The organism is Bilophila sp. T19-St14, assembly GCF_059728385.1.
In genome coordinates, this window is record NZ_BAAGFT010000002.1 from 797,134 (window position 1) to 854,804 (window position 57,671).

The 57,671-nt window shown below is 56.6% G+C and carries 50 protein-coding genes and 1 pseudogene (2 of these 51 only partly in view); 16 read left to right on the forward strand and 35 right to left on the reverse strand.

Annotated elements, in window-relative coordinates; all coding sequences use genetic code 11:
• The 5 genes and pseudogenes from AC6I1V_RS17820 to AC6I1V_RS17840 form a co-directional block, all read right to left on the reverse strand.
• Nucleotides 1-961 carry the 5' portion of an L-lactate permease gene (locus tag AC6I1V_RS17820; protein ID WP_337431391.1) on the reverse strand. Its footprint begins 680 nt before the window's first position, so only the first 961 of its 1,641 coding nucleotides appear in the window; it begins with the start codon at nt 959-961; its stop codon lies beyond the left edge, outside the window.
• Between the two features lie 443 nt (nt 962-1,404).
• The gene (locus AC6I1V_RS17825; RefSeq protein WP_486854629.1) at nt 1,405-1,548 is read right to left on the reverse strand and encodes a hypothetical protein; all 144 of its coding nucleotides are present in this window, start codon (nt 1,546-1,548) and stop codon (nt 1,405-1,407) included.
• Nucleotides 1,549-1,991: 443 nt separating this feature from the next.
• Nucleotides 1,992-2,719 (reverse strand): annotated as a pseudogene (locus tag AC6I1V_RS17830) (IS5 family transposase); the annotation flags it as partial.
• Nucleotides 2,720-3,400: 681 nt separating this feature from the next.
• The gene (locus tag AC6I1V_RS17835) at nt 3,401-4,306 is read right to left on the reverse strand and encodes a LysR substrate-binding domain-containing protein (protein ID WP_302551881.1); all 906 of its coding nucleotides are present in this window, start codon (nt 4,304-4,306) and stop codon (nt 3,401-3,403) included.
• A gap of 398 nt (nt 4,307-4,704) precedes the next feature.
• A complete protein-coding gene (locus AC6I1V_RS17840) occupies nt 4,705-5,205 on the reverse strand; it encodes a GTP cyclohydrolase (RefSeq protein WP_486854775.1) in 501 nt (166 codons plus the stop codon).
• A 327-nt stretch (nt 5,206-5,532) separates the two neighbouring features.
• Between AC6I1V_RS17840 and AC6I1V_RS17845 the strand changes: the two genes are divergently transcribed.
• The 5 genes from AC6I1V_RS17845 to AC6I1V_RS17865 all read left to right on the forward strand — a co-directional run bounded on the left by AC6I1V_RS17845 (nt 5,533) and on the right by AC6I1V_RS17865 (nt 11,933).
• Entirely contained in the window at nt 5,533-7,167 is a 1,635-nt protein-coding gene (locus tag AC6I1V_RS17845; protein ID WP_486854776.1) for an L-lactate permease, read from the forward strand.
• A gap of 1,100 nt (nt 7,168-8,267) precedes the next feature.
• Nucleotides 8,268-8,714 carry a MarR family winged helix-turn-helix transcriptional regulator gene (locus AC6I1V_RS17850; protein ID WP_308771842.1) on the forward strand — a complete coding sequence of 149 codons (447 nt, stop codon included), beginning with the start codon at nt 8,268-8,270 and terminating at the stop codon, nt 8,712-8,714.
• A gap of 8 nt (nt 8,715-8,722) precedes the next feature.
• Nucleotides 8,723-9,865, forward strand: coding sequence for an MFS transporter (locus AC6I1V_RS17855; protein ID WP_337430583.1), 1,143 nt, complete (start codon nt 8,723-8,725; stop codon nt 9,863-9,865).
• A gap of 722 nt (nt 9,866-10,587) precedes the next feature.
• A complete protein-coding gene (locus AC6I1V_RS17860) occupies nt 10,588-10,848 on the forward strand; it encodes a BTB/POZ domain-containing protein KCTD2 (protein ID WP_302551876.1) in 261 nt (86 codons plus the stop codon).
• Between the two features lie 227 nt (nt 10,849-11,075).
• A complete protein-coding gene (locus tag AC6I1V_RS17865; RefSeq protein ID WP_497737295.1) occupies nt 11,076-11,933 on the forward strand; it encodes a helix-turn-helix domain-containing protein in 858 nt (285 codons plus the stop codon).
• Nucleotides 11,934-12,208: 275 nt separating this feature from the next.
• Here the strand turns inward: AC6I1V_RS17865 and AC6I1V_RS17870 are convergent, their stop codons facing one another.
• Nucleotides 12,209-13,618, reverse strand: a complete 1,410-nt coding sequence (locus AC6I1V_RS17870; RefSeq protein ID WP_302551874.1) for a sigma-54 interaction domain-containing protein — start codon at nt 13,616-13,618, stop codon at nt 12,209-12,211.
• Between the two features lie 318 nt (nt 13,619-13,936).
• On the opposite strand from AC6I1V_RS17870, the gene AC6I1V_RS17875 reads away from it, so the two are divergent.
• From AC6I1V_RS17875 to AC6I1V_RS17905, 7 genes are all read left to right on the forward strand, one after another.
• Entirely contained in the window at nt 13,937-14,374 is a 438-nt protein-coding gene (locus tag AC6I1V_RS17875) for an OsmC family peroxiredoxin (protein WP_479859657.1), read from the forward strand.
• Nucleotides 14,375-14,384: 10 nt separating this feature from the next.
• Nucleotides 14,385-15,809: a dihydrolipoyl dehydrogenase gene (gene lpdA / locus AC6I1V_RS17880; RefSeq protein ID WP_486854968.1), complete on the forward strand. Its 1,425-nt coding sequence runs from the start codon at nt 14,385-14,387 to the stop codon at nt 15,807-15,809.
• 173 nt (nt 15,810-15,982) lie between these two features.
• Nucleotides 15,983-16,375: a glycine cleavage system protein GcvH gene (gcvH, locus tag AC6I1V_RS17885; RefSeq protein ID WP_486854969.1), complete on the forward strand. Its 393-nt coding sequence runs from the start codon at nt 15,983-15,985 to the stop codon at nt 16,373-16,375.
• A gap of 317 nt (nt 16,376-16,692) precedes the next feature.
• Nucleotides 16,693-17,718: a DMT family transporter gene (locus AC6I1V_RS17890; RefSeq protein ID WP_497737296.1), complete on the forward strand. Its 1,026-nt coding sequence runs from the start codon at nt 16,693-16,695 to the stop codon at nt 17,716-17,718.
• A complete protein-coding gene (locus AC6I1V_RS17895) occupies nt 17,715-17,975 on the forward strand; it encodes a hypothetical protein (RefSeq protein WP_486854649.1) in 261 nt (86 codons plus the stop codon). The genes AC6I1V_RS17890 and AC6I1V_RS17895 overlap by 4 nt, the downstream gene beginning before the upstream one ends.
• Nucleotides 17,976-18,036: 61 nt before the next feature.
• Nucleotides 18,037-20,448 (forward strand): choline trimethylamine-lyase, encoded by a 2,412-nt coding sequence (gene cutC, locus AC6I1V_RS17900; RefSeq protein WP_486854648.1) that lies wholly within the window; start codon nt 18,037-18,039, stop codon nt 20,446-20,448.
• Between the two features lie 66 nt (nt 20,449-20,514).
• A complete protein-coding gene (locus tag AC6I1V_RS17905; RefSeq protein WP_486854647.1) occupies nt 20,515-21,456 on the forward strand; it encodes a glycyl-radical enzyme activating protein in 942 nt (313 codons plus the stop codon).
• 451 nt (nt 21,457-21,907) lie between these two features.
• Here the strand turns inward: AC6I1V_RS17905 and AC6I1V_RS17910 are convergent, their stop codons facing one another.
• The 12 genes from AC6I1V_RS17910 to AC6I1V_RS17965 form a co-directional block, all read right to left on the reverse strand.
• The gene (locus AC6I1V_RS17910; RefSeq protein ID WP_497737297.1) at nt 21,908-23,308 is read right to left on the reverse strand and encodes an NAD(P)H-dependent oxidoreductase; all 1,401 of its coding nucleotides are present in this window, start codon (nt 23,306-23,308) and stop codon (nt 21,908-21,910) included.
• Between the two features lie 111 nt (nt 23,309-23,419).
• Entirely contained in the window at nt 23,420-24,718 is a 1,299-nt protein-coding gene (otnK, locus tag AC6I1V_RS17915; protein WP_486854645.1) for a 3-oxo-tetronate kinase, read from the reverse strand.
• A gap of 4 nt (nt 24,719-24,722) precedes the next feature.
• Nucleotides 24,723-25,538, reverse strand: coding sequence for a class II aldolase/adducin family protein (locus tag AC6I1V_RS17920; RefSeq protein WP_486854644.1), 816 nt, complete (start codon nt 25,536-25,538; stop codon nt 24,723-24,725).
• A complete protein-coding gene (locus AC6I1V_RS17925) occupies nt 25,507-26,496 on the reverse strand; it encodes a zinc-dependent alcohol dehydrogenase (protein ID WP_486854643.1) in 990 nt (329 codons plus the stop codon). Before AC6I1V_RS17925 ends, AC6I1V_RS17920 begins: the two co-directional genes overlap by 32 nt.
• Nucleotides 26,497-26,629: 133 nt before the next feature.
• Complete coding sequence (locus AC6I1V_RS17930; protein ID WP_308770695.1) at nt 26,630-27,955, reverse strand: GntP family permease; 1,326 nt, start codon at nt 27,953-27,955, stop codon at nt 26,630-26,632.
• A 329-nt stretch (nt 27,956-28,284) separates the two neighbouring features.
• On the reverse strand, nt 28,285-28,419 hold the full coding sequence (locus tag AC6I1V_RS17935) for a helix-turn-helix domain-containing protein (protein WP_486854642.1): 135 nt from the start codon (nt 28,417-28,419) through the stop codon (nt 28,285-28,287).
• A 78-nt stretch (nt 28,420-28,497) separates the two neighbouring features.
• The gene (locus AC6I1V_RS17940; RefSeq protein WP_497737298.1) at nt 28,498-28,632 is read right to left on the reverse strand and encodes a helix-turn-helix domain-containing protein; all 135 of its coding nucleotides are present in this window, start codon (nt 28,630-28,632) and stop codon (nt 28,498-28,500) included.
• Nucleotides 28,633-28,710: 78 nt separating this feature from the next.
• Nucleotides 28,711-28,845, reverse strand: coding sequence for a helix-turn-helix domain-containing protein (locus AC6I1V_RS17945; RefSeq protein ID WP_497737299.1), 135 nt, complete (start codon nt 28,843-28,845; stop codon nt 28,711-28,713).
• A 78-nt stretch (nt 28,846-28,923) separates the two neighbouring features.
• Nucleotides 28,924-29,058: a helix-turn-helix domain-containing protein gene (locus AC6I1V_RS17950; RefSeq protein WP_497737299.1), complete on the reverse strand. Its 135-nt coding sequence runs from the start codon at nt 29,056-29,058 to the stop codon at nt 28,924-28,926.
• 78 nt (nt 29,059-29,136) lie between these two features.
• A complete protein-coding gene (locus tag AC6I1V_RS17955) occupies nt 29,137-29,331 on the reverse strand; it encodes a helix-turn-helix domain-containing protein (RefSeq protein WP_497737300.1) in 195 nt (64 codons plus the stop codon).
• Between the two features lie 17 nt (nt 29,332-29,348).
• Nucleotides 29,349-31,598, reverse strand: coding sequence for a sigma 54-interacting transcriptional regulator (locus AC6I1V_RS17960; protein WP_497737301.1), 2,250 nt, complete (start codon nt 31,596-31,598; stop codon nt 29,349-29,351).
• A 4-nt stretch (nt 31,599-31,602) separates the two neighbouring features.
• A complete protein-coding gene (locus AC6I1V_RS17965; RefSeq protein WP_302551860.1) occupies nt 31,603-32,871 on the reverse strand; it encodes an HD domain-containing phosphohydrolase in 1,269 nt (422 codons plus the stop codon).
• A 1,345-nt stretch (nt 32,872-34,216) separates the two neighbouring features.
• Between AC6I1V_RS17965 and AC6I1V_RS17970 the strand changes: the two genes are divergently transcribed.
• The 3 genes from AC6I1V_RS17970 (at nt 34,217) to AC6I1V_RS17980 (ending at nt 37,516) form a co-directional block, all read left to right on the forward strand.
• The gene (locus AC6I1V_RS17970) at nt 34,217-34,978 is read left to right on the forward strand and encodes an HAD family hydrolase (RefSeq protein ID WP_302552244.1); all 762 of its coding nucleotides are present in this window, start codon (nt 34,217-34,219) and stop codon (nt 34,976-34,978) included.
• Nucleotides 34,979-35,179: 201 nt separating this feature from the next.
• Entirely contained in the window at nt 35,180-37,027 is a 1,848-nt protein-coding gene (recQ, locus tag AC6I1V_RS17975) for a DNA helicase RecQ (protein WP_486854432.1), read from the forward strand.
• A gap of 279 nt (nt 37,028-37,306) precedes the next feature.
• Entirely contained in the window at nt 37,307-37,516 is a 210-nt protein-coding gene (locus AC6I1V_RS17980) for a hypothetical protein (protein WP_337431303.1), read from the forward strand.
• A 574-nt stretch (nt 37,517-38,090) separates the two neighbouring features.
• Here the strand turns inward: AC6I1V_RS17980 and AC6I1V_RS17985 are convergent.
• Complete coding sequence (locus AC6I1V_RS17985; protein WP_486854433.1) at nt 38,091-38,903, reverse strand: hypothetical protein; 813 nt, start codon at nt 38,901-38,903, stop codon at nt 38,091-38,093.
• A gap of 673 nt (nt 38,904-39,576) precedes the next feature.
• Nucleotides 39,577-39,855 carry a hypothetical protein gene (locus AC6I1V_RS17990; RefSeq protein ID WP_486854434.1) on the reverse strand — a complete coding sequence of 93 codons (279 nt, stop codon included), beginning with the start codon at nt 39,853-39,855 and terminating at the stop codon, nt 39,577-39,579.
• A gap of 442 nt (nt 39,856-40,297) precedes the next feature.
• Here AC6I1V_RS17990 and AC6I1V_RS17995 point away from each other — a divergent pair, with 442 nt between their 5' ends.
• A complete protein-coding gene (locus AC6I1V_RS17995) occupies nt 40,298-41,506 on the forward strand; it encodes a tyrosine-type recombinase/integrase (protein WP_294625552.1) in 1,209 nt (402 codons plus the stop codon).
• Nucleotides 41,507-41,514: 8 nt separating this feature from the next.
• Here AC6I1V_RS17995 and AC6I1V_RS18000 read toward each other — a convergent pair whose 3' ends face one another.
• The 15 genes from AC6I1V_RS18000 to AC6I1V_RS18070 all read right to left on the reverse strand — a co-directional run.
• Nucleotides 41,515-41,826 (reverse strand): helix-turn-helix transcriptional regulator, encoded by a 312-nt coding sequence (locus AC6I1V_RS18000; RefSeq protein ID WP_294625553.1) that lies wholly within the window; start codon nt 41,824-41,826, stop codon nt 41,515-41,517.
• A gap of 18 nt (nt 41,827-41,844) precedes the next feature.
• Nucleotides 41,845-42,159 carry a LuxR C-terminal-related transcriptional regulator gene (locus AC6I1V_RS18005; protein ID WP_366143763.1) on the reverse strand — a complete coding sequence of 105 codons (315 nt, stop codon included), beginning with the start codon at nt 42,157-42,159 and terminating at the stop codon, nt 41,845-41,847.
• Nucleotides 42,160-42,830: 671 nt separating this feature from the next.
• Nucleotides 42,831-44,036 carry a capsule polysaccharide biogenesis protein gene (locus AC6I1V_RS18010; RefSeq protein WP_300683902.1) on the reverse strand — a complete coding sequence of 402 codons (1,206 nt, stop codon included), beginning with the start codon at nt 44,034-44,036 and terminating at the stop codon, nt 42,831-42,833.
• Entirely contained in the window at nt 44,033-46,042 is a 2,010-nt protein-coding gene (locus tag AC6I1V_RS18015; RefSeq protein WP_300683900.1) for a capsule polysaccharide biogenesis protein, read from the reverse strand. The genes AC6I1V_RS18010 and AC6I1V_RS18015 overlap by 4 nt, the downstream gene beginning before the upstream one ends.
• Before the next feature lie 38 nt (nt 46,043-46,080).
• Complete coding sequence (locus AC6I1V_RS18020) at nt 46,081-46,695, reverse strand: hypothetical protein (protein ID WP_300683898.1); 615 nt, start codon at nt 46,693-46,695, stop codon at nt 46,081-46,083.
• Nucleotides 46,682-47,116: a hypothetical protein gene (locus tag AC6I1V_RS18025; protein WP_300683896.1), complete on the reverse strand. Its 435-nt coding sequence runs from the start codon at nt 47,114-47,116 to the stop codon at nt 46,682-46,684. The genes AC6I1V_RS18020 and AC6I1V_RS18025 overlap by 14 nt, the downstream gene beginning before the upstream one ends.
• Before the next feature lie 62 nt (nt 47,117-47,178).
• Nucleotides 47,179-48,582, reverse strand: coding sequence for a glycosyltransferase (locus AC6I1V_RS18030; RefSeq protein WP_497737302.1), 1,404 nt, complete (start codon nt 48,580-48,582; stop codon nt 47,179-47,181).
• Nucleotides 48,583-48,641: 59 nt separating this feature from the next.
• A complete protein-coding gene (locus AC6I1V_RS18035) occupies nt 48,642-49,703 on the reverse strand; it encodes an NAD-dependent epimerase/dehydratase family protein (protein WP_497737303.1) in 1,062 nt (353 codons plus the stop codon).
• Nucleotides 49,696-52,056: a CDP-glycerol glycerophosphotransferase family protein gene (locus AC6I1V_RS18040; RefSeq protein ID WP_497737304.1), complete on the reverse strand. Its 2,361-nt coding sequence runs from the start codon at nt 52,054-52,056 to the stop codon at nt 49,696-49,698. The genes AC6I1V_RS18035 and AC6I1V_RS18040 overlap by 8 nt, the downstream gene beginning before the upstream one ends.
• A 12-nt stretch (nt 52,057-52,068) precedes the next feature.
• Nucleotides 52,069-52,788, reverse strand: coding sequence for an IspD/TarI family cytidylyltransferase (locus AC6I1V_RS18045; protein WP_302292388.1), 720 nt, complete (start codon nt 52,786-52,788; stop codon nt 52,069-52,071).
• Nucleotides 52,785-53,984, reverse strand: coding sequence for a CDP-glycerol glycerophosphotransferase family protein (locus tag AC6I1V_RS18050; RefSeq protein ID WP_497737305.1), 1,200 nt, complete (start codon nt 53,982-53,984; stop codon nt 52,785-52,787). The genes AC6I1V_RS18045 and AC6I1V_RS18050 overlap by 4 nt, the downstream gene beginning before the upstream one ends.
• Nucleotides 53,981-54,190: a hypothetical protein gene (locus AC6I1V_RS18055; protein WP_300848217.1), complete on the reverse strand. Its 210-nt coding sequence runs from the start codon at nt 54,188-54,190 to the stop codon at nt 53,981-53,983. Before AC6I1V_RS18055 ends, AC6I1V_RS18050 begins: the two co-directional genes overlap by 4 nt.
• 9 nt (nt 54,191-54,199) lie before the next feature.
• On the reverse strand, nt 54,200-56,011 hold the full coding sequence (locus tag AC6I1V_RS18060) for a polysaccharide biosynthesis/export family protein (RefSeq protein ID WP_497737306.1): 1,812 nt from the start codon (nt 56,009-56,011) through the stop codon (nt 54,200-54,202).
• 7 nt (nt 56,012-56,018) lie between these two features.
• Nucleotides 56,019-57,074 carry a KpsE/RkpR family capsule polysaccharide export protein gene (locus AC6I1V_RS18065; protein ID WP_302292391.1) on the reverse strand — a complete coding sequence of 352 codons (1,056 nt, stop codon included), beginning with the start codon at nt 57,072-57,074 and terminating at the stop codon, nt 56,019-56,021.
• A gap of 235 nt (nt 57,075-57,309) precedes the next feature.
• Nucleotides 57,310-57,671: the 3' portion of an ABC transporter ATP-binding protein gene (locus AC6I1V_RS18070; RefSeq protein ID WP_294626390.1), read on the reverse strand. It continues 304 nt past the right edge of the window; the window shows 362 of its 666 coding nt (coding positions 305-666); the start codon falls outside the window, past its right edge; it ends in the stop codon at nt 57,310-57,312.

A 57,671-nucleotide genomic window follows, 5' to 3' on the forward strand; every position in this document is an offset into this window, starting at 1 on the left:
CGAGGAACGTCTTGAACTGCGGCAGGCCCCAGAAGAACACCATGACCGCCAATATGATGAACGGCACCCATGCGCGGATGACTTCACCGAAAGAATAGCCCTTCCCGGTCAGCACGGTGGGCTTTTCGCCCTCGAAGCGCCAGATGGTGGAGGGCTTCCAGAAGCGGAGGAGGATTACGAGGCCGACGATGGTGATGATGGCGGACATGATGTCCGGCAGGGTCGGGCCGTGGTAGTTCGAGAATACGAACTGCGAAAGGGCGAAGCAGAGGCCGGCCACGAGGATGGCGGGCAGCACTTCGAGGCTCCGCTTGAAGCCGCACATGGTCACGCACAGCCACAGCGGCACGACCACGGACAAGAAGGGAAGCTGGCGGCCCACAATGGCGCTGATGAGGTTGGGATCAAAACCGGATACCTGCCCCGCCACGATGACCGGCACGCCGATGGCGCCGAAGGCGACGGGCGCGGTATTGGCGATAAGGCACAGCCCGGCGGCGTACAGAGGGTTGAACCCGATGCCCGCGAGCATGGCGGCGGTGATGGCTACGGGAGTGCCGAAGCCCGCGGTGCCTTCAAGGAACGCGCCGAAGGCGAAGGCGATGAACAGCGCCTGCAGGCGGCGGTCATCGGTGAGCCGGGCCAGCGAGTCCTTGATGATCTCGAATTCGCCGGACTCCACGGTCATGTTGTACACCCACACCGCCGTGATCACGATCCAGACGATGGGGAACAGCCCGTTCGCCATGCCGTAAGTGACGGAGCTCACCGCGGTGCCGAGCGGCATCCCCCACAGGGCCACGGCCAAAACAAACGCCACAGCCAACCCCACAATGGCGGCTACATGGCCTTTGGCGCGGCGTATCGCCAGCATGTAGAACAGCACCATCAAAGGAATCGCCGCAGAAAGCGCAGAGAGCACCACGCCCCCCGCCGGATCATAGACCTGTGTCCACGCCATCGAAAGAATCCCTCGCTGCACTAAACGTTCAAGAAGCGCATCCGGGATGCCAAAAGTTGCCGCATGCCGGATGCCAATACGGAATAAAGCCTATAGAAAACTTTCATTGAGAGAAAATAAGGGTCTTGTCAATGCATTTTTATTCATTGAATAATCAATCTATGGCGTTCAGGAATGTATTTTTCATTTCCCTTGATGCAGTGCCGGCTTTCAGCGTGTTATAACAAAATGGAATGGACCCTTTTGGAAGCCTATGCTGACATTGCAACTTGTGCGGAAGAGAACATGCATGCAGCGGGTGCCTCTCATGCAGATTGCCCAACCGTTGCGCTGGCGGCGGGCTTCCGTGGGCCTATGCTTTTCTGGTGCCGGGTGGATGGGGGAGGCGTGGCTTTGCCGCATCTAATGTTTTTGCCTCTGTCTGATTATATGACAGTTTCATCTCACAGCGCGGTAAAGGTACGGCCTTTTTCTCCAGCTTTTCCTTTGTCGGAATCCAAGGTTAAGGCGTTTTGTCGGCACTTCTTTGGAGCTTCAAGGAAAAAAGCACCAGCCATTTTTATGGCACAGCCATGTTTTTTGATCACGCCGCCATCTTCCGGTTGTTTTCTCTGCATTTTGGGGTAGGGGAGGGGGGAATGCCGTGAAAGCGATCTGAAAGAATGGCCTGATGGTATAACAATATAATGGGAACGCTTTCACGTTGAAAATACGCTTCCGAGTGCGGAAAGCAGGCGTTCGCTGAGAAGGCATAAGCACACTGTATTTGCGTTGCTCAATGCCGAAGCGGGCGTGTCTTACACTTTAGAAGTGTAAATTTTTAAAATTAATCGCCTCTGTCAGAGTATCTGGTTGTTTCATCTCCGCAATATTCTGAAAAATACATACTTTTTCTCCCATTTTTTCGCTGGCGGACTCCACGATTTTGGGGATGTTATTGGTTGTTTCCTTGGAATTTCAAGAAATAAAGCATCAACCGTTTTCTATGACACAGCCAATTGATTTGCTCTAGGGGCTGTCTCTAAATAGTTTACTGGAGCCAAATAAGGCATGATGCCAGCATGACAGATGCTTTAAAAGTTATGGCCAGCTTATCATATCGAGTAGCAACTCTGCGAAATGATTTAAGCCTGGCAAAAAAACATTCAACAAGATGGCGCTCTTTGTATACATGACTGTCATACTCTCGTTGAATCCGTCGGCCTGGCATTGGCGGAATGACCACTTCGTGATTTTGGCGTTCCGCCAATGCCAGTAGCTTATTGGCATCATATGCTCTGTCCGCAAGGAGCTTTTCTGCCAGTAACCCTTCTATCAGGCCACATGCGGGAACAATGTCATTTACATTCCCTGCGGTAATGTGAATGCGCAAAGGATTGCCGAGGGCGTCAACCACAGCGTGCACCTTGGTGGTTAATCCGCCTTTACTGCGACCGATCTGCTGATGGAAGTGCCCCCTTTTGCGCCGGTAGCGTGTTGGTGCAGCCTGATAAAGGTGGCGTCAATAATTATAGCCTCAGGATCGGCGTTTATGGATAACATTCGAAGAATGTCATCCCAGACTTCAAGTTTAGCCCATTGGAGGAAGCGTTTATGTACCGTTTTCCAGGGCCCGAACTCTGGATGTAAGTCCCGCCAGGGCGCTCCTGTTTTCATGAGCCACAGGATGGCGTTAAACATCAGACGGTCATCCTTACGTTTGCGGCCTCTGGTTTCCGTACGGGTCTTTACCAGCATAGGCCCGATTATGGCCCATTTTTCGTCTGAAATGTCGTGTCTGCTCATGCCAGACATCAAAACAACAGAAAAACGAAAAGTCGAGAACTTATTTAGAGACAGCTCCTAGGGCGTGTTCACGCTATGCCGAGTTTTTCCCATGACTGAGGTGGGTTGAAGAAACATTCAGCATCGCTCGAAATCTGATATAATCATTTGTAAAAATTATGTTTATTCCCTGTTTTCGGGAACAGGCCCAGCGTGTCCCCCACCCAACGGGGCGTTGCGGGATTCCTTTCGTTTCTAAAAAAGGGGGGCCGCATTCCATACAATATTCCATACAAAAGGAGGAATCCGTAACCGTCGGTGCAGGGGCTGAGGTGTCCATCATTCTAGGCTGTGTCATCATTTTACATATAATTATTTGAAATTATTGAAATAATCTTTTTATAACTTTGAAAAAACAGTTCAGGAGCTTCAATAGATTATATCTAATTGACGACACGGCCTAGAGTGCTCATTGGCACCAATCATCCGGTAGGGAAGCCTCCTCCGCAGCGGACTGCGGCGCGGCTCCTCACGAGGGAAGTTGTCAGGGCTCGCGGGTGATGCTTCCGGTTCTGCTGGAAAGAGCCGCTGTGAGCCGGGAAAGGGGGCCTTGGAAGCCTGCGGCACCAAGCCGCATCTATTTCCCGGCAGGATCGGCTTCCGCACAGGAAGCCCTCAGGCGAGCCTTTCGTTTGCCAAGGCTTCCTCTCCTCCGGGGAGGAGCTTGAGCCAAGCCTGCGCAGCGGAAGACAGGACGGCCCCGCGCCTCCAGACGAAGGCGGCGCGCCAACGGAGTTCCTCCTCATCAAGAAGGGCGATGTGGATGTTGGGGAGTTCCCGCCGTTCGAGCTCAAGGCGGGGGAGGAGGGCGACGCCGATGCCCGTCGCCACGAGGGTCATGATGAAATCAAGCTGGCCGCTGCGCAGGCACTCGTTGAGCTTCAGCCCGCGCTGGCGGCAGACGGCCTCGATGCGGTCGTTGAGCAGGAAGCCCTGCTCGAAGCCGATGAAGGCGTTGTCGGCCAGCTCATCCATTTTGAGGCGTTTGCGATCCGCGAGGGGATGATCCGGGGGCATGATGACCATGAGCGGTTCGTCCCGGATCTGGAGCCACGAAAAATTCGGCGGGACGGGGAGGAGGGTGACGGCAATATCGAGATCCCCTGAAAGCACCATCGGTTCCAGCGAGGCGCAGCCCTGTTCCTGAAGCGAGATGTTGATGCCGGGGTAGAGCTGTCGGTATTTGGAAAGCAGATCCGCGAACAGGATGCCGCTGGCGACCGGGGGGAAGCCGATGCGGAGCACGCCTTTTTCGAGTTTGTGCAGGGCGGCGACGTCGGCTTCGAGCGCTTCAAATTCCTGAAGGATGTTGAGGGCCCGCCGATAGACGATTTCCCCTTCGACGGTCAGCCTGACGCCGTTGCTGGCCCGCTCGAAGATGCGGACTCCAAGGCGATCCTCCACGGCTTGGACGGCTTTGCTCACCGTGGGCTGTACCGCGTGCACAGTCTGGGCGGCACGGGAAAAGCCTCCCTGCCGGGCCACTTCCACCAGTATTTGCAACGTGCGGATATTCAGCATCTATTCTTTCCGTGCATAGTGTTGATGAGCGTTTTTCATTTCACAGGAAAAACCTTTTGGCCTAATATCATGCCTCATGGGTTTCCGGCATCCCAATCCATTCTTTTTTATGGGATTTTGCTGCACGCCTTCCTTATGGTCCGGCGTCCGGCAAGCGGGTTTTGTGCGCCTGCGGACGCATGGGGAGGCTTTCCCATGCCGGCCGCCCAACAGCGTTTCATGTCCGGCACCGAGACAAATCCGGCGAAGCTCCGCATGGGGTTGTAGCCGGATCGGAGTACATCGGGCTCCCTGCTTTTCAGGGATTCCTTTACCTTGGGCGGCCATGCCGCCCTTTTGCTTTTGGGGCCGGGCGGAAAGGCGTCCATGCGGCCTCGCCCGCGTGCCGCAACTGCTCCCTATTCCTTTCCTTCATGGCATTCTTTCCAGCGTTGCGTGAGCAGGCCGGCGATTTCCGCCTGCGCTTGCGGGGCGCGCATGCCGTGCATGGCGAAGACGCCCCACGGGAGCGACGCGCAGTCTCCAGCCGCCGCTCCTGCGATCTTCCGCATCAGCCCATCCCGGATCCCGTCGTCCCGGATAAGCACGGCTGCGGTGCATGAAGCGTCGAACCGTTTGTTTTCAGCGGTGGTTAGGACGATCTCTCCAAGCCGCCCGTCCTTATCCGCCTGCGTGGAAAATCCGCTTGCGGCGGAGGCTATGCGCGCTTTCCATGATCGCCCTTCGGGGTCGGACTCCAGATCGATCCTGATGCCCTTGGCTTTTTGCAGCAATGCTCCGGGGATGGCGGGCGGCTCCGGCGCCTGTGGTCGGAACAGTGCCGCCACGGTGACGATGGAGATGATAACCCCGCAAAACAGTAATGGTATTTTCCAGCCTGTGGCCCGGTTGTCGGTCACGTCGTCTTCCTCGCATGGGTCGTCCGGGGTGGGGGCCTGAAAGCCAACCCACGCCTTTTGATGGTTTTTTGCCCCCTTTCACCTTTGTGGGCAAGCGGATGCGAAAACGTTTTACTCCATGAAAAGGGTGGTAATCAAGCAGGATAAAATCATTATTCCATTTTGGAATGATGTTGATGGAAAATATTCATTTCTCGAATGCCCCCCGTTCAGCGTAGAAAACAACACGTCAACAGGAGCCGCACGCCGCACAACAGCCGGGCATTGCAGGAAAATGCCGTCAATCAGGCATGGGGGCGCGCTCCGTAAGCCTTACAGGGGGAACATATGCCTTGGGTTCAACAGTACGCGCCGGTGGGCGGCGTGGTCGCTTCGGCATGCCTCGCGGCGATTCCGCTCATCATCCTTTTTTACATGCTGGCCGTCAGGAAGGCCAAAGGCCACGTCGCGGCGGCGGCAGGCCTCATCGGTGCGTTGATCGTCGCGGTGGCGGTGTGGGATATGCCGGTTTCCTTGGCGATCAGTTCCACGCTCAACGGCGCCGCCTTCGGGCTGTTCCCCATCGTCTGGATCGTGATCACGGCGGTGTGGGTGTACAACATGACCGTGGAGTCCGGCGAATTCGAGATCATCAAGGACTCGCTGGCCCGGCTCACCGATGACCGCCGCCTGCAGGCGCTGTTCATCGCTTATGCCTTCAGTTGCTTCATCGAAGGGACGGCGGGCTTCGGCACGCCGGTGGCCATTGCCGCCGCCATGCTGGTGGGGCTCGGCTTCACCCCGCTGTGGGGCGCGGGCATCGCGCTCATCGCCAATACCGCACCCGTCGCCTTCGGCGCCATCGGCGTGCCACTCATCGTGGCGGCCTCCGTATCCGGCCTTGATCAGATGACCGTGAGCGCCATCGCGGGCCGTCAGCTCCCCATCCTCGCCCTCATCGTGCCGCTCTGGGTCTGCGTGACCATGTGCGGCTTCAAGCGCAGCATGGAAGTGCTGCCCGCCATCATCGTGGGCGGCGTGTGCTTCGCCGGGGCGCAGTTCCTGCTCGCCAACTACCACGGCCCGACCCTGCCCGACATCGGCTCGGCCATCGCCACCATCGTGGGCCTCGTGCTGCTGCTCAAGGTCTGGAAGCCCTCGCGCACGTTCCGGTTCGAGGGCGAGCCCGAATCCAACCTCAGCGGCTCCGGCTATCCCGCTTCGGTGGTGCTCCGTGCGTGGGGCCCCTACATCGTGCTGGCGGTCTTCGTGTTCTTCTGGGGCCTGCCGCAGTTCAAGAACATTCTGAACGCCGTCCCCGGCGCGAACCTCAGCTTCGGCTGGCCCGGCCTGCACGGCGAAGTGATGAAGACCGCGCCCATCGTGGCGCAGGACAGCGTTTACGGCGCGATGTTCGCGTTTAACTGGCTGTCCGCCGGCGGCACCGCCATCCTGCTTTCCGGCCTCGTCTCCGTGCCCATGATGCCGAACTACGGTTTCGGCAAGGCCATCGCCTGCTTCATGCGCACGCTGCGCCAGCTGACCTTCCCGATCGTGACCATCGCCATGATCCTCGGCCTCGCCTATCTGATGAACTATTCCGGCATGAGCTCCACGCTTGGCCTGGCCTTCACGCACACGGGCGGCCTGTTCCCGTTCTTCTCGCCGCTGCTCGGTTGGCTCGGCGTGTTCCTGACCGGTTCGGACACCTCCTCGTGCGCCCTGTTCGGCGGCATGCAGAAGGATACCGCCACGGCGGTGGGCATGTCTCCCGAACTTGCCGTAGCCGCCAACGCTTCCGGCGGCGTCACCGCGAAGATGATTTCGCCGCAGTCCCTGTCCGTCGCCACGGCCGCGACCAACATGGTCGGGCAGGAAGGCAACCTGTTCCGCTTTACCATCGGGCACAGCATCGCCATGACCCTCGTGCTCTGCGTGCTCACCTACCTTCAGGCTGGGCCTTTGAGCTTCATGCTGCCGTAGCTGGGGTGGAAGAATGTAACCTTGGGGAGGGTAAGGAAAGGGGTGTCGGGGCGTCGCCATCGGCCAGTCCGGCGGCTCGTCCGACGGAACGGTTCCCTTGGGGCCGCCGCTTGGGCCGCCCCTCCTCCCTCTTCCTCCCCCCCCCAAAAAAATACCCCTCCGCCTCCCAAGGGTTGTATAAAGTGGAAGGAGACGCGGAGGGGACTGTCGGCACGAAAGGAACGGGCCGGGCGATCCATGAGATCGTCCGGCCTGTTTTGTTAGGCTCTGTTATAGTATGTGGTTGTTTCATCTCCACAGTGCGGTGAAAAGTAGAGCCTTTTTTCCAGTTTTCCCCTTGGCGGGATCCACGGCTGAGGCATTTTTCTGCTTATTCCTTTGGAGTTTCAAGGAAAAAACATCAACCATTTTTATAACACAGCCTTTCGTTATGGGTTTCAGACTGCCGGGGGGGGGGAGGCTCCTAAAGCAGCCCGCTTGAGGGCCCTTCCTCGTTCAGGCTGCTGGGCGCGCGGGGCGGCTGAGGCAAGAAGCCTTTCGTTGTAGGGGGATTTTGGTGGGGCAATGCTTGGCGAACGGTTCGTCAGAACGATGCCTAGCGGTAAAATGCAGGCAAGCAGGCAATGCCCTGCGTGAGCGGTTCTGCCCAATTTGACTTGAGTTAACTGAGCTAAGATGAAATCAATATCCTGCGCGAACGGCTCGGCCTGCAAGGAGCCCTTCATTATGAGGGTGTTGCCGGAAAGGTTCGGCTTCACAGGCGGGAAAGATTTTCCTTGCCAAGTAATCCTTATAAGGATAATCCGTTTACGTACTACTTTGGCGATGAAGTTTGGCGCACGGCACGGGGCCTTTGAGTCTAGCCTGTGTCCCCCATGCCGGGGTCTGTTTTTTCAAGGCTGTGTCCTAGAAAATGGTTGATGCCTTTTTCCTTTTTGGGATGCACGATCAACCTTGAAGTTCCAAAGGAATAACCGACAAAATACCTTAGCTCTAGATTCCGCCAATGGGAAAACCGGATAAAAAGGCTGTATTTTCATCGTGCTTTGGAGATGAAACAACCATATACTATGACAGAGCTTTTTTCAAAAGAGGTGGGCATGTACGATACGGGGAAAGCCTTTTACCGTCATTATGAGTATATTCAGAGAGAAAACAGCCTGTATTCGCGCTGGTTCCAAAAGCGGGGCCTGTCATATCCGCAGTTCCTGATCCTTGATGCGGTGCTCAGGAGCCCAGAAGGGGCGGAACCCACGGCGTTGGCTGAGGAATGTTTCATGCCCAAGCAGACCGTCACGGGCCTTCTTGATCAGCTTGAGCGGGCGGGGTTCATCCGCCGGGAGCGCTGCAAGACGGACAGGAGGCGGACGCGGGTTTTTTGCCTGCCTGCGGGCGACGTTTTCGTGACCGGGATTATGGAAGAGCTGGCCCGCCACGAACAGGCCGCGCTCGCCTCGCTTTCCCCCGATGATATGGAAATGTTCAACAACGTGTACGCCGCCATTGTCGACGGCCTTGAGAAACATCTTTTTTCCGATCCTTCGTGAGGTCTTTCATGCCTGTTTCCCGTTTCGATTGTCCCCCGCCCGGCAGGGCCGAACAGATAACCACGCGCATCGCCTACCTTATCCTTGGCGTGGGCGTGTCCTCATGGGCCGCGCTGGTTCCCTACGCCAAAGCCCGGCTCAGCCTCGACGAAGCCGTCCTCGGCATGTTGCTCCTGTGCGTGGGTGCGGGGTCGTTGCTTTCCATGCCGTTTACCGGGCTCATTTCCGGGCGGTTCGGATGCCGGAAAGTCATCCTTGTTTCCGGCACCATCTTTCTGGCGCTGCTTCCGCTGCTGGCTTCGGTGGAGTCCGTTTGGCTGATGGCCCTGTGCCTTTTCCTTTTCGGGGCGTCCATCGGGATGATGGACGTGTCCCTGACCATTCAGGCCGTCTTTGTGGAGCAGGCCGCCGGGCGGGCCATGATGTCCGGCTTCCACTGCCTGTACAGCGTGGGCGGCATTTGCGGGGCCGGGGGCATGGCGCTGCTGCTGGGGTTCCTGCCGCCGCATCAGGCCATGCTCTCCGTTTGCGTGTCCATGCTCGCGCTGTTGGCGGCGTTCGGGCGGCATTTCCTGCCTTACGGGAGCGAGGGCGAAACCCCGTTGTTTGTGGTTCCGCGCGGCATCGTGCTCCTGATTGGGGTGTTGTGTTTCATCATGTATCTGAGCGAGGGCACCATTCTGGACTGGGGCGCGCTGTTCATGACCGCCGAGCGGGGCACGGAAGCCTCCCGCGCGGGTTTGGCCTTCGCCTGTTTTTCCGTGGCCATGACCACCGGGCGCCTGTTTGGCGACCGTATTGTGCAGTCCCTCGGTGACGCCCGCGTCCTCCTGTACGGCAGCCTTTGCGCCGCCTTCGGGTTTGGGCTGGTGGTCGCCGTGCCGTGGGCGTGGGCTTCGCTCGCCGGGTTTACGGTGGTCGGGCTCGGCGTTTCAAACATCGTGCCCGTGCTTTTCTCGGCTACGGCCCGCCAGAAGTTCATGCCCCTGAGCCTTGCCGTGTCGGCGGTGACGACCATCGGCTACCTCGGCGTGCTCGCGGGGCCGGCGCTCATGGGGTTTGTCGCCCATGCCACCAGTCTTGTGATCGTCTTCTGCATTACGTTGGCCTTGATGTGCTTTGTGGCGGTCGTGTCGCGGGCCGTTCCTTAATGGGAGGCCGGATTCCCCGAACGGCTCCGTCACGGGATATGATTGTTTCGTCTCCACAATAGATTGAAAAGGCTGTGTCCCAGAAAATGGCTGATGTTTTTTTCCTTGAAATTCCAAAGGAATAACCAGAAAAAACGCCTCAACTATGGATTCAGCCAAGGGGAAAACTGGAGAAAAAGGCTGTCTTTTCACCGTGCTGTGGAGATGAAACAACCGCACACTATGACAGGGCCATTGAAAAACAGCCTTTTTATCTGGTTTTTCCGTTGCCCGGCTTCATGGCTGAGGGATTTTGTTGGTTATCCTTTTGGAATTGGCTGTCCATAGAAAATGGCAGATGCTTTTTTCCTTGAAGTTCCAAGGGAATAACCGGCAAAATGCCTTGGTTATGGATTCCGCCGAGGGAAACCGGAGAAAAAGGCCGTATTTTTACCGCGCTGTGGAGATGAAACAACTACATCCTATCAGGGCCTTGGGATTTTAAGGAAGAAGGCATCAACCGTTTGCTGTGGCCCAGCCTTCCCAATCAGGGAAAAATCTTCGCGGCGGATGGTTCCAACATACTGCCGTTATGTGACTGCACCTGTTGGTTGCCGGAATGTAAACCGGCGGTTGGTGGCGATTGGAAAGGGGATCGGGCAAACAGGACTTGTCGGAAAGGCTCCCAAATGGCATCGGAAAGCCGCCCGGCAGGAAATCTTTTTTAAAGGAGTATCCCTTTTATGAGAAAGTTGATCGTATGCGCGGCTGTGGCCCTGACGCTCGGAATGGCTGGCTTGGCTCAGGCCGGATGCACCGCCGAGGAAGCCCAGCAAAAGGCTACGGCCTTTGCGCAGGCCGTACAGGCCAAATCGCAGCAAGACCCTGAGGGGTACGCCAAGGTGATGCAGGAGCTTCAGCCTGAGCTTCTCCAGCTCCAGCAGAAGCAGGACGTTGATGCGCTGTGCGCGTTCTACGATAAGGCCCTTTCCAAATTAAAGTAATACTCCGTATATTTTACGGATACACGATCGGCGGGCGCCTTCCGGGGGGCCCGCCGTTTGCTTTGCCGCTGCGTGGAGGAATCCCCACGGTATTTAATAATACACTGTCATTTCATCCTTTTTTGGTGATGCTTGTCTGCCGGCATATGCCGCCAGCCGGGAAATGCCCGCCGTGCCCTTTCTTCTCATGGATTTGACTTATCCGCCGGAAACGCTATAGACGCCCGATGACGAGGAAGCATCTCAATATCGGCGGAAAAATACAGGCACGCCGGAAGGCAATGGGCCTTTCCCAAGAGGAACTGGCACAGCTTACGGGCGTATCGCGCCAGTCGGTCACCAAATGGGAAACCGGGCAGTCCGCACCGGATCTGGACAGGTTGGTGGAGCTTGCCGATGTGCTCGGCGTGAGCCTCGATTTCCTGCTCAGGGGGCCGCAGCGGGTTTCCTCCCCCTCCTTGTCACCTTCTTCTTCTTCTTCTTCTTCTTCTTCTTCTTCTTTCATTGCTGGGGATTCCCCGCCCCTTGTTGAGGAGTGCCCGCCGGGCGTGTCCGGCATTCCCCAAGAGACGGCCCCTTCCCTGACAGGGGCGGGTTCAGCCGTTGCTGCGGAGAGCATTGCCTTCTGTGGGCAGGTTTCCCCTGTTGCATCTGGAAAAGAAGCCGATCCCCTTTTCGGTATTGCGGGATGTCCCTCGGTACCGCTTTCCGGGGTTACGGGGCTTTCCTCCGGCCTGCCGGAAACGCCCCTTCCTGAATCCGCCTCGTCCGATAAGCCGATGTTCCCTGCTTCTCCGGCCCGTCCTGAGGGTTCTGGGGGGCATGGTTCCGATCTTCGGCCTCTCCTGCGCCATGCCGCCGCGATATGCGGGATCGTGCTGTTCATGATCGGAGGGTTTGGGCTGCTGGCCCTTTGGACGCTTTCCCTGATGCATCCCGTGCAGTTAACGGACTGGGATGGTTCGCGTCATACGGGCCTGTGGGGATTTCTGCTTGCCCACGAAATCCGTTCCTTGTTTTGGGTGGCTTCTGGCCTGCTGGCCTCCGGCGTTGCCCTTGCCGTCGGGGTGTGGCGGGTGCGGTAGTTTTTTGGGGGTTGTATGCGGGCTGGGAGAGCTTGGAAATTGGGAGGGGAGGTGGAATCTTTCTTCAAAGGCTGTGCCATAGAAAACGGTTGATGTTTTTTCCTTGAAGCTCCAAAGAAATAATCGGCAAAATACCCTAACCTTGGATTCAGCCAAGGGGAAAACTGGAGAAAAAGGCTGTATGCCCACCGTGCTGTGGAGATGAAACAACCACATACCGTGACGGAGCCTCTCCAAAAAGATTCCCCCTCCCCAATCTTCTCATTCCCCTTCGCCTATCTCCCCATGCCGAGCCGCTTCATCTTGCGCTGGAGGGTGCGCAGATTCAGGCCGAGAGCCTCGGCTGCGTCGCCCCTGCGCCAGCGGCAGCGTTCAAGAGCCTGCCGGATCATGCGCTCCTCAAGCTGAAGCGTGGCGTTCTCAAGGGTAAGCCCCTCGTGATGCAGGGCGGGAAAAAGCAGATCCGTCTTGCCTGCATCTCCGAGGGATTCAAGGGCCACATCCCCGAAGGCCGTGTAACGGTCGAGAAAATTGTGCAGCTCGCGCACGTTGCCGGGCCAGTCGTAATGCTCCATCGCCAAACGCACCTGGAGCGGCAGGGCGCAGGTGATGCCCTTGCGCTCCATGTAGGCCTCGACAAGCAGCGGGATGTCCCCGTGCCGCTCGCGCAGGGGCGGCAATGTGATGGAAAGCACATGGACGCGGTAATAAAAATCCGAGCGCATCTTTTTTTCCAAAACCATTTTTGAAAGGTCTTGGTTCGTGGCCGCGACCAGACGGAAGGACGAAACCTTGGGGGTGTTGCTACCGACAGGGGTATACATCTTGTTTTCGATGGCCCGGAGCAGTTTTACTTGGAGATGGATGGGCAGTTCGCCGATCTCGTCAAGGAACAGCGTGCCGTTGTGGGCCGCCCCGATGTATCCTTCCTTGTTGGCATGCGCTCCGGAGAAGGCCCCCTTGGTGTGCCCGAAAAATTCACTCTCCAGAAGCTGTTCGGGAATGGCCCCGCAGTTGACCGGGACGTAGTTGCCCTTCCGGGCGCTGTACTCGTGGATGGCCTTGGCGACGAGATCCTTGCCCGAACCGGTCTCGCCGTAAATGATGACGTTGGTGTCCGTTTCGGCGGCCTTGAGGATGAGGCCGTATACCCTCCGCATGGCCTCGCTTTTGCCGACGATGTTTCCCAACCCGTAGAGATTGCTGACGGAAGCCTTGAGCTGGCGGTTTTCTTCCTTGAGCTCAAGCTCTTGGAACTTCTGTTCGCTGATGTCCATCATCAGCCCTTCGAGGTAGCGCAGTTCGCCGTCGGCGTCGAAAACCCCCTCGCCCTGATCCCATATCCATTTCAGCCGCCCGGACGGGAGCGAAACCCGGTACATCACCTGATAGGGCTGGTGCGCGACAATACTGTCATAGATGTTCCGGCGCGTCTTCTGGAGATCGTCGGGATGCATCATACGCTCGATGGTATTGTTGTTGTTCCGCACCATGTCCTCGGCGGGGATGCCGAGCAGATCATAACTGCCTTTGCTGACGAATTCCAACGTATATTCAAGGCGTTCCGATATGATAGGGTCGGTGCGGTCCACGCGGCAGCGATAGGCCAGACCCGGCAGGTGGTTGAGCAGCCTGACGTAGCTTTCCTCCACGGCAAGGCCGGGAACGGATGCGAAGAGTTCCATCGGATTCTCCCCTGAATGATTTGTCGTCTTTAGCGACATTTTTGTCGCTTCTGTTGTGCAGTATTTCACGTTTTAGGGCGGACGGCAAGGCCAGATGCGGGGGGAAACGGCCCATGCCGGTGATTCGCTCTTTTTTTCTCAAGAAAGATGTACGGATAGGGAAACAGGATTTTCCGGGGGGATAAAGCCGGGCGGAGGGGAGGGCGGCAAAGGCCCCGGATGGCGTTGGCATCCAAAATGCAAAAGAAAAGGCAGCCAAGGGAAGCCAAACGCGGCCAGCGCCGCCATGTTCCGTAATCCATCCGGGAGGATATGCCCATGTCACACGAACTCAGCGTTTCCATCGCCCGCCGGGGCGCCAAAGTCGATCTGGATATGGAATCCGCCGCTTTCGGCGTCATTTCCATCGACGGGGAGCAGATCCCCGCCGAAGAACGGCCCGGCACGGCCAAGAAGCTGCTCGCCTCGTCCGCGCTCTACTGTTACTGCGCGGCGCTGGACAAGGCGCTCGAAACCCGCAGCGCCAAGTACCGCCGCATCGAAGGCAAGGCCACGGTGCGCACCGGCACGGACGACAAGGGCCGGGGCCGCGTGACCGGGATCGATCTGGACGTGACCGTGTTCATGGATCAGGAATACGAGTTCATTTTCGGCCGCGTGGAAAAGATCATGAAGCAGGGCTGTCTGATCACGGGCTCGCTCGAAGCGGCCTTCCCGGTGAAATACAACCTGAATCTCGAATGCGACGAGGACTAGGAGGCGCGCCATGTCCATACGCCTGACCGTCATCGGGGGAGGCCCCGGCGGGTACACGGCCGCCTTTGCCGCCGCCCGCGCCGGGATGTCCGTGACTCTCGTGGAAAGCGGGAACCTCGGCGGGACCTGCCTGAACAACGGCTGCATCCCCACCAAGACGCTGAAAGCCTCCGCCGACGCGCTGGAGCTGGCCTTGCGCCTGTCCCAGTTCGGCATCACCGGGCAGGGGGTTCCGGCTGTGGACCCCGCCGCCGTGCTGGCCCGCAAGGAAAAGGTCTGCGCCACCCTGCGCGGCGGGCTTGAAAAGGCTTGCGCAAGCCTCGGCGTCCGGCTCCTCAAGGGGCGAGGGCGCCTCGTCCATGCGGGGCTGGTGGAAGCCTCCACAGCGGAAGGCCCGGTTTCCGTTGAGGGTGACCGCGTGATCCTCGCTACGGGTTCGGGCGCGCTGGAACTTCCCGGCCTGCCCGTCGATCATGCGCACATCCTGACCAGCGACGACGCGTTGGCGCTCGACCGGGTGCCCGCGTCCATCGCCATCGTGGGCGGGGGCGTCATCGGCTGCGAGCTGGCGTTCATCTATCAGGCCTTCGGGTCCAAGGTCACGGTGGTGGAAGGACAGAACCGCCTGTTGCCCCTGCCTTCCGTGGATGCGGACATGAGCGCGCTGCTCCAGCGGGAAATGAAGAAACGCCGCATCGGTTGTGAACTGGGCCGGACGCTCAAGGACGTCCGCGTGGAAGACGGCGTGGTCAAGGCCGTACTTGGCCCTTCGCCGTTCATCAGCGACCCCACGCCCGCGCAGGTGAAGGAAACGCCCATCGAAGCCGAAACCGTGCTGGTCACGGTGGGGCGCACGTCCAATACCTCCGGCCTCGGCCTGGCGGAAGCCGGGGTCGCCGTGGACGGGCGGGGCTGGATACGGGCCGACGATCACATGCGCACCTCCCTCCCCGGCGTGTATGCCGTGGGCGACGTACTGGGCCCTTCCAAGATCATGCTGGCCCATGTCGCCGCCGCCGAGGGCCTGTGCGCCGTGCGCGGTTGCCTTGGGCATGAAGGGCGGATGGACTATTCCGCCGTACCGTCCGGCATTTTCACGTCGCCCGAAATCGGCTGCGTGGGGCTTACCGAAGCGCAGGCTTCCGAGGCGGGCCGCGACGTGCGCACGGCCACGTTCCAGATGCGCGAGCTCGGCAAGGCGCAGGCCATGAACGAACTCCCCGGCATGTTCAAGATCGTTTCGGACGGGGCCACGGGCAAAGTGCTCGGCGTGCACATCGCCGGGGCCCATGCCACGGATCTCATCGCGGAAGCCGGGCTTGCCCTGCGTCTGGGCGGGTCCGTACGGGACATCGCCGCAACCATCCACGCCCACCCCACCTTGGCGGAGGGCCTGTATGAAGCCGCGCTTTCCCTCGTCGAGGCCGCCGGATGAGCCATTGAGGAAGGGCTGGGAAACGATCCTGAAGAAAGAGGATCATCCCCCACGCTTCCCCTCCGCAAAGGCTTTCGTGTTTACCGAATCCCGGCTCGCGGCGTCCCCGAAGCAGATTCCCTTTGGGATACAACGCCGTTCAAATTGGATATATTCCAAGAAAGGAACCCCCCATGAAAAGCAACGAAGACCTCAATCTCCCCGAATCCCTCCGCTACACCGCCGAGCACGTCTGGGTGCGCATGGACGGCGGCGAAGCCGTCATCGGCATCAGCGATTTCGCACAGGATCAGCTCGGTGAAATCGCCTTTGTGGATCTGCCCGCAGTGGGTACGCGGTTCGAGGCCGGGAGCGACTTCGGCACGGTCGAATCCCTCAAGTCGGTCAACCAACTGTATATGCCCATCCCCGGCGAGGTCGTCGCCGTGAACGAGGAACTGGAAAGCACGCCTACGCTGGTGAACGTTTCCCCCTATGGGGAAGGCTGGATGATCCGCATCCGCCCGGACGCATCCGCCGAATCCCTGCTTGATGCCGCCGGGTACCGTGCCCTCCTCGGACTGTGAACCATACCTTTCCCCCTTTCACCGAACTGGCGAACGGCGGCCCGCCCCGTCCGCCGGGAAACGCCGTTTTTGACGAACCCCAGCCGTGCCCCGGTCTGGATTTTCGGGAACGCCTCCCGCCTGAAACACGTAGGGGTTCCCTCCGGGAATGCCTTCCCGTCTGAAGAACGACAGGGACTCCCTCCGGGCAGCCTCCCCACCAGTCGAAAATCTTTGAAGAGAGAGGGGAGGGGTCTGGGGAGGGGAGAGGGAAACTTTCTTAGAAAGTTTCCCTCTCCCCTCCCCAGCCAACCCCACACCCCAAAAGGACGCCGACAATGACCAACCTCGCCAGCCTGCGTGAACAAAAAGAACTGCGCTACGCCAAGAAAGGGCTGGCGCTGGCCCTGATGTCCGGCATGATCTGGAGCTCCGACGGGCTGATCCTCGGCAAAGGGCTGGCGGAAGAACCGTTCGGCAACCCGGCGCTGTGGCTGTTCGCGCCGCTCCTCGCCGCCGGGCTCCATGACTTCTGCGCCGCGTGCCTCTCGCTGGCGATCAACGGCGCGCAAGGCAAGGGCCGGGAAGTGATCCGCACGCTCCGCAGTAAGGCGGGGAGGGCCTGCATCTGGGGGGCGCTGCTCGGCGCTCCGCTCGGCATGGGCGGCTACCTTATGGCCCTGTCCATGGCTGGCCCGGCGTACGTCCTGCCCATTACGTCGCTTTATCCCGCCATCGCCGCGCTGCTGGCCCTCGTCTTTCTCAAGGAGCGCGTCAGCCTCAGGGCGTGGGGGGGCCTCGCGCTGTGCGTGATCGGGGCCATCGCCATCGGCTACACCCCGCCGGAAGGGGCCGGGGGCGGCCTGTTCTATCTTGGGATCGCCTTCGCGTTCCTCGCGGCGTTCGGCTGGGCCGCCGAGGGCGTGTGCGTCACCTCGGGTATGGACTTCATCGAGCCCGCCGTGGCCCTGAACGTCTATCAGATCGTGTCCAGCCTGCTCTACGCCGGGATCATTGTCCCGCTGGCCCTGTGGCATGTGAGCGCGTCCGCGCCGGGCTGCGACATCCCCGGCCTGCTGGCCCGCGCGTTTTCGAGCCCCGGCGTGGGGTGCTTCGCACTGGCGGGCGTTGTGGGCTGCATCTCGTACCGCTGCTGGTACAAGGCCATGAACATGGCGGGCGTGAGCCGGGCCATGGCCCTTAACATCACCTACGCCCTGTGGGGCGTGCTGTTCGGCGCGCTGTTCACGGACGTCGAAATCACCCGCAGCCTCGTGATCGGGGCCGCCGCGATTTTTGCGGGCATGTTCCTCGTCATCGGCAACCCGCGCGACATCATCAACCTCCGCAACGTAAGCCCATGAAACAACCCATCCGATTGACCATCGCGGCGCTGCTGCGCGACGGCAAGCCCCGCACCGCACGGGACGTCTACGAAGCCCTGCGCCCGCAGTACCCCGGCGAACGCCAGCTTTCCCCGGACGCCGTGGACGGCCATTTGCAGGCGCTCAAGGCCGTGGGCATCGTCCGCATCGTCGAGGAAACGCTTGAGGCCGGGACGCTCACGCAGCGCTATGCGCTCAGCGGGTACGGCAAGGGCCGCGTCGAGCTCTTCCTCTAACGCCAAAAGCCGAAAAACGTATCCGCCGCCCGGCGAAACCTTTTTGCAAAGGAGCCCCCTCATGTCCTGCTGTACCCCAACAACCCCCTCCGGCGCTTCCGGGCTGTCCGGGCGCGTGGCCCGGCTGCGCGCCGACTATCTGGCCTCGAAGCCCAACATTTCCGCTTCCCGCGCGCTGGCGTTCACCGAAACCTACAAGCGCCATCCGGGGATGCCGCCCATCAAGCTGCGGGCGCTGGCCTTCAAGCGCGCCTGCGAAACTGCGCCGCTCGCCATCTTCCCGGAAGAACTCATCGTCAGCCATCCGGCGGGCCGCCGCCGGGGTGGGGAAGTCTCGCCGGACATCGCGTGGCGCTGGGTGCGGGACGAACTGGACACGCTGTCCACGCGGGCGCAGGACCCGTATGAAATCGACGAGGACACCAAGCGGGCGTTGCGGGAAACCGTATTCCCGTACTGGGAAGGCCGCTCCGTGGACGAGATTTCCGAAACGCGGTTCCGCGAGGCCGGGCTGTGGAGCTGGTCCAGCGAGAGCTTTGTCTGCGACGTGTCCATCAAGAGCCAGAGCGGAGGGGGCGATACCTGCCCCGGCTATGACATCATCCTGCTGACCAAGGGGTTCGGCGGCGTCATGGCTGAAGCCCGCGAACGCCTCGCGGCCTGCTCGCCCGGCATCCCTGAGGACATCGGGAAAATCCATTTCTATGAAGCCATGCTCCTCACTTGTGAAGGCGCGATCCGCTATGCCGAGCGCTATGCGGACTACGCCCTCGAACTCGCGGCGGCCGAGGCCGATCCCCGCCGCCGGGCCGAACTGGAACGCATCGCCTGCGTCTGCCGCAACGTGCCCGCCAATCCGCCCTCTTCGTTTCAGGAAGCGCTGCAATCCGTGTGGTTCGCGGAATCGCTGTTCACGCTGGAGGAAAACCAGACCGGCATTTCCCTTGGGCGCGCCGACCAGTACCTGTACCCGTTCTATCGGCACGACATCGACAACGGCGTGATCACCGAGGCCGAGGCGTCCGAGCTGCTGTGCTGCTGGCTCATCAAGATGGCCGAGGTCATGTGGCTGTGCAGCAAGGAATCCGCGATGTATTTCGCGGGCTACCAGCCGTTCATCAACCTGGTGGTCGGCGGGCAGAAGCGGCACGGCGGCGACGCCTGCAACGAGCTGACCTACATGATCATGGATGCCTCCAAGAATCTCGGCCTGTACCAGCCCGCGCTGGCGACGCGCATCCACAACGCCTCGCCCCAGAAATACCTCAAGAAGATCGTCGAGGTCGTCAAATCCGGCATCGGCTTTCCGGCCTGCCACTTCGACGACATGCACATCAAACAAATGCTCTCCAAGGGCTTTTCCTATGACGACGCCCGCGACTACTGCCTGATGGGTTGCGTGGAGCCGCAGAAGTCCGGGCGCATCTACCAGTGGACATCGGTGGGATATACCAACTGGCCCGTCGCCATTGAATTTGTGCTCAACAATGGGGTGCTGCTCTACGATGGCACGGTGCAGGGGCTGCAACTCGGCGGGCTGGAGCAGTACGACACGTTTGAAAAGTTCGAGGCGGCGGTCAAGCGGCAGGTTGCGCATATTACGGAACTGGCCCTGCAAGCCACGCTGATCAGCCAGTGCATCCACCGCGATTACGCGCCGAAGCCGCTGGTGTCCGCGCTGGTCGAGGGCTGCATGGAAAGCGGGAAGAACGTCATGGACGGCGGCGCGGTGGTGAATGCTGGGCCGGGGCTTATCTGGACGGGGCTGGCCGACTACGCGGATTCGATGGCGGCGGTCAAAAAGCTCGTCTATGAGGACAAGGCCTGCACGCTGGAAGAACTGGCGCAGGCGCTCCGCGACAACTTCGCAGGGCATGAAAAACTCCTCAAACGTTGCCTCGACGCGCCGAAATACGGCAACGACGACGATGAAGCGGACTTTTTCGCCAAGGACATCGTGGATTTCACGCAAGACGAGCACAAGCGTCGCCGGACGCTGTACAGCCGTTTCAGCCACGGCACGCTGTCCATCTCGAACAACACGCCGCAGGGGATGCTCATCGGGGCGCTGCCGTGCGGGAGGCTCGCGGGCGCGCCGCTTTCCGACGGCATCAGCCCCGGACAGCAGCGCGACGTGTGCGGGCCCACCGCCGTCATCAAGTCCGTCAGCAAGGTGAACGTCGAGGCCATGGAAATCGGGCAGGTACACAACTTCAAGATCATGAAGGGGTTGCTCGATACGCCCGAAGGCGAGCAGGGGCTCATCAACCTGCTCCGCACGGCGAGCCTGCTTGGGAACGGGCAGATGCAGTTCAGCTATGTGGACGACGACACCTTGCGCGCCGCACAAGCCGATCCCGCGCAGTACAAGGATCTCATGATCCGCGTCGCCGGGTACAGCGCGTTTTTCGTGGAGCTGTGCAAGGACGTGCAGGACGAGATCATCAGCCGCACCATGTTGCGGAACCTGTAGCGGACCGCGCCCCGGATGGCCTGACGGCGGGATTCCGGGGCGCAAAATCTTTATGCCGGGGGCGGTATGCGCGGGATTGTCTTCAATATGCAGAGGTATTCCATCCACGACGGGCCGGGGACGCGCACGCTGGTGTTCCTCAAGGGGTGCCCCCTGCGCTGCGGGTGGTGTTCCAATCCTGAGAGCCAGTCCCCGCGCCCGGAAATCCTGTTCGAGCCCGAACGCTGTTCGGCGTGCGGGGCGTGCGTCCCGGCGTGCCCTGAAGGGCTCCACAGCCTGAGGGCCGGACCGTCCGGCACGGCCCATCTTGTGGAGAGGGCCGCTTCCTGCCGGGGGTGCGGGGCGTGCGCGGCCGAATGCCCGAACGGGGCGCTGCGGGTGAGCGGCAGATCCATGAGCGTGGAGGAGGTTGTGGATGCCGTCATGCGGGATGCCCCGTTTTATTGGCAGTCCGGGGGCGGGGTGACGCTGAGCGGCGGGGAGGCGACCATGCAGGCGGCGTTCGCCCGCGAGGTGCTCATGGCCTGCCGCGACAACGGCGTGCACACGGCCCTCGAAACCTGCGGGATGGCTGACTGGGAAACATTCCGGGAGCTGGCCCCGCATGTGGATTTGTTCCTCTACGACATCAAGCATATGGACGACGAGGCGCACAGGCGGCTTACGGGCGCGGGCAACCGGCGGATTCTGGACAACCTGCGCGGGCTGTTCCGCATGGGCAAAAAGGTTCTGATCCGAATGCCGCTGATCCCCGGCCTGAACGACGATCCCGCCGGGCTGGAGGCGGCTTTCGCCATGCTGCGGGAGGAAGCGGCACGAGGGGCCGACATCGTGGGCGTGGAACTGCTGCCCTACCACCGTTATGGGGAGGGCAAGTACCGCCAGCTCGGACGGGCGTACCCCTGCGGCGCCGAACCCTATACGGAGGAACGTCTGGAGGCGTTCAAGGCCTTTCTCGCGGCCCGGAGTACGGAAGGGGTGCCCCTGCGCCTTGTCCGGCACGCATGATTCCGTGCCGGAACACGCGGGGCTTTTAGGCGAGGGAGGACGTGGGGATTCAGGGTTCCGCCTTTCCCCAATATTACCGAATCCGCCGGGGGGGACGGGGATGGCCCCGCAAGCCCGTGGATGGCTTGGCTGCCCTCATCCCCCCGCCGGTGGGCGGATGAAGCGGACGTTACGGGGGCAGGGGCCAGTGCCGCTTTCCGGCGGATGCGCTGGGCAAGGCAGGCCGTCCATCTCTCTATATATTGGGTTTTCCAAGGCGGAGGCCATCAGCCGTTAGGCGGCAGGTCCCTGAAAGACAAACGGGATCACCCCGGCAAGGGGCGATCCCATCTGTTTTTGAGAAAAGGCAGAGGAGAGCGTCTGTCGTCAGATTGTTGTCGGGCGATCCCGTCTGTCTTTGGGGAAGGGGGCGGCACCTTTGCCGCCTCCCCTGAAGGCGGGTATCCGCCGGTTATTTCACGAGGCCGAACGCCTTGTCCTGTTCGCGGCGCAGGCGGAGCAGGGTGGATTCTTCGGGCATGTCGAGGTCGCCGAGGGTGATCAGCTTTCCGGCGGGGACATCCCTGCACAGCGTCCGGTGGCTGAGCAGGTAGAAGGGCAGGGCCGCATCCGTGCCGATGGCGGCGGCGGGGTTGAGGACGCCTTCCACGCCGTCGATGGTGTGGTGGTGGCCGCCCATGTCAAGGACGGTTCCCTTGGGCAGGTCGCGCACGGCGCGCCCGCACAGGTCGCACAGCGGGCGCAGGTTGTCGCCGCCGGTGGCGTGCTTCATGAGGGCCGCCGCGAGGACGCTGGTGCCGGTTTCCACGCCGAGCAGGTGGGCGGGATGGTACAGCGCGGCATAGCGGTCGTTGCGGCTGCACGGGTGCCCCTTGGCCTTGAGCACCTGCCACGATTTTTTGTCTTTGCATTCCACGACGATGAAGACGCCGCCCGCCATGCTCGCCTCGTCGGGGCGGCGGAAGCAGTTGAAGATGTCGAGGCGCCCCGGCGCGTCGAACAGGCCGCCGTCGGCCTTGGGGCAGAAGAGATCGGGCATTTCGTCGATGCGGGCCACCGGCGCGTGGAAGAGCGGGCGATCCGGCATCATGCCCGTGGCGTTGGCGACCACCGCCATTTCGCAGAGGTCAGGCACGGAACGGTGCGAGAGAGAGGTGAGCATGGCGCGGCGCTTGCCGACGACCTCTTCCGCCGGGCGGTCGCCGAACTGCCACAGCGAGCCCATGCCGGGAGTGGCGATTTCCTGCTTCTGGCCGGGGCACAGCACCATGTCGCGCGCGGGATCATAGATGAAGTCGTATTCGCTGGACTTGCCTGCGCCCACGATGTTCATGCCGAGGACGCGGCCCCAGCTGATGAGCCCGATGAGCAGGCTGGGCTGGTCGCCGTCGCCGGTGGTGTAGACGAGGCCGCGTTCCGCCGCCTTGCGCGCCAGGATGGAGCCGACGACGGAGTCGGTTTCCTTGGAGACCATGACGACGTGCATGCCGCGCTCAATGGCGAGCTCGGCGGCGGCGGCGCTGGCTTCGGGCGCGCCGGAGCTTTCCACCAGCACGTCGAGGGGGAGATCCGCGATGTAGTCAAACCGATCCACGACGACGTTGAAGCCGTCGGCATAGGCCTTTTTCGCATCTTCGGCGGATTCGCACACGCGGACTTTGGAGGCGGGGATGCCCGCGTTTTCATAGGCGTCCACCGCACGCTGAACGGTGCGCGTGCACACGGCGGGGACTTCGAGCAGGGGCATCCCCTGCGCCTGGAAGAGGAAGGACGCTCCGAATTCGCCGGCGCCCGTGAGGCAGGCCTTGACCGGACGGTGTACGGAAGGATTGAACAGCGATTCGTAGAACATGATTGACTCCCTGTGGTTGCGGATGAAAAGCAGGCCCCGGCGGGAGCGCGGCGCGCTCCGGGCGGAGGGGGGACTTTCGCGGTCAACCGCGGCCAGTCCGGCCAGCCGCGGTCAGTCGGCGTTTGCGAGAAGGCCGAGCGCCTGCATGAAAAAGTCTTCGCCGCCGAAATTGCCCGACTTGAGGGCAAGGGCAAGGTGCGGGGCGTCGGGTTGGGCCGGGTCGTGCAGCGTTTCCGTCCACGGCACGCCGGGCGCGATGGTTTCGCCGATGCGCAGCGCCCGCACGCCAAGGCGGGACACGACCGCGCCGGAGGTTTCGCCCCCCGCCACGAGGATGCGCCTGACGCCGGTTTCCACCAGCGCGGCGGCGATGTCGGCAAGCGCCCGCTCGATCATGGCTCCGGCGGCTTCCCTGCCGAAACGGGCCTGCGTCGCGGCGACCCTGTCCGGGGAGGCCGTGGAGTAGACGATGCACGGCCCGTCCGGGCAATGCCTGCGGGCGAAGGCGACGGCCTCGGCGACGTACCCGCCGTGATCCTCGGCAAGGGCCAGCGGATCGAGGGCAAAGCCGGGGCGCTGCCGCGTGAACCGCGCCACCTGCGCCTGCGTCGCCTGCGAACAGCTCCCGGCGAGCACGAGCGCGAGGCCCGGCGCATTGACGGGGGCCGGGGGCACGGGGCCGTCCGCGCCGATGCCGAAGTTGACGCCGAGCCCGCGGGCCACGCCGCTGCCGCCCGTGACCAGCGCGTGCCCGGCGCAGGCCGCGCCGATGGCCCGCAGATCCGCGTCGGAAAGCGCGTCGCAGACGAGCCACGGCGTGCCTTGCGCCGCAAGCCCGTCCATCCGGGCTTTGACGGCTTCGACGCCTTCCCGGACGGTTTCCAGCGGGATCAGCCCGCTTTTGCGTGAAGACTGGGCGTCCATGAGCCGGATAAGGTTCGCGTCGGTCATGGGCGTCAGCGGATGGCTGCGCATGGAGGTTTCATGCAGCAGCCTGTCGCCCACGAAAAGGTAGCCCTGATAGACCGTCCGCCTGTTTTCGGGGAAGGAGGGGCAGACGACCGCGCGGTCGCCGCCGAGGGCCTGGAGCAGGGCCTCCGCCACCGGGCCGATGTTGCCCCTAGGGGTGGAGTCGAAGGTGGAGCAGTATTTCCAGAAGAACTGGCGGCAGCCCGCGGCGCGCAGGGCTTCGAGCGCGGCGAGGGCCTGGCTGACGGCCTCTTCGACGGGGACGGTGCGGATCTTCAGGGCCACGACCAGCGCGTCGGCCTGTGCGGCGGCTTCCGAGGCCAGCGCAGGATCCGGCACCCCCAGAAGCTGGATGGTGCGCATCCCGTTGCGGCTCAGGGTTTCGGCAAGGTCGGTGCCGCCGGTGAAATCGTCGGCGATGCAACCAAGAACGGCAGTCATGGGATCAGGCTCCTTTGGGGGGAAGAAGTTCGGCGGCCTGTTCCGGGGTCAGGCAGCGCACGGGCAGGCCCCGCAGCGTCAGGTAGAGGCGGCAGGTGGCTTCCAGCTCCTCAGCCGCGTCCAGCGCCTTGGTCAGGCTCACGCCGCCGGTGATGGAGCCGTGGTTGGCCATCAGCAGGGCCGTGCGTCCGGGGGCGAGGCGGGCGACGCCCGCGCACAGTTCCGCCGATCCGGGTTTCGCATACGGCGCGACCGCAAGATGCCCCAGCTTCATGAGCTGGTAGGGCGTCAGCGGCGGCAGGGGGCTGTCGGGGTCGAGATCCGACAGGCAGGAGACGGCTACGGCCCACGGCGAATGCAGGTGCACCACCGCGAGGTGATCGGGGTTGGCCTTGTACCACGCGAGGTGGAACGGCGCTTCCTTGGTGGCCTTGGGGCCGCTGACGAGGGCGCCCGTTTCGTCCAGCAGGGAAAGGCTTTCGGGCGTCAGCTCGCCGAAGGGGATGCCCGTGGGCGTGGCGAGGATGCCCCCCTCGACCCGCAGGCTCATGTTTCCGGCGGAACCGCCGGTCAGGCCGCGCTGGAAGACGGAGCGGCAGGCTCCGGCAAGCAGGTTCCGGCCTGTTTCGCAGTCAGGGCAGGTAATCATTGTCTTTTCCTTGGTCTTCCTTGCACGGCGCGCCCGCAGGCGGGTACGCCGGGGGCCTTCCGGCAAGGCCGCGCGATCCCCTTCCGGGGAGGCGGGATCGGCGGCCCTGCTATGGCTCGGTTGCGTCCGGTTCGTCCGGTTACGGCCTGAATACGATCTTGATGGCGGCATCGTCCTTGTCCGCGAGGTCGAACCCGGCCTTGATGTCGTCCAGCCTGAATTCGTCGGTGATGAGGGGCCTGACCTCGACGAGCCCTTGGGCCACCGGGCGCAGGGCTTCCGGGCACCAGACATAGCGCTGTTGCCACGTATGGTGGACGAGGCAGGTGTTGATGAATTCCAGCCCGTCGTCGTGCCAGCGGCTGATGTTCAGCGTCACCGGGGTGGTGACCCAGCTGTAGAACACGAACTTGCCGTTGTGCTTGATGATCTCGCTGGCGGTGTTGAAGGATTCGGCTGTCCCGGCGGCTTCGACCACCACGTCCGCGCCGAGGCCGTTGGTCAGATCCTTGACGGCCTCGATGACGTCGTCCTGTCCGGGGTTGAGGGTGATGTCCGCGCCGAGGCTGCGGGCGAGGGCCAGCTTGCCCTCAAGCACGTCCACCACGACGACGCGGTGCGCGCCCTTGCGCTTGGCGCACTGGGCGATGATCTGCCCGGCGAAGCCGCCGCCCATGACCACCACGGTGTCCCCAAGCTGCACCCCGCTGTTCAGGCCGGAATACATGGCGCAGGAGATGGGCTCGCCCAGAGAGGCGATGTCCATGTCGAGATCATAGGGCACGGGCTGAAGCTGGAAGGACTTGGCGGCGAAATATTCGGCGAAGTTGTTGTTCCAGCCGAAGGCCATAACCTTGTCCCCGACCTTGTAGTCGGCTACGCGGCTGCCCACGGCGACGACCGTGCCGCCGCTCTCGTGCCCGAGCAGGAAGGGGAATTTTGGGTCCTGCCGGAATTCGGCGGTTTTCGGGGGCAGGTAGCCGCGGTAGAAGTTCTTGTCGGAACCGCAGATGCCCATGAGGTGGTTCTTGACGATGATGTCGTCCTCGCCGCAGACAAGTTCGCGCTCGATAAGCTCGATGTCGCGGGGCCCGTTGAGGCGGGCGGCCTTGGTGACGAAAGTTTCCATGTCCGTTCCTTTATGACGGAAAGAGGCGGGGACGGTTTTGATGCGTTCCCGCCTTTCCCATGCCATGCGGCCTTGCATGGCGCATTGGGGGAAATCGGCCGCCGGGGGGAGGTAGCCGGGCCCGCCCATTGGTTTAGATGATGCCGGCGAAGTGCAGGATGACCGTGAGGGCCGCGCCGGTGAAGCCGGCTACCGTGGATCCGCCGCCGACCGCCCGGATGCCCTGCCGGATGTCCATGTTGGACATGGTGACGGTCACCCAGAAGCCGGAGGAGTTGGCGTGCTTGAACATGAGCGCGCCCGTGCCGCAGGCGAGGAAGGCGGCGAGCGGCGAGATGCCGAGCGCGCCGAGCATGGGCTCGACGAGGGCCGCGGCGGTCATGACGCCGAGGGCGTTGGAGCCGGTGATGACGTGGATGAGCGCGGCGATGAGGATCGGGATGATGATGCCGGGGATGCTGAACTGCACCACGGTTTCGGCCACGGCGTTGGCGACGCCCGCATTCTTGATGAACGCGGCGAGCGCGCCGCCCATGGCGGTGACCATGATGGGCATGGCGGAGGAGCGCAGGGCGGATTCCACCCAGTCGTTCATGACCTTCTTGGAGCGCCATTCGGCGCCGGTGAGCACCAACGAGAACAGGCAGCCCGCAAGGAGCGCGGCGAGCGGCGAACCGATGAACTTGAAGACCTTCGCAACGGCGGTATCCGGGAACATGGCGTTGATGCCCGTGTTCAGGAAGATGAGCACCAGCGGCAGGACGATGGGGGCGAGGGAGGTGCCCACCGAGGGCAGGGGCTTATCCTTCGAGGCTTCGGCGGACTTGATGTATTCGTCCTGCGGGGCCACGGGCTCCTTGAGGGTGAGGCAGTACAGCCCGGCGGCGAAGATGGAGGGGATCGAAATGATGACGCCCCACATGATCGCATCGCTGAGCGGCAGGTGGAGCAGCGCGGCGGCGGCCACGGGGCCGGGGGTCGGCGGCACCAGCGAGGCGGTGACGAGCGCGCCCATGTATAAGGCCGTGCCGTAGGACATCATGGACTTGTTGGTCTGGAGGGCAAGGTTGGACACGATGGGGATGAGCAGGATGACCACGGTGTCGGCCCAGATCGGGATGCCGAGGATGCCCGAAGCCAGCAGGATGGCCCAGAGCACGCGCTTTTCACCGAAGAGCTTGACGGTCGCCTTGGTGATGCTGACGGCGGCTCCCGTCTCTTCAAGGACTTTGCCGAGGATGCATCCGAGCACGATGACGATGGCGATGCTCTTCAGCGTGTCCGACATGCCCTTGTTGATGATGCCTTCAATCTTGTCCCACGGGGTTCCTATGGAGATGGCAAGAATGATGGTTGCGACCAGAATGCTGGTGACGGGGTGGATCTTCCATTTTGAGATGAAGAGTATCATCAGCAAGATACAGACGGCAAAGGCTATCAATACATAAGCGCTCGACATTTCTATCTCCTCCGCAATAATAGAACAGGTATTCTCTCCGGGCGTTATTTAGCAAGTTCGGTGCCAGAGCTGTTCCTGCGGTGCGCCGGGCGTGCGCCTTCCGGGGCCGCCGGATGGATTTGGCAAACATCGGCGGCCCCCTGGGGGACGTTTGATTGTTCAAACAAAGTGGTAGGGACGGGAATGTCGCACGCCCGCAGGACGGCGGGGATGGGGGCGGCGGGCTGTTGCAGCGGAATACGGATGCAACGGATCGTTGCAACATATATGCAGCAATCCGTTGCAGCGGCGGCCTTGCGCCCAAAAGGGCAACCTGTTGAATGTAAAGGTTATTTCTGTATATATTTCTGGATGTTGCGCCACAGTGTGGTTCGATCCATGCTCAGGTCGCGGGCGGCACGGGTTCGGTTCCCGCCGCATGCGCGCAGGGCCGCGAACAGCCTGCCCTTTTCGCTGTCCGGCATGATGCCGTACGCGGCCTCTGAGGGAAAGGGGGCGGTTGTTGCCGAGTGCCCCGGAAGGCACCCATTTGGATGTCTAGCCTACTTCTCAATATATTTCTGGAGCTTGCGCCACAACGTGGTACGGTCTATGCCGAGCTTCCGTGCCGCTTGGGTTCGGTTGCCGCCGCATGCGCGCAGGGCCTCGAACAGCCTGCCCTTTTCGCCGTCCGGCATGGTGCCGTATACGGCCTCCGGGGGAAGGGGGGCTGTTGTTGCCGTGTGCCCCAGAGGGCCCCCGCTTGGATGTCTAGCCTACTTCTCGATATATTTTTGTAGCTTGCGCCACAGCGTGGTGCGGTCTATGCCGAGCCTCCGTGCCGCTTGGGTTCGGTTTCCGCCGCATGCGCGCAGGGCCGCGAACAGCCTGCCCTTTTCGCCGTCCGGCATGGTGCCGTATACGGCCTCCGGGGGAAGGGGGGCTGTTGTTGCCGTGTGCCCCAGAGGGCCCCCGCTTGGATGTCTAGCCTACTTCTCGATATATTTTTGTAGCTTGCGCCACAGCGTGGTGCGGTCTATGCCGAGCCTCCGTGCCGCTTGGGTTCGGTTTCCGCCGCATGCGCGCAGGGCCGCGAACAGCCTGCCCTTTTCGCCGTCCGGCATGGTGCCGTATGCGGCCTCCGGGGGGAAGGGGGCGGGTGTTGCCGTGTGCCCCGGAAGACACCCATTTGGATGTCTAGCCTACTTCTCGATATATTTTTGTAGATTGCGCCACAGCGTGGTGCGGTCTATGCCGAGCCTCCGGGCCGCTTGGGTTCGGTTCCCGCCGCATGCGCGCAGGGCCGCGAACAGCCTGCCCTTTTCGCCGTCCGGCACGGTGCCGTATGCGGCCTCCGGGGGGAAGGGGCTGTTGTTGCCGAGTGCCCCGGAAGGCACCCATTTGGATGTCTAGCCTACTTCTCGATATATTTCTGGAGCTTGCGCCACAGCGTGGTGCGGTCTATGCCGAGCCTCCGGGCCGCTTGGGTTCGGTTGCCGCCGCATGCGCGCAGGGCCTCGAACAGCCTGTCCTTTTCGCTGTCCGGCATGGTGCCGTATGCGGCCTCCGGGGGGAAGGGGGCGGGCGCCGCCGGAAGCAGGGGCGGCGGCACTTCCTCGATGTCCTCCGGGTACAGGGCCCTGTTGAGATCCGCCGAGGTCAGGACGGCCCGGTTGCGGCGCAGGACGGCGGCCCGCTCCACGACGTTGCGCAGTTCCCGCGCGTTGCCCGCGAACGGGTATTCCCGGAGCAGGCGGAGGGAGTCCGGTTCGACCTTCGGCAGGGCTTCGCGGTTCTTCCAGCAGAATTTCTTGAGGAAAAAGTGGAACAGCTCAATGACGTCCTCCCCCCTGCGGCGCAGGGGCGGGATCGTGATTTTCAACACGTCGAGGCGGTAGAGCAGATCCTGCCGGAAGCGTCTGGCGGCGACGAGCTTGTGGAGGTTGACGTTGGTCGCCGAGATGATGCGCACGTCCACGGCGATCACCCGGTCGTCGCCGATGCGCCGGACTTCGTGCTCTTGGAGCACGCGCAGGAGCTTGCTCTGCATGTTCAGCGGGATTTCGGATATTTCGTCGAGGAACAGCGTCCCGTTGTGGGCCACTTCAAAAAGCCCCATCTTGCCGCCGCGCGTCGTCCCGGTGAATGCGCCTTCCACATAGCCGAAGAGTTCGCTTTCAAGCAGGTTTTCGGGCAGGGCCGCGCAGTTGATGGCTACGAAGGGCCCGTTGCGGCGCTGGCTGGCGTTGTGGATGCCCTGCGCGAACAGCTCCTTGCCCGTCCCCGTCTCGCCCACGATCAGGATGTTGGACGAGGCCGCGGCGTAGCGGCAGGCATCCTCTATGGTCTCGTCGATGAGCCGGCTGCAATGCACGATGTCCGAAAGCTGGTGCTTGGCGGTCAGCCCCCTGTTGCTCAGTTTCTTGCGGATATGCCCTTCGAGCTGCTGGACTTTGTCCACGTTCTGGAAGCTGATGACGACGCCCGCCGCGACCCCGTTGATGGCTACCGGCGTACAGTCGAAGGTGATGGACACGCCGCGCACCTTGCGGATTTCGCCCTGTATTTCCGTACAGTCGCGCATCGACCGGGTGAAGCTGTCCATCATGCAGGGGAAGGCCGTTTCGAGGGGCACGTCCTTGAGCGGGGCGTCGCGCATGAGGCAGGCGGCGGGGTTGTCCCGCCGGATGATCCCGGAGGCGTCCACGTAGAGAAGGCCGTCCTTCACCGACTCCGTGATGATTTTATAGGCCTCGGTCTGGATGCGCTCGTGCTGGACAAGGGTGACCGCCCGGATGGCTTCCTCCAGCGACTGCGCATAGGTTTCCCGGCCCGTGCGCAGCAGGATGGCGGGAAGGCCCAGAAGCCCCGCGTCCTGCTGTACGGAATAGCCGCCGACGATGACGTCGCAGCCGTCCTGCTTGGCCAGCTCCAGCGCGTGCCGGATCTCCGCCGCGCATTCCGGGATGTAGACGCGGATGTCGCAGCCGAACATGCCGGAAAACTGTTCGATCCCGTTGAACGCGTTGTAAAAGCCGACGAAACCGATGCGGCGCGGCTGGAAACGGCGCTGGCACTCCTGAATGGAGCGGATGACGTCGTAGCCGGAAATGGCGATGTCGATGATGGGGACGCCCAGCCCCTGCGCCTTCAGCCGCCGGGCGGAATAGCCGCGGGCGATGACGGCGTCGCAGTCGCGCAGCTCCGAGAGGTCGAGCCTGTCCACGGTTGCGGTGATGATGCGGTTGTCGATGCGCCCGCGCTGGGGATGGGCCGCGATGACGTCCTGCACGATCCTTTCCATTTCCGGGTAAGGGGAAATGCTGACGATGCGGATTTGAGGCAGCGGCATAGTCCTGCTCGTTTGTTTGAGTGTCTTTGGGCCGTTAGCGGCAGGGCTGCCCCCGGAACGGGCTTTGGAAGGCCCGCCTTCAAAAGCCGCCGCCCGAAGCCGCCGTTTGGGGCTGCCGTCCGGCGATGGGGCCGGGAACAGGGCCGGAAACCCCGCCCACGGGACGCCCGCCGACCGCCCGGAATGCCTCCGTCGCGGCAGGACGCGCACCCGCAGGAAGCTCGCCGCCCGCATCCGGGCATCATCCACGCCCTTCCCGCAAGGCGAACCCGTCACCGGCAGATCCGCCCGCGCCCAACCGACTAATATCAACTGCCTAATCCAGCAAGAGCGCGTCGGGCTCGGCACAGGCGGCGTGCAGGGCCCGGAAGCCTTGCCTCGCCTCCGCCTGCGTGGAGGCCCGGACGGTATTGAGCTCGTCGGCGTGGCCGCACAGCATCCCGACCAGATCGCCGTCAAGATGCCCCTGCTTCACCATGTCCTGCATAATGCGCAGGGCTTCGGGCGGCGTCATGCCCGCACGGTAGGGCCTGTCCTCGGTAAGCGCCGTGAACACGTCCGCAATAGCCATGATCCGCGCGGGGATGGGGAGTTCCCTGTCCTTCAGGCCCAGCGGGTAACCCCTGCCGTCCATCCGTTCGTGGTGGCCCCCGCCCCAGGCGCTCACAAGCCCGAAGCCGGGCACGGCGTCCAGCCACAGGCGGCTGAGGTCGACGTGGCGTTTCATCTTGGGGAATTCCTCGTCGGTCAGCTTGCCGGGCTTTTCGAGCAGCGACAGCGGGATTCCGAGTTTCCCGATGTCGTGGAGCATGCCCGCGACGAACAGCGTGTCGAGGTCGTCCCGCCCGATGCCCGCCAGCCGTCCGAGCGCTGCGGCGGTATGGGCCACGCCCGTGGAATGGGTGGCGGTAAAGGGGCTGCACGAATCGATGACGTGCCCGAAAAGGGTACTGAACTGAATGATTTCCTGAGGCTCAAGGAGCCTGTCGCCGTAGCGCCGCCGGAAGGGGCCGGGAAGGTGCCTGTGCGCCCCGGCGAGGCCCCTGAGCGTTTCCTCATCGTGCAGGATGTCCAGCATGGCCTCGGCGTGATCGGGCGAGTAGACACCGGGGCGGCGCTGGCGCACCTTGCGTTCCGCATTCTCCACGGCCTCCCTGAAATCCTTTTTGGCGCGCAGATCCACATCCACGCGATCCGCGATATTGATGAGGCTGCCCTCACGGGCGGCGCTCCCCCTGTCGCATGCCTTTTCCCAATACATATGGTGGAAGCGCACCCGCTCGGCTTCTTCCGCCAGTGTGGGGCAGCTTTGCAGGAACAGGCAGCCCGCTTGGGGATGGAGGTATCGCTCGCGCTCGAAGATGAGGTCTTCCGCGCTGGTTTTCAGGGGAATGACCCCCACATCGTGCATGATCCCGGCAAGGAAAAGCCGTTCGCGCTCCCCGGCGGAAAGGCCGAGGCGTTCGGACAGCCTGTCGAGCAGGAACCCCACCCGCATGTGGTGCCCGGTCAGCGCCGGATGCACCTGATCCAGCGCATTGGAGAAGGCTAGGATCAAATCGTAAAGTTTGATGCGCAGTTGCATGGCGTACCCGAAAAGGAGCGAAGATGTCCGCCGGCACGGGGCATCGGCAGAAGGTTACCGGAGGATATGGGGTCTGCCGCAAAAGTCAACAGCGGGGAGGAGGGAGGTTGGATAGAGGATTGGGAGAGAAGAGATTGGGAGGGGAGGAGGAACCTTTCTGAAGAAAGGCTTCCTCCTCCCCTCCCAAACCCACCCCTCCTCTTCCCAAGACTTTTGACTTTATCGAATCCCTCATCTCAGGCGGGGGAATGGGCGGTATTTTTGAGGGGAATTGGGGAATGGCGCAGATCGCCCGGAGCGGTAGCCGGATTTTTGTATGGCTGTGCCATAGGAAACGGCTGATGTTTTATTCCTTGAAACTTCAAAGGAATAAACCGACAAAATATCTTAGCTATGGATTCCGTTAATGGAAAAATTGGATAAAAAGGCTGCATTTTCACCGCGCTGTGGAGATGAAACAACTACATACTGTGACAGAACCTTTTGTATGTGGCCTTGTCGTTAGGTGTGTCAGTATATTTCCACAATCCCTCCTCTTCCCAAGACTTTTGGTCTTATCGAATCCCCCATCTCAAGCGGGGAATGGGCGGCATTTTTTGGAGGAAATTGGGGAATGGCGCGGCTCGCCCGGAGCGGCATCCGGATTTTTGTATGGCTGTGCTATAAAACGGCTGATGCTTTATTCCTTGAAACTTCAAAGGAATAAACCGACAAAATATCTTAGTATGGATTCCGTTAATGAAAAAAACTGGATAAAAAGGCTGTATTTTCACCGCCCTGTGGAGATGGAACAACCGTATACTACGGCAGCGCCTTTTGTATGTGCCCTTGTCGTTAGGTGTAATCAGTATATTTCCACAATCCCTTCATCTTCCCAAGACGTTTGACTGATGGGGAGGCTGTGCGTAAGTTCGTTCCGGCATGTTTTTGAAAGGCCTTGCATAGCATGTGGTTGTTTTATCTCCACAGCACGCTGAAAATACCTCCTTTTTATCCAGTTTTCCGTTGGCGGAATCCATAGCTAAGATATTTTGTCGGTTTATTCCTTTGGAGTTTCAAGGAAAAAAGCATTAACCACTTCCCATGATACAGCCTTTTGAAAAAGTTCCTTTGGGCCGTATAAAGTAGAGATGTCCCCGTAGCCTCCATTACCCCGCTAAGCGTTTGCTTTGGCGGCTTGCCGCCGAAGCAAACGCGCTGCCGGGTCAAGGGGCGGCTCGCCCCTTGCGGAGTGCAGAGGCAGCGCCTCTGCCGGGGTTCCAGGGGCGGAGCCCCTGTACTCGTCCCGGTTTCCGGGGTTGCGCGGGACTGGGTTCGGCTATAGAGGTTGGGGAGGAGGAAGCGCATGAAGATAGCGGCCTGCGATTTTGACGGAACCCTGTTCCGCGACGGTGTGGTGAGCGAAGCCGATCTTGAGGCCATAGCGGGCTGGAGGCGTTTGGGGAACGCTTTCGGGATCGTGACGGGCCGGGGCCGGAACACGCTCCTGCGCGACGTGAAGCGGTTCAACATCCCCTACGATTTTTTGATCTGCAATAACGGCGCGATGATCTGTGACGAACAGGCGCAGGATGTGTATTGCGCGGCCCTGCCTGAGCCGGTGCGCGCCGAAATCATGGAGCACCCAGGTATGCGGGCAAGTTCGCAGTGCGCGTTCTTCGCGGGGACGTCCATTTTTACCCACGCGGATAAGACGGACTATTGGATCCTTAAAGATCATGTGCTCCCCCGGCTTTCCCCCTCGGAGGCCCTGCGTATGCCCGGACTGCATCAGATCAGCCTTGCCTACGCCGAGCCCGGCGAATCGGCGGCGTGGTCTGAAGCCCTTGCGGAAGATTGCGGGGGGAATGCGGGCGTGCATTTCAGCAATATCTGCATCGACATCACCGCCCCGGACGTGAGCAAGGCCGCGGGCATGGCACGCCTGCTTGAGCTGCGGCGCTGGGGCGAAGCCAAGGAAGTGCTCGTCATCGGCGACGATATGAATGACCTCCCCATGATCCGCCATTTCAGCGGCTATGCCGTAGCCAATGCCGCGCCGGAGGTCCGGGACGCGGCGTCCTCCGTGTTCCTGAGCGTCGGCCAGATGTTGCGGGAACGGGCGTAGGGGCTAGCGGCAAAGGGGAGGGCCGGAGGCTTTCTTCTCCGCTCCTCCAAAGGCGCTCAGCCCTGCCGTGGGGAGGGATGCAGGCGGGAAGCGTATGCCGGGCCTGGCCGTGGAGGGCGGGAAGGGCGCGCGGCATGGGCTTGCATTTTGGTGCGGAAGGTTGATGGACGGGCTGTTTTCCAAATGGCGGCAAGGAGAGGCATGATGGGACATGGCGGGGCAGGGGGATGGGGCGATGCCGAACTGTATGGGGCGCTGGCCCGGATATTTGGCTATACGGCCTTCCGTCCGCATCAGCTTGAGATTGTAAAGGGGATTCTCGGCGGGCATGACTCGCTTTCCATCATGCCCACGGGCGGGGGGAAAAGCCTGTGCTTTCAGTTGCCGTCATATTTGATGGATGGCGTATGCGTGGTGATCAGCCCGCTGATCTCGCTGATGAAGGATCAGGTGGATGCCGCCTGCGCCAATGGGTTGCGGGCCGCGGCGCTCAACAGCTCGCTGTCCCCCGAAGGGCACAGGGCCGTGCGGGAGGCGCTGGCCTCCGGCGGGCTGGACTTGCTGTACATTTCGCCCGAACGCCTGAGCGCGCCCGGCTTCTGGGACGCGCTGGCCTCATGGCCCGTCTCTTTCTTCGCCATTGACGAGGCGCACTGCATTTCCCAGTGGGGGCACGATTTCCGCCCGGATTATCTGGCGCTTTCCGGGCTTGTCGAACGCTTCCCCCAGTGCCCGGTGGCGGCGTTCACGGCCACGGCCACGCCTGAGGTGGAGCGCGACATCCTTTCCCGGCTCGGCCTGCGGGAGCCCCGGCTGATCCGGGCTTCGTTCGACCGCCCGAACCTTTTCTATCATGTCCTGCCCAAAGAGGAGCCCCATGCCCAGCTGCTTTCATTCCTTGGCGGGCACGCAGGGGAATCGGGCATCGTCTACCGGGCCACACGCCGGAAAGTTGAAGAAACCGCCGCATTCCTCCAGAAAAAAGGCGTGAAGGCCGAGGCTTATCATGCCGGTTTGCCCGATGCGGAGCGTATGCGCGTACAGGAGGCCTTTCGGCGGGACGAGTGCCCCGTTGTGGTGGCGACGGTGGCCTTCGGCATGGGCATCGACAAGCCCGACGTGCGTTTTGTGGTACATCTCGACCTGCCGAAAAACGTGGAAGGCTATTATCAGGAAACGGGCCGGGCCGGGCGTGACGGCGATCCCGCGCACTGCCTGTTGCTTTACAGTGCGGCGGATATGGCGCAGCTGCTCTATTTCGCGCGTCAGACCGAGGATGAAGGGCAGAGGGGCATTGCGGAAAAACACGCCTACGCCATGCTGGAGTATGCGGAACGCAACCAGTGCCGCCGCAAGGCGCTGCTGGCGTATTTCGGGGAAGATTTCGCGGAGCCCAATTGTGGAGGGTGCGACGTATGCACCGGGGAGATACAGGAGGAAGATTACACCATCGAGGCGCAGAAGGCGCTCTCCGCAATGGTGAGAAGCGGGTGCCGCTTCGGGCGGGTGCTCATCATGGACATCCTGATGGGGGCGGATAACCGCCGCATCCGGGAAACCGGCTTTCAGCATCTGCCCACCTATGGCGTGGGTAAGGATCGGACGCGCCGTTTCTGGAAATACTTGATCGACGCCCTGATCCGTCAGGGGCTGGTTGCCGTGGAAGGTGAAGAATATCCATATCTGCGTGTTACCGAAGCTGGGTGGGGGACGCTGCGGGGCGCCCCATTCCGTGCCCTGCGGATCGTGGAAACGCGCGCCCGCCGAAACCGGGCGGAACGTGACGGGACGGCGCAGGGTGTGGATGTGGACGATACGCTGTTCCAGCTCCTGCGCGCGGAACGCCGCAGGCTGGCGGAAGCCGCGCAGGTGCCGCCGTATGTGGTGTTCCATGACCGTGCCCTGCGGGAAATGGCGGCGGGAAAGCCGGACAGCCGCGAGGCCATGCTCGGCATCGCCGGGGTTGGGGAAAGGAAGCTGGCGCAATACGGCGACGCCTTCCTTGCCGTGATTGCGCGGTACGTTGCGGAAGGCGGGCGTACCCCTTGAATGGTTTTGGTTGGCTGTGCCGTAGAAACGGCTGACGCTTTTTTGAAGTTCCAAAGGGATAAACGGCAACAGGCCCCAGCCATGAGGCACGCCGACGGAAGAACTGGAGAAAAAGGCTGTTTTTCACCATGCTGCGGAGGTGAAACAGTCATATCCTACTGTCAGGGCCTTTTGGCTGCTCCTTGAACATAAAGGCCCTGTCATGGCATATGGCTATTTTGTCTCGCAATATGCTGAAAAATAGATATTTTTTCTCCGATTTTTCCGCTGGTGGGCTCCATGGTTGGGGGCGTTTTATTGGTTATTTCTTTGGAATCTCAAAAGGCTCCGTTATGGCATGCGGTTGTTCCATCTCCACAGCGCGATGAAAATACAGCCTTTTTCTTCAGCTTTCCCTTGGCGGAATCCATAGCCAAGGCATTTTTCCGGTTATCCCTTTGGAGTTTCAAGGAAAAAAGCATTAACCGTTTTTATGCCACAGCCTTTTAAAAAAGCGTCAGCCGTTTCCGATGGCACAGCCCAAATAACACGCGGTTTTTGGGGAAATATTCTGAAGCCGACGCCATCCAGAAGCCTGGGGACATGCCGGAGCCCGGCTGTTCCGGGGGAGGCTGGAGGTTGGGGCGGATAGCCTGCTTCTGCCGGGCCGGAAGCGAGGGGCCTTCCCAATGGCGTCCTCGCGCGTCCTTTCCCTCCGCTGGCCATGCGTTCTTTCCAGCCCGCCTTTCCTTCAGTACAGCCATGACGGGAAGAAGCGCGGGCCGTTGCCTGCATCATTGTGTACGCCCCCAACCTTCTCCCTATCTATATGTGCGCTCCGTCAGAAGCCGCGTTCCGCCATCGCACATGTCAAAAGGGACGGCTGTAAGGCCGCCCCTTTTTGTATCAACAAACTGTATCCACGCGCGGCGGTAAGCCCCCTTTTTTTCCTTTGTGCCGCCTCACGTTGCATTTTCTTCGTGCACGGCAGAACCTGAACGCAAGGCCGAGGCTTCCCGGCAAACCGGATTTTGTCCGTGTGAGGCAGAAGCCTCCGCCTGCCCGCAGGCTATGGGAGCCAGCCTCAGGCGGTCGTATTTTTCCTGTTTTTTACCGTCCTGCGGATCAGGCCGCCGACCAGCCCGCCGATCACGGCAAACAACAGGATATTGGTCGGAAAAGAGCCGAGATACGAGGCCCAAGGCACGCCTTGCTTGATGCCAAGCTCTTTGAGGATTTTCTGGGCCTGCGTTTTGGCGGCGTCCAGTTGTTGGGCCATGTCCTTGGACGGGTCGAGGATTTGGTATTGATTGATGATGATCACTTTGCCTTGGGCCAGCAGGAAGCTGGAAACAGCGCTCTGTTTGTCCACAGTGCGCTGCCCGTCGGCATCACTCACCTGATCCACGACCGCCATGAAGGAAAAACTGGTATCGCTGGCATCGAAAACGCCTAGGCTGTCAACGGCGCCGATGCCCAAAGCGCCGTCGCTGGCGTTGTTCAGCATATCGTTGGCCTTCTGCCTCAGCGCCGTTTTCAATTGTTCCTGCGCCTTGATAAAGCCTTTTTTCAGTTCAGCGAAATCCTTGACGCTCAATTCCTTGTCCACAAGCGGGCGTATGGTGGACAAAAGGAAGTAATTCTCTAGGCGCTGGTTCACCGGATCCAAAAATTTTTTGTGGCTTTCCTTGTTCACATAGAGGGCCAGAATCTGCACGTTTTTGGGGGAAACCTCGGTCAGGAAGCTACGCACGCTGATATAAGGTTCCTCGTCGCCAGCCATATAGCCGCCGGGCACATTGTAAGCGATATTCTCATCACCGATGGTCAGCGTTTCGGCTTGCGCGGCCGTGGCGAGCAAAAGGCAGGCGGCAAGCGTAAACAGAATTTTCCTCATACGGTTTCCTTTCCCTACTGTAGGATGCGTGGGTGTGGCGGGCGTCCCGGCTGTTGTTTTTGGCGTCAGCGGTGCAGTGAATCCCGTACCGTAGGGCTGTACGCCTGACACGTTATACGCACAAGCATATCTCCAGAACGGCAAGACCGTAAAGACTGCGGCAAGAAAAAGTGCGGATCTTTTGCGCCTCGTCACGATATTCTGGATATGCGGATCATCTAATCCGATGCCGCACAAGGTACGGGTGGTGAGATTTGGGGAATAGAATAGGAAGAGACAATAGTATTTGTAAAACAAACAGGTGTGGAGAAATGGAATATGCAGTTTGTATGTCACATGACAATTCTGCGCCGTTTATTGATTATGCAAAATACGATTTTTATTTTATACCGTTTTTATACGATTCATCACAGCACGTACTGTTACCCATTTCCGTCTTATTATGTATATAATGTGTTAAATTTAATTACTAAGTGAGGCAATACAGAACCATTCTGCATATACCCTCAGCCATAAAACCTCGGCTTGGAGATGATGGCGAGCAAAACTGCATCCCTTTTATTCTTGCCTTCGGTCAGAAGACGTTTTGTAGAAAAAAGCAGGGCCAAAAAATGTTATGTCTTTGGAAAATTTTTTGTTCTCAATGGCTGTGTCATAGAAAATGGTTGATGTGTTATTTCTTGAAATTCCAAAGAAATAACCAATAAAATCCTCCAATCATGGAACCCACCAGCGGAAAAGTGAAAAAAGTATATATTTCAGTATATTGATGAAGCAAAACAACCATGTGCTCTGACAGAGCCTTCTCAATGACTGCGGCAGATTTTTGGAAAGTCTGTGCCACAGGAAATGGCTGATGCGTTATTTCTTGAAATTCCGAAGGAATAATCAATAACATGCCGCAACCATAGCCCAGCAACGGAAAAATTGGAGAAAAAGGCTGTATGTTCATTATACTGCGGAGATGAAACAACCACATCCTATGTCAGGGCCTTTGAGGAAGGACGACTGATGGAGGTTCCCAACAGCAGGTTGATGTTGCTTGGGGGATTCCAAATGAATAATGCTGAAGCCCCCTGAGCGTCAGCCAGCAGGAAGATCGTAGAAAAAGGGTGCATATCCGCCATACGGTGAATATGCAGTCAAATGCTGTACGGATAAAGCGAAGGAACCCACGCTGGACATACTACTCCGATGTGTAAGGGCTCTCTCTCTCTCTCTCTCTCTCTCTCTCTCTCTCTCTCTCTCTCTCGGTCACATATTGCCAATAGGAAGAAATAAATAATTATTAAATTCAATATATTATTGTCAAGATTTTTATCCTGAAAATCTATTTTGGATAAGTTTTGGATAAGCATCTTGCCTTCTTTCGTCGTATCCTCTAACCTGCTCATATGAGTAGCGAAACTGAAAGAAAATACATAAAGACCAAGTTCGAGGGCGTCTTCTTCCGCCAGTCCGCCAAGCGCGATCCGCGCACCGGAGAGTACGACAAAATCTACTGCTTCTGGTACGCAGACCACGAGGGTAAGGGGCACTGGAAAACCGTCGGCAGGCACAGCAAGGGCATCCGTCCGGCTACGGCCAGAAAGGAGAGGGCAAAGTTCCTTGCCGAGTTTGAGGCCACCGGCGTCAACCCCATTGAGCGGGATAAAGTCACCATCGGGGACTTGGTGGATGCCTATCTTGAATGGGGCAGGAGCGAAGGGAAATATGTTGACCAGCACTACAGTCAATATAACGCCCACCTCAAGAACAAAATTCACGCTCTGCCCGTTGTCGAGCTGACCCCGAATCTGCTTTCCAGTCTCAAGGCGCAGCTCCTGAAGACGCCCACCGGGAATACAAAGCCCAAAAAGGCCGCAGGAAAGTCCAACACCAAGACGCGGAAACGGAAAACTCTGGCCGGACAGACCGTGAACAACATTTTCTCGTTCATGCGTTCCGCCATAAACAGGGCTATCGCCACTGGTACATGGAGTGGCGTCAACCCTCTGTCCACCAAGGGCGGGACGTGGAAGATGGTAAAAGCCAACAATGAAAGACTGCGTTTCCTGACCAGAGAGGAGGCCAAAGCCCTTCTGGACGACCTCGAAAAGCGGCATCCGCAGTTGCATGACATGGCCCTGCTTTCCCTGCGAACCGGCCTCCGGCCCACAGAAATTTTCAAGCTGCGCGGACAGGATGTGGATGCCAACGCCTGCGGCCTTTATATCATTCAGAAAGGAGGCAAGCGGGTTTTCGTCCGGGTGCCGGAGGACATGGTCAGGATGCTCCAGGCGTACAAACGCAAACCTGCGGAACCCATCTTCCAGCAGCCCCGCAAGAAAACAGCGTTCACCAAGACGCCAGCCTGCTTCCAGACAGCCGTCAGAAAGCTCAATCTGGCCCCGAAGGACGGTGATAGTCTGTACGCCGTCACCCTGCATACCATGAGACATACCTTCGCATCCTGGCTGGCTCAGTCCGGCAAGGTCACGCTTATGGAACTGCAAAAGCTCATGCGTCATAAGAACATCACCATGACGATGAGATACGCTCACCTTTTCCCAGGACAGGAAAACGAAAAGCTCTCGATTATAGGGGATATGCTGGCGGCCTGAGAACATCATCATTTTGATTCCGAAGTTTGGATACGTCCAGAGGCAATATACTCTTCCAGTACGGCGCGTTCATAGAAAACACGTCTGCCAAAGCTCGTATATGCCGGGCCAATACCTTCCTGACGCCAGTAGGCGAGAGTCTTTTGGCGAATGCCGAACTCTCTTTCCACATCTTTGGGAGCAAGCAGTTTTTGGTTCGATCTGTCAGAAGTATTCCGGGTATTCTCATAACCATAACCGGCGAGTCGCACGGCTTCCGTAATAAGGGGAAACAGTTCTTCCGGTGTGGAAATGATGATGGTACGTCCGTCAGTTTCCATGAAAGCTCCTTGAGAATATTACTCAGCGTATGTCCCGTAATACTTTGCGACCAATTCCAGCATGGAATTACACCCGTTTGCCATGAGCATTTTTTCTCTGTGGCGTCGGACGCCGCTTCGGGAGATTTTCAGGCAGCGGGCGATTCTTGTGGTGTTTACCCCACTGAGAGACAGGCGAAAGACTTCCGCTCCACGAGGCGTAAGTTTTATGGGGTGCTTGGGATAGGCAAGCGTCTCCCCGGTGCAACGCATGATTTCTATAGTGGTATGCACGGAAAACTTTTTGCGGATGCGAGAAAGATGCAGATGGATGAGTTTGCGTGATGTACGCATTTCACGTGCAATTTTTTTTTGGTGTTGTACCTTTCATCAGCAGATTGACGACCTCTTGTTCTTTCTTGGTCAGTAGCTCCAACATAACTTCTCCTCACTAATGGCTAAAACAGATTCAAAAGGGATTGAATCTTGTGTAGCATGGAGAAATCAGGCCGGGCAGTGGCCAATTTATATACTTTTCAAGTTTTCGTGAAAAATGAAATAAATCAATAAAATATACTATTAATGCAGCGAAACGGAAGAGTGGGGGTAAAGAGTCGGAAAGCCCCAAAGGATGTTTGCGCTTCGTCTGCGCTGATGTCCGATAACCGTATTTACGCGCGCATTGCGTGGAGGGAAAGAGTAGGCTATAAGACGAACTGCACGGTTGCTTCTTTTCACTGACTGCCTGCGCTCGGCGCGGCGCAAGCCGGAAAAGGAGCACGGCCATGAGACGTTTAGTCATGGTCTCGCTTATCGCCCTGGCTGTGGTACTGTTGCTGGCGTCTGACGCCAGATAGCAGAATGCCCCGGCCCATTGTAGCGATGGGCCGGGGCTATGAAAAAAAAACCTCAAGCAACCGTGCGGGGCGCTGTAACGCGCCGCGCCAGCCCCGGTTTCTGTTGGTAGCAGGAACCGGGGTTCCCTTTCTATATAAGCCTTCCCCACAGGCTTGGCAAGTGCCCACCTAATCGCCCTCCAGTCTTTGCAGAATCCCGTCAATGGCCGTGCTGATACCCTCCTGGGTATAGAAATTCCCGTTGACCAGGGCATGAACCTTGAGAACCCGTTCAAAGTCCGCCAGTGCGACATCTTCCGGGTTACGAGGTTTATTCCAGAAGGCATCCAGCGGCATTTCCACGCTGTTTGCCGCCAGGCCGGGTATGGCGTAGATGGATGTGCCCACGCAGTAGACCGGCTTGCCCTGACGCAGGGCGGAAATCCCTATGGTGGAGTTTAGCACCACCACGCCGAGGCTTTTTTCCATCATCTGATGCGCCTTGCCGCCCTCGATGAAGTGTACCCGGTCGCTGATGCCGCAGGCCGCGGCGAATGAGGCGATGAAGCCCGCATAGTCGATAAGGCCGTTGTCCAGAGGATGATTGCGGATGAGGATATGGGTATCCGCAGGGGCGCTTCGGGCAAAGGAAGTCAGCACGCAGGCGATGGCTTCCTTCATCCCGCTGTAGGGCGAATAGCGGCGAACCTGAGAGTCGGCGTCGAGCTGGAGGGGAAAGAGGAAGTACGGCGCATGCGAGCGGTACGCGGCCCGAAGGGCCTGAGCGGAACGCCTTCTGCGTGCGGGGCGGCTCAACACACGCAGAAACCAGCCCCAGACTTCCCGGCTGGCGCTTTGTGGGCGGTGTGTCTGAAAGTGCCGGAAAAACGGCCAGAGAAAGATGGTTCCCGCATAATGGGCGATGGCCCGCCATGTCTTGACGGTCTGGGGATTGCCGACTTTCCGGGCTTCTGGAACGTCCGGGCATCGGGCGGCAAGTTCCGCCATGCCTTCTCTGGTGTCCGGCAGGGAGGAAAGGCCGTTCACGCCGCCCTGTTCCATTGTAATATAATCCGGGCGCAGATACCCTTCCTCATAGGCCCAAACACGGATGCCCCGGACTTTGGCCAGCAGGACGGCTTCGCGGTGCAATGGCCGCCAGTCCCCGAAGACATGCAGATCCGTCACCTGTTCCTTATCCATGAGTCGGGCAGCCCATTCGCTCCAGACCGTGGGCTTTTTCCTGAACAGCCGGGTGTGGGGCCAGGGCCAGTCCACCACGTCGCCGCCGCAGCAGTTGACGCGGATGACCGTATCCCCTCGCCGTGCCAGTGCCCGCCCCAACCGTCGGAAAAAGGGACCGTGCGGCCCCTGAAGAAAGAGATGAGTGTTCATCGCCCAATCCTCCGCAGGAAGCTGCGCGCGGCAGAGGCAGGTCGCGTCCAGACACGCTCTCGCATCTGACCGCCCGGCTGGAGCAGACGGCAACAGACATCCTCCACCCGGCAGAAATTCCCTGTCTGCCAGTCGTAGTAGGAGGGATAGAGGAGCAAGACTCCGGCCACCAATTCATCCAGAGTCAGATGGGCCTTGCGGCGGGGGAAATTCCGCCTGTCTTCCGTCAGCCCCCATCCCGCATAAAACGGCCCGCCATAGGTGAACACCCTGACTCCCCGCAGCAATGCCTCAAATCCGGTCTGGGAAGTCAGGGTATGTACCTCCTGGACCAGAGGCAGAAGACGACCCATAGGGAAGTCGCGCAGTATGATATTCGCGTGGCGCAGCACTTCGGCATCAGGAATTGCGCCTTGCCTGTTTCCTCTCTCCACATCCGGGTGCGGCTTGTAGACGATGAAGGTGTCCGGCCTGGCTTCCCGCACGGCCCGCAGTAAATCCAGATTGGCCATGCCGAAGCCGCCGCAGCGCACGGAGGCGTCGTCTTCCACCTGCCCCGGCACGAGGACAATCTTTTTTCCTTCTGGAAACTTTGGCGGCAGAGCGGCCCGGAAGCCGGTATTATACTTGGTCAGTCCCTTTTCCAGAATCAGGGAGCGCAGGGCGGCGGCCCGCTCCAGCAGCGCGGTACGGTCGGGATGTTCCGGCACGGTGTTGAGGATGTCTTCCAGTTCGCTGGGCCGGGAGGGATCGTAGTAGATGCCCTTTCTGTCCACCACCAGGGAGTAGGGCCAGTTGAAATCCGACCCCAGCCCCACGGAGCGGATGAAGCCGTCCTCCATGCGTGCCAGCGTGACTCCCGCATCGTCACATTCCTTTTGCAGCGACGCATCCACACCGGATGACCATGCGACGATTTCCCCGCCGTTGGCCCATGCCGAAAGGACGGCCCGTTTTTCGTCCCGGAAAAATTCCGTTTTTCCTCCGGTGGATTGAAGATAGGCTTTTGCATAAGGTCGATTCCACCAGTGAAAGCCCACACAGGCATGGAAGCGGCGGTTGCGCTCATTCTGCTTTCGCTGTTCGGCCAGCAGGCTGATAGCGTCATGGATGTCACAGCGCCCGCCCCGTATAGGATTTACATAGCGGGCATACAGCAGGTAGGCGGCGGCAAAGATTTCCTCAAGGCTCCGTTTCCGCTGGCGGCGTGGGCAGGTCTGCCTGTCTCTGGTCAGCCCCCATCCGGCATAGAATGGCATGCCGAAGCAATGGACTTCCTTGCCGAGCATGAGGGCCTCAAAGCCCATCTGGGACGTGACCGTGTACACCACATCCACACCGGCCAGCAGGGAGAGCGGCGCATAATCTTCCGCAATGACCTGTACGCTGTGCCCGGCGGCATAGTCACGAAGATAGCCGCGTTTTTTTCCTGCAATGACATCCGGATGTGTTTTTACCCGGACATGGGAAAGCGGGTATGTAGTCAAGACTTCTTCCAACATGGCCTGAAACGTGGCCTCGTCTGCACCGCCCAGTGTGACGCTGGCGTCGCCCACAGTCTGGTCGAGAACCAGTACACGAGGAGTCGGCGTTGCCTCCCACAGACCTTGCGGCGCATCGGGAGCGTGGCTGTACTTGCTCAGATTATGCCGAATGATGTCCCGCATGGCGCACCGGGCGGAATCCATCAGCTCCGGCGTTTCCCACCCGGAAGCATTGAGAAGGTTCTCCAGGTCGGACGGCTCTCCGGCGTCATAGTAAATGCCCGTATGGTCCACGACCAGAGAGAGTGGCTGCGCCCCCTTGCAGCTCAGGTCAAGGGAGCGCAGGAAGCCGTCCTCAAGCGCAATGTAAGGGAGATTATTCCGGGCGGCGTAGCGACGGGCCTTGTCCGCTGTGGTCTTGTGGCCCCAGCCAATAACGCAGGGGGCATCGTTGTCAGGGGCTATCAAAAAAACATACAAATAGGGAATATTGCGCAGTTTTCTGGAAAAAGCGGTTTTCATACTTCTCAAATATTCTTTGTCTTGAAAGCATTGCAAGGCTACCGTAGAGGAAGCAAGAGGACTTTATGTGCAGGTTGAGGACCGTCATTATCGGGTGTTTTAATAAGAAAATTAAATGTTGCATGGGGTGTGTAAGAATATCCATTAGGTACGACTAAATCACGATTTATAAAATCATATATTCGGATATCTACTTCATAACATCCAGGTTCACTAAAATAAACAGGTGCTGTTACTACAAAAGGTGAATTACGATTACTTATAGCTAATTTTTTATTTACAAAAATGCACCCATATTTACTATGCCCTTTTGAAGTTGTTATGATTGTATATGAACCTGGTTCTTTGACATTTAAATAACCCATTGCCCTGTATAAACGCGCTGTATTGATAGGGATTCCAATAATTTTTTCCACTTCTCTGTATGTAAATTCTGATTTTTTGGCGACAAAAGAACCAAGTTCAGCTTTGGGGATTGGATTGTCGGCAACAGAGTCGCCGGGTTCTAAGTTATATTGATATAACTTAAATCCATATGTATATTTTTGTGGTGCTGTAGGAGCAGCTATCGTCAATGGTGCAAAACAAACAAAAGTAACAAAAAATAAAAATGTTAAAATAATAATCCTGCGAGATTGGTTATCTGTGGTCATTGATAGCTCCTTGTGGTGTGTCCGTCGATAACCTTGATGGAGTTGAAGTGTTAGAGGGGCCTATGATATCGCTGTCTGAGATTGGTCGTGCATGTGGGGGTGAGCTTCCACTCTTTTGATGTTGCTTTAGAATAGTATTTGAGGTTTGCGGAGCATTATCTTTTTGTATAGTTCCTTCTGGAGTTTTTTTAGGTTCAATAATATTTGTTTGATAATTTGTTATGTATGCATAGAATATATAAATTAATAAGCCTAATACGGCAATAAATGTTGATATTATTTTATGGTATTTTATATATTTACAACATGTAACTGGAATGTTTGATGTATAGTTGTCACTGATATATGGGGCAATATGAAAAATAAAAACAAGGAGGCATATAAAAGATAAAATACCTATAAATATAACCATTGCAAACATAAATATGTCCTTCCTTGGTTTTTATATTGTATTTTTATGCGGCTATTAAAAGTTGTATTTGATTATTCTCTCTCTCTCTCTCTCTCTCTCTCTCTCTCTCTCTCTCTCTCTCTCTCTCTCTCTCTCTTATAGTTTGATATATCTATTTCATGTAAATAATTATGCATATTTATAAAGAACGATATACTTTCATAGCTTTGTTCAATTATTGCTTTTGTGATATTGCATACTTCATTTATGTTGTTAATGTCTTTTACTAGATAATAAATCTCAGCTTTTTTAGAATTATGTATCATATCCATTTTTATTGATTTGGATACTACATTTTTTAAATATTCTGCATAGTCCTCCCATTCTTTTTCAAAATGGATACAAATAGCAATATATCCACTTCTGAATAAAATTTCATAGTGAATGTTATTTGTACCAAACATCCTTATCTGTACATATCTGTATTTTTTATCGTAATGTATTGTATTATAGTTACAATTTTTTTGTATATATAAAATATATCTTTCTAAAATTAATTTTCTTTCATTTTTATCAAAATATTTAAGAGATTGATTAAATATATTGTATATATCGTGTATTGAAAAATTTTCATTAGCATACCATTTCTCAGTAAAGTGAAGCGAATTAGCATGTTCTATCCAGTAACTAGTAAGCAGTACATGTCTAATATATCCATCCTTATTAAACTTTGCTATATCTTCTGTAATAAATTGTTTCCATGGTTTTAATACAGTAGTATAGTGAATAATTTTAGTATTGTTAATATTTTGAGTTTCAATATAAGGCCTAAAATTATATAAATACTTTAATTTTTTAAATTTCACACCTAATGTTGATTGTAGTAGTCCAAAACAAAACTGTTCACTTGTTTCTTCAGAAATAATTTCTTTTTCAGTAAAATACATAAACACATCACCATATAACTTGGATACATTTTTTTTATTATAAAATTCAAGGTTAAATACAATAAATCCGGTATTCGTACTTTTAAAATCATCTAATTTGAATTTTGATTCGATTTTATTCAAATTATCTTCATCAATATATGTTGATAAGTTTCTTTTTTGAATAACACAAATACCTTCATTTTTTGAAGGTAAAATTTCATCTATATTAAATGCATCAATACACAACATGTCATAATCAAGCTTTATAGCATAATTATATCCTTTTGTGTATAAAAAATCAGGTGCTATATAATTGTAGAAAACATGAACTGGCCACCTCATAAATGCGCTAAAATAATTAATAGTATGTTTTTTATCTATTTCATTTATGTCAATAATAGTAATATTATATTTATTACATAATCTAATATGTTCATCTGTTGCGTATCTTTTTTCTGTAAATAGAAATAAATCAATATCTTTATTGTATTTTTTTACAGAAGAAAGGCATACGATAGATGGATAAATAATATTTTTATCACCAGCAATATATGCACAGATTTTCATACAACCTCCTATGTTTGTAGAAATTACAATTTATTAAAATAAAAATAAGATTTGATGACTTATTCCATATATTCAAGCATACGTTCAAACATAATTTTTAAAGGTATTTTTTCAAACTTATTTAGTTCATTTATTTTGTTTATATCAAGATTTATTTTTAAATCAGGGCTATAAATATTTTGTTTTTCTGGTGAACATTCAAACGTAACATTTATTTTTTTATGAGATAAAGATGCACATAATTGAGCCATATCATAAATGCTAATATATGTATCAGGATTCGATAAATTATATGCTTCACCTTTATTACCTAAAAGTAAAACAGATAAAATACCACGTACCGCATCAGCGGTATAAAGGTAGTCTCTTTTCGTTCTGCCTTGAGTGTGAAGGACGATGTCCTTCCCATTTTTGATTGAACGTGCAAACTGCATGAATACCCGATTGTCATCTTGGGAAACACCTGGACCAAATGTCAACGTCAGGCGCACAATGTTTGCTTGAACGCCGTATTGCGAGGCGTATGCGGCACAAAGAGATTCCGCAATACGTTTTGCCTGTGGGTAACTATTGCGTATAACAAGAGGATTTATATATCCCGAATCATCCTCAGAAGCATTTTCATGTGCAAGTTTTCCATATATTTCCATTGATGACAGATATACAAAACCTTGGCAGCCACACTCTTTGGCAAGTTCTAAAAGATTCCATGTACCGCAAAAAGTTGTCAGAATAGTGTCTACAGGTTTTTCTACAAAATCAATGGAAGCTGTTGGAGATGCTGTATGGATAATGTAATCTGCATGCAGATCTGAACAGAATGTTGAACAGACATCGTTTTCTACAAATTGCAGCAGCGTATTCTTTAATTCCAATTCAGCCTTGAATACTCGTTCTGCTTTAGCGATATTGCGTACGAACGCCATCACCGTCAGGTTAAGGTTTTTGGATTCCGCAGCATACAGCAATGCTTTGACCAGCAGGGAACCGATAAGGCCGGTTGCTCCCGTTATCAGAATTTTTTTGCCGTCCAGCTTGTTCCAGGGGATGACGGAATCAGAGGAGATATATTGCAAATCCTCGACAAGAACAGGAGATTCATTGTTCCACAATTTATGCATTTTTTCCTCCTTCCAGCAGGGCGGCGTTTGTCTGTTCCGGACTCTGCACCTGTTCATCCGATAGTGGGGCTTCGGTGGATTCAAGAATTTCATCTTCTGGTTTTGCAAAAATATTAGTGAATTGGGTACCGTCCCAAGTTTCCAGATAACGCATCAGCCTTTCCGCTACATGGCCATCGCAGGCGGCGACATGTTTTTCCTTGAAGCGTACATATCGTTCGGAGGAAACATCATCCACCGCATCGTCGATAGCCTTCATAAAGGCGTCTATATCCGGCTTGCCGACGAATACCCCAGCCATCTCTTCAGGATATTTGACCATGAAGCCATTGGGACCAGTTTTGTAGTCCTCGATATCGGGGGCGTACAGCACAAGTGGCATATTTCGGACTACGGCGTAAAAAAGACCAGAAGAATAGTCTGTGATGAACACATCTGCTGCGCTAATAAGTTCTTGGAAATTGTGAGATTCATCGACGATGAAATGCCCATTTTTCGACGGATGTACGCCCGATGCATCAATGCCTTTATCTAAAAGTATATGAGAGAACACATGGTGCCTTTTGGTAATCAGATAGGCCCCGCACTCAGCCAGCTTTTCGGATAGCGCTTCAATATCCATCTGAAAATCATAATATTTGCTAGGAACGGCACCGGGCTTGGCAATTCTGAAGGTTGGTGCAAAAAATATAATTTTCGAGCCATTCGGGATGTTGTATTCCTTGTAGAGTTGGGCTTTGGTGGACATCGCGAACTCTTTGTCAAACATGATATCTGTCTGCACCTGTCCAAAAGGCAGCACATTGCGTTCCGCCACTCCGAACTGTTTTGACCACGGCAACACGCAGGATTCAGAGGATGTGACAAGGTAGTCCATCGGATATTTCTTGCGGTCAGGGGAAGCAATTTCTTTCAGCATCCCGCTGCCATGCCAAAGAGTTAAAGTTGTTTTACCAGACGTGATATACCTATGCATATCATTGGATGTCACAATATATTGAGCTGGCTGGATAATAGCACGCATAACCATACAATAGAAAAAATGATAATCGTAATACTGTGGTTTTGATATATAAATTACTTCATATTCTTTCTTCAAGAATGGAACAAAACATGTTTTCAAATCTTCCATGAAATCAGTTTCAACAACAGCAACTGTATTATTTTTTAATTCTATGACATTTTTAACAATATTAGCGTGTATTTTATGAATATTTTCATTTTTAAGAATTGTATCGAAATTGAAAATACTAGAAAACTGATAGAGTATATCCCTATATTCATCTTTTGAAAAAACATTATATAATGAGGCAACAAGTAATGCAGCACCTGAAGCGATATAACTAAGTTTTGTTTCAGTGAAATTCTTAGACTTGATAATGTTATTTAAACATAGCGAGAATTGATTGATGATATTTCGTAAGGTTTCATGAGCTGTCACGGATGAATGTGCCAGCTTCGCCATATCCCTACAGAGATATCCCAAGTCAGGAATGCTTATTTGAGATGGTTCATTGACATTCCAATAGCGTCGCATGGAATTGATCAAAGTGATATCATTATCTTCGATATGGTTGAACAAAATGTGTGGAACCCAGAAATCCCAATCTCCCTCAATCTTTTTGAGTTTGGACTGTAAAAAGGAAGTCTTGAAAATGCCTCCGCTCAACGCACTGATAGCTGGTTCCCGCAAAAAATTTTGACGCAGTTCGGCAAGATTCAACGAGGTATGCAAAACAACCGGCGTACTGGAATCCGTAATCACTTTATTCAGATAGGTGATGAGTGACCTACGATTGGCTGTATCTTTCATGGTAAAGAAAACTGCGTACTCAGTACCGAGGGAGGCCAATGCGATGCTCATTCGCTCCAGAGTGGAGATGCTTCTTGAAAAATGAAAAATACTAATACATTGGTTTAGTTTGAATTGAGATAACGCATCATTGACAGATTTATTATTCTTTACGGTTCTATCAATAACAAAAACAATTCTTATGCCTTCCCTTGCATATGACTTAACAGATTCAATAAAATCGGATGAGAGATAGTTTTTCGTTGCAAATACAACGAATCCGATTTTTTTGTTTTTAGTGTTTGCAAAAATATTTTTGAGTTGGCAAATTGTACTTTCAATAATGACTCTACTATCTCCGATAGGATTATGTGAAATAATACTTGTAAAGTCGTCAAATCCCTTTTTGAATTCAGCAAGTTTTTTAGCTTCAGCAATCCTTTTTGCTTCATTTCCTTTTTTGACTTCAGAAATCTTTTTAGTATCTGCTCTTTTTTTATTAATATTTTTAGTCTTTATATTATCCGTTTGATGCAATCTGAATAAATTGAAAAATTTCATTATATTTCCTCACTATAATCCAATAATCTGCATAGATTCTTGTGCTGCAAGCATGCCCTTAAACAAGTAAAAATCAACAGGATTCGTGATTTTTATATTACTTGGATCACATGGTACATAATGTAGAGTATGTCCGTAATGGCTCATAAGGGAGGCAGAGTCCACCTCAGAAGTTACTCCATCACTCATTGCTTTCATGTGCGCTTCAACAATCTCCCTAATCTTGAACGACTGCGGTGCCTTAGCTAACAGGCATTTTTGCCGAGGCAAGACATGACCAATAACGTGCGGCTTTTCTGCCTGACAAATCGTTTCCCAGGCAAAGCATGCGGAAATACCGTTTCCGTGTTTGCGAACGCTTTCAATATTATCGGTGATCAGTTGCTCTGTGATAACAGGACGTACACCGTCGTGAATGAGTACAATGTCGTCGTCATCCGTAAATTCTTTGATGACCTTTAGGCCATTCCAGATAGATTCCTGACCTGTCTTTCCGCCAGCAACAATATTTGAAACTTTTGTCAGTCTATAGTATCTGACAAGCTCTTCCATGAGATTTAGATGTGTACTGACAGAAACAACGATAATTTTATCAATAAGATGATGATTTTGAAAATGTTCTATTGTATAAGCAATAATAGGTTTACCATATATTTTTAAAAATTGTTTTGGTATTCCTGTTGTATGCATCCTAACACCTGTACCACCAGCAAAAATAAGAGCAGCTATCATTTCTTTCTCCTATAAACTTGCTCTATAAAATCTACAATACGTAATGAACTGTTACCGTCACATGAACTCATATAATTTTTGAATATATAGTTTGAATTTTGATTATTATTTAATATTATTGATATTAGTTCAGTATGGTTGTATGCAACATTTTTTTCTGAAACAAGATTTTCAGGTTTAACATACAGCATACGTTCAGTTGTCGTGTATTCATTAATATCTGGTAAATATAAAAAAATAGGATTTTCTGTAATAGAGAAATCAAATAATATTGATGAATAATCTGTAATAAGTGCATCAGAAAGCAATATAGATTCATCGTAACTATATTTAGAAATATCAATCCACCCATTTTCTATAGATATTTTATCAATTAATGTAGGATGAACTTTAAATATAAAACACCATTCTTGTCCAAGTTGACTATTTAAGATGTTAATATCAATCAAGTTATTGTCACAAGTTCTTGTTTTTTGCGTTGTTCTGAAGGTGGGCGCGTAAAGAAGAATTTTTTTTCCTTTGACCTCAGGATGGAGTTCATAAAATCGATTTTTGACTTCCTGTTTATCACACTGATAAAGCAAATCTGTTCTGGCTAATCCTAACGGTATGATCTGTTCATTTTTGAGATTGAATGCATTTGCATAATATTGTATAAGTTTGCTGTCAGAAATGACAAAATAATTAATCTGTCCGTGGATACGCTGAACTCTTTTGTATTCACTTTGATAGTCATATCCTCTACGAAATGCATCAAATCCAACTTTTTTATACAATCCTCCACTGTGCCATAACTGAATAACAATTGTATCTTTAGAAATAATAATGTTGCTAAGAATTTTTGATGATTGGTCAAGCAAAATAATTTTTGCATGCGCAATAGTCCATAATGTTGATATGCTATAGTATTTACTGCTATCTATCCAGATGCAGTAGTTTTTAATATTCATTTTTTTATATACACAATACAAATTGCAATATTCATAACTTGTTGATGATTTCAAAAAAACAATTATATCTTTTGAAGAGCATAAGGATAATACATTGTATATTGTTTGAATTAACATGCGTTTTATGCAGATGCAGGTCTTACCCAAGGACTTCAATACAAATCGAAGTAAATGTTTTGAGGCAGAGTCATGCAGAAAAGATTGTAGAGAAGTCGCAAGTTTCATCCATGTCGGGAAAGGAGTCATGAAGCCTCCTTTTCCGACAACGAACCGAAGCCTGTTTGTTTCTCTAAAATTTTGTCCACCAATTCCCGCAACGTCTCCTGACTCCCCCAGTCTTCCAAAGCGCGGGCGCAGCTCTCCAGAGCGCACGACCCGGCGATGCAGAATAGGGGGGCCTTGTTATCTACCGGCCCGGAGACCTTGCCCTGAAAGTCAAAACAAAATCCCATGATACTTCCCTACAATCCTACGGCGACCTTGACGGCCACGGCCATCTGGTAGAGCACCTGGGTCACGTCCTTGACCAGTTGCAGGTTTTTGGAATCAAACTTGGGCATGACCAGGATGCGGTCGCCGGGTTCGATGGGCTGTCCCTTGGCATGGGAGACTTCCCCGTTCAGACCCACAATCAGGATATTGTCCGTATCCGCCCGGTCGGACAGGCCGCCTGCGCCGCCGAGATAGTCCTTTAGGGAGAGGCCCTTTTCCCAGGTCACGGCGGCGGGAATGAGCACTTCGCCGGAAACGTGAACCACGTCCGTTTTCCGGGGAATGATGATCTCGTCGCCTTCCTCCAGCAGCACGTCGGAAATTCTGCCGTCGCGGGACACGACCAGCACGCCGTCCGGCTCCAGTTGCGAGGCCCGCTGTACGAAGTTCTGAATCAGCTCCGCTTCCTTCACCCGGATACCGGCCTCGTCCACGGAAGCGGAGGTGGCGGTCAATGCACTCTGTTCCAGACGGCGCAGAGCATCTGCGAGAATGACTTTCTGTTCGGCGGCCACGCTCCTGCGGCGGATGTAGACGGACTTGATGTCCGCAAGCTCCGGTTCCACCGCGATATATTCCAGCAGCGTCTTCAGTCTGGTCTGCTTGAGCACCGGGAAGCGCGACGCGCCGTGGATGGCCCCGGACGCGGCCACCATGATGGTCCTGCCCCGCGTGTCGGCCACAAACTCCACGCGGTCGCCGTCCGCAAGCTGAAGGCTGCGAAAGTCATGCAGGGTCACATAGACGTTGAACGGTTCGCCGTTGCGCATGCCGCCCACGCTGACGTGGGAAACGCCGTTCATGGGCAGGGCGTAGTTCAGCAGGTCTTTGCCGCTGGCCGCGCCTCTGAACTCATAGCGGGCGGGCTGGCGCAACAGGCCGTAGGCGGCCACGGACATGCCGAAGGGTTCCACCAGAATGGTATCTCCGTCTTTGAGGCGGATATGCGGCAGCTCCCCGCGCATCATGTAGCTGTAGAGATCCACCTGTCCGATGACCTGCCTGCCGCGCAGAATTTTGATGTTCCGGTAGCTGCCCTGTTCCGGGAGAATGCCCCCGGCCCGGTCCAGATAGGACATGACGGAATCCTGTGGGCCGCCCGCGTAACGGCCCGGATTGGGCACGTTTCCGGCCACATAGACGGCCACGGGCTGGGCGCTTTGCAGGTTGACATAAATATTGACGTTTTCAGGAAAGACCGAGGCCAGTTTCGCCCGTACCGAGCCGGAAAGCGCGGACTGCTTCAGTCCGGCCACCCGCACCGGCCCCACCTCCGGCAGAAAGATGTTGCCCTGCTGGTCTACGAACAGCACGTCATCGTAGCTTCTCGCGCCCCAGACGCGTACGGTGATCCTGTCGCCCGGAAGAATCACATAGTCGTCGTTCATGCCGCTGCCGTAGGTGGAGGCGAAATTGCCCCGGAACAGATTCGCGCCGAAAGGTTCCAGACCCTGCGTCATGTCCGGGCGATAGTTTTCCAGCGCCCAGGCGGGCAGGCCCGGCATGGACCGGCGTTGGCGCTCCTCTAGTTGCCGGGAGGATTCCTGTCCGTACATGGCCTGCTGAAAGACGGCTTCCCGCTGATAGCCGCCGGGCAGATAGGACGGAGGCCGGGTCGAAGGCGTACCCTGAATGCCTCCGCTTCCGCCGGGGCTGGGGTTGCCGGATTTGCCCAGGCTGCCGCCGTAGGAAGAACCGTTCTGCGGCGTGGCATCCGCTCCCAGGGCGGGTGTAGTCATTGCCAGAATCAATGTTGCGGAAAGAAGAAATCTGCTGTTCATATCTGTCTCAGAATCCGGCGTGCTCGCGCACAGCGGCTATAATCAGGGAACAAAGCCCCACCAGTACCAGAGCACCGACAAGGACATAGGTCGTAAACAGGAAGGGGCGGGGGTACAGGGATTCATCCGGCAGAACAGGAATCTGGAAGGCCACCACATAACGGGACTTGGCTTCCGCCTTCACGCGGGCGGTTTCCAGCGAGGTCATAGCCGAAACGAGCTGCTGCCGGGCGAACTCGCTTTCGGTCTGCAAGTCCTCATATTCCCCTGCCACGGAAGTCAGGCTGTCGGGCCGGGCTTCCCCGGCCAGGCGCAGCTTTTCCGAGGCAAGCTGTTTTTCCACAGCCGACAGCCGGGCACGCAATCCCACCAATGCCGGGGCGTCCTTGCTCATATAGGTGGAGGCTTCCGCGATTTCGGCACGGACTTTTACGGCTTCGCCTTCCAGTTGGCTGACGATGCCTTGCAGCCCGCCCGCCGTACTGGCTGGGTCCAGCATCCCGCTGCGATCCCGGAAGGCGCGCATGGCGTCCTGCGCGGCACTTACCCGTTGTTCCGCCGTTTTTACCTCGCTTATGGCCAGGGCGATGGCGTCGTCCTGCGCGCGGCGGCTCATGGCGTTGACCAGGGCCTCGCTTTTGGTCAGCACGGCTTCCGCCAGTTTTTGGGCCGTAACAGGGTCATAAGCCCTGACGCTCAGAGCGATGATGCCGGTTTCCGGGTCAAAGGAGGGTTTTACTGCCCAATTCCAATAGGAAAGGCGCTCATCCCGCGTGGCATCGGTGGCCAGACGGCTGATGAAGTCATACTCGCGGCTGGAGAAGTGGCGGAAAATGTGCAGCTCTCCGTCAATGGCCTCCATGATGTCCGGGGACTGGATGTATTCGGCCACGATATGCGCGTCCGCGCCCACAGACGCACCGGAAGGTAGCAGCAACGCGGCAAGGCCGCTGGCCCCTCCGCTGGTTTCTGCCCCGCGCACGGCGAAACGGGCTTCGGCGATGTACATGGGTGAAGCCCACAGGCCGAAGTACAGCAAAGACAATAAAGTGGGCAGCAGCACGGCAATCAATACCGTTTTTATGGCCGGGGAAAGTCGGGAATTTATTCTGCCGAGCGCCATAGAAGCGGGGCGCGAGGCCAGGGCCAAATGAGAAATGGTTTGAGGTGCTGATTGCTCAACAGGTGTGGCTTGCTCTTTGGCTTTCGGAGATGCGATGGGAGAAGTTGGCCTTACGTCTGTTTCTTGCTTTGCTGGAGCCACCTTTGTGTCCGATGCGGTTTGTACGGTGTTTTTTTCAACGTCCGGCATGGCAAATTCCCGTGTAGACGCGCAGAGCGTCGCCCAGAGTTTCATATTCGGAAAGGACGCCGTCATGCAGCACGGCGGCCCTGTCGCAGTTCTTGCGGATGGTGGCTACGTTGTGCGACACCACAACCAGCGTCGCGTGCGCCTTGCGCGCCTCAAAGAGTTTTTCCGCTTTGGCCCGGAAGGAGGCGTCCCCCACGGACCATGCCTCATCAATGAGATAGAAATCGAAGCCGATGGACATGCTCAGTCCAAAAGCCAGCTTGGAGCGCATGCCCGATGAATAGGTTTTCACCGGCATGTCCATGTATGGACCGAGTTCCGTAAACTCCTCCACAAATTCCGTCACTT

Excerpts from the sequence above, each read along its gene's own strand:
- AC6I1V_RS17835 (WP_302551881.1), bottom strand. The coding sequence starts at position 4,306 with ATGCTGAATATCCGCACGTTGCAAATACTGGTGGAAGTGGCCCGGCAG.
- AC6I1V_RS17845 (WP_486854776.1), top strand. The coding sequence starts at position 5,533 with ATGCCTTGGGTTCAACAGTACGCGCCGGTGGGCGGCGTGGTCGCTTCG.
- AC6I1V_RS17850 (WP_308771842.1), top strand. The coding sequence starts at position 8,268 with ATGTACGATACGGGGAAAGCCTTTTACCGTCATTATGAGTATATTCAG.
- AC6I1V_RS17855 (WP_337430583.1), top strand. The coding sequence starts at position 8,723 with ATGCCTGTTTCCCGTTTCGATTGTCCCCCGCCCGGCAGGGCCGAACAG.
- AC6I1V_RS17860 (WP_302551876.1), top strand. The coding sequence starts at position 10,588 with ATGAGAAAGTTGATCGTATGCGCGGCTGTGGCCCTGACGCTCGGAATG.
- AC6I1V_RS17865 (WP_497737295.1), top strand. The coding sequence starts at position 11,076 with ATGACGAGGAAGCATCTCAATATCGGCGGAAAAATACAGGCACGCCGG.
- AC6I1V_RS17870 (WP_302551874.1), bottom strand. The coding sequence starts at position 13,618 with ATGGAACTCTTCGCATCCGTTCCCGGCCTTGCCGTGGAGGAAAGCTAC.
- AC6I1V_RS17875 (WP_479859657.1), top strand. The coding sequence starts at position 13,937 with ATGTCACACGAACTCAGCGTTTCCATCGCCCGCCGGGGCGCCAAAGTC.
- lpdA (WP_486854968.1), top strand. The coding sequence starts at position 14,385 with ATGTCCATACGCCTGACCGTCATCGGGGGAGGCCCCGGCGGGTACACG.
- gcvH (WP_486854969.1), top strand. The coding sequence starts at position 15,983 with ATGAAAAGCAACGAAGACCTCAATCTCCCCGAATCCCTCCGCTACACC.
- AC6I1V_RS17890 (WP_497737296.1), top strand. The coding sequence starts at position 16,693 with ATGACCAACCTCGCCAGCCTGCGTGAACAAAAAGAACTGCGCTACGCC.
- AC6I1V_RS17895 (WP_486854649.1), top strand. The coding sequence starts at position 17,715 with ATGAAACAACCCATCCGATTGACCATCGCGGCGCTGCTGCGCGACGGC.
- cutC (WP_486854648.1), top strand. The coding sequence starts at position 18,037 with ATGTCCTGCTGTACCCCAACAACCCCCTCCGGCGCTTCCGGGCTGTCC.
- AC6I1V_RS17905 (WP_486854647.1), top strand. The coding sequence starts at position 20,515 with ATGCGCGGGATTGTCTTCAATATGCAGAGGTATTCCATCCACGACGGG.
- AC6I1V_RS17910 (WP_497737297.1), bottom strand. The coding sequence starts at position 23,308 with ATGTTCTACGAATCGCTGTTCAATCCTTCCGTACACCGTCCGGTCAAG.
- otnK (WP_486854645.1), bottom strand. The coding sequence starts at position 24,718 with ATGACTGCCGTTCTTGGTTGCATCGCCGACGATTTCACCGGCGGCACC.
- AC6I1V_RS17920 (WP_486854644.1), bottom strand. The coding sequence starts at position 25,538 with ATGCCGCCATCAAGATCGTATTCAGGCCGTAACCGGACGAACCGGACG.
- AC6I1V_RS17925 (WP_486854643.1), bottom strand. The coding sequence starts at position 26,496 with ATGGAAACTTTCGTCACCAAGGCCGCCCGCCTCAACGGGCCCCGCGAC.
- AC6I1V_RS17930 (WP_308770695.1), bottom strand. The coding sequence starts at position 27,955 with ATGTCGAGCGCTTATGTATTGATAGCCTTTGCCGTCTGTATCTTGCTG.
- AC6I1V_RS17935 (WP_486854642.1), bottom strand. The coding sequence starts at position 28,419 with ATGCCGGACAGCGAAAAGGGCAGGCTGTTCGCGGCCCTGCGCGCATGC.
- AC6I1V_RS17940 (WP_497737298.1), bottom strand. The coding sequence starts at position 28,632 with ATGCCGGACGGCGAAAAGGGCAGGCTGTTCGAGGCCCTGCGCGCATGC.
- AC6I1V_RS17945 (WP_497737299.1), bottom strand. The coding sequence starts at position 28,845 with ATGCCGGACGGCGAAAAGGGCAGGCTGTTCGCGGCCCTGCGCGCATGC.
- AC6I1V_RS17950 (WP_497737299.1), bottom strand. The coding sequence starts at position 29,058 with ATGCCGGACGGCGAAAAGGGCAGGCTGTTCGCGGCCCTGCGCGCATGC.
- AC6I1V_RS17965 (WP_302551860.1), bottom strand. The coding sequence starts at position 32,871 with ATGCAACTGCGCATCAAACTTTACGATTTGATCCTAGCCTTCTCCAAT.
- AC6I1V_RS17970 (WP_302552244.1), top strand. The coding sequence starts at position 34,217 with ATGAAGATAGCGGCCTGCGATTTTGACGGAACCCTGTTCCGCGACGGT.
- recQ (WP_486854432.1), top strand. The coding sequence starts at position 35,180 with ATGATGGGACATGGCGGGGCAGGGGGATGGGGCGATGCCGAACTGTAT.
- AC6I1V_RS17980 (WP_337431303.1), top strand. The coding sequence starts at position 37,307 with ATGGTTGGGGGCGTTTTATTGGTTATTTCTTTGGAATCTCAAAAGGCT.
- AC6I1V_RS17985 (WP_486854433.1), bottom strand. The coding sequence starts at position 38,903 with ATGAGGAAAATTCTGTTTACGCTTGCCGCCTGCCTTTTGCTCGCCACG.
- AC6I1V_RS17990 (WP_486854434.1), bottom strand. The coding sequence starts at position 39,855 with ATGAACATACAGCCTTTTTCTCCAATTTTTCCGTTGCTGGGCTATGGT.
- AC6I1V_RS17995 (WP_294625552.1), top strand. The coding sequence starts at position 40,298 with ATGAGTAGCGAAACTGAAAGAAAATACATAAAGACCAAGTTCGAGGGC.
- AC6I1V_RS18000 (WP_294625553.1), bottom strand. The coding sequence starts at position 41,826 with ATGGAAACTGACGGACGTACCATCATCATTTCCACACCGGAAGAACTG.
- AC6I1V_RS18005 (WP_366143763.1), bottom strand. The coding sequence starts at position 42,159 with ATGCGTACATCACGCAAACTCATCCATCTGCATCTTTCTCGCATCCGC.
- AC6I1V_RS18010 (WP_300683902.1), bottom strand. The coding sequence starts at position 44,036 with ATGAACACTCATCTCTTTCTTCAGGGGCCGCACGGTCCCTTTTTCCGA.
- AC6I1V_RS18015 (WP_300683900.1), bottom strand. The coding sequence starts at position 46,042 with ATGAAAACCGCTTTTTCCAGAAAACTGCGCAATATTCCCTATTTGTAT.
- AC6I1V_RS18020 (WP_300683898.1), bottom strand. The coding sequence starts at position 46,695 with ATGACCACAGATAACCAATCTCGCAGGATTATTATTTTAACATTTTTA.
- AC6I1V_RS18025 (WP_300683896.1), bottom strand. The coding sequence starts at position 47,116 with ATGTTTGCAATGGTTATATTTATAGGTATTTTATCTTTTATATGCCTC.
- AC6I1V_RS18030 (WP_497737302.1), bottom strand. The coding sequence starts at position 48,582 with ATGAAAATCTGTGCATATATTGCTGGTGATAAAAATATTATTTATCCA.
- AC6I1V_RS18035 (WP_497737303.1), bottom strand. The coding sequence starts at position 49,703 with ATGCATAAATTGTGGAACAATGAATCTCCTGTTCTTGTCGAGGATTTG.
- AC6I1V_RS18040 (WP_497737304.1), bottom strand. The coding sequence starts at position 52,056 with ATGAAATTTTTCAATTTATTCAGATTGCATCAAACGGATAATATAAAG.
- AC6I1V_RS18045 (WP_302292388.1), bottom strand. The coding sequence starts at position 52,788 with ATGATAGCTGCTCTTATTTTTGCTGGTGGTACAGGTGTTAGGATGCAT.
- AC6I1V_RS18050 (WP_497737305.1), bottom strand. The coding sequence starts at position 53,984 with ATGACTCCTTTCCCGACATGGATGAAACTTGCGACTTCTCTACAATCT.
- AC6I1V_RS18055 (WP_300848217.1), bottom strand. The coding sequence starts at position 54,190 with ATGGGATTTTGTTTTGACTTTCAGGGCAAGGTCTCCGGGCCGGTAGAT.
- AC6I1V_RS18060 (WP_497737306.1), bottom strand. The coding sequence starts at position 56,011 with ATGAACAGCAGATTTCTTCTTTCCGCAACATTGATTCTGGCAATGACT.